Origin of the sequence: Paenibacillus piri (assembly GCF_004354045.1) — a bacterium.
Taxonomy (GTDB): Bacteria; Bacillota; Bacilli; order Paenibacillales; family NBRC-103111; genus Paenibacillus_S; species Paenibacillus_S piri.
On sequence record NZ_SMRT01000005.1, the window covers coordinates 167,501 to 225,171 of the forward strand.

Here is a 57,671-nt window from a genome sequence, read left to right on the forward strand (position 1 = left end):
TTGTCGGCAAGAGGCGCGGGAGAATACGATCCTGAGCAAAAGGTATACCGCTTACAAGCGATTGAAAAGCTGTATGTCGTCGATGGACAGCACCGTCTGGCCGCATTCCGCCGCCTGATGGAAACGCTGCAAAGCAATATGGCGCGGGCGAAAGACCGCAGGGAGTACGATCGCATGGAAGAAATTACGGCGAAGCTGAGCAAGCTGTATTCGTTCCCGATGTCGACCATGATTTATTTGGATATCAATGCCCGTCAAGAGCGCCAGCTGTTCTCGGACATTAACAAGCTTCCGCGTAAAATCGGCGGCAACCTTGCCGTGCTAAGGGAGCAGCGCAGATTTTACCATGTGCTGGCCACCCAAATGGCGGAGCAGGACCCGGCGATGAAACAAATTTCCGTCGATATGTATACGGAGCGCGGAAAAGGGCCCGAGTTTTTATTTTCGTATCATTTGCTGGTTGAAATTTTGGTCGGTCTGTTCGAGGGCCGGTTAAAATCGGCGGCGCGCAACAACGGCTATTATTTTGAGGATAAGGAAGTGGAGGAGCATCAGAAGCTGGCTTCCTTGTACTTCGATACGCTGCTGCGTTATTTGCCGGAGCCTGCGAAGGGCGAGTTGTGCTGGACGGAAAATATCCAAATCGCTTTGGCGATGTTTTTCCACGACGAAGTGTCCAAAACCGGTACGTTTAACCGTTATGCGCTGGAGTACGCGATGAAAATTTTGCCTCATATCGATTGGAACGGCATTTACGTGGGCGATGAGAAGGACCGGCTGCCGAGACGCTCTCGTATCGTCAAAGCTTATCAATATATAAAAGACTTTTATCAGGAGCATCACCTGTTTCTGATCCGTGACAAGGAGGACGCTGGTTAATGGATGGACTTTGCCTGAATATGACGATTCACCCGTTTTGCGAAAAATTCGGGTTGGCTACAGTGGCTGTACAAGTGCAGGATTTGTTGAACTACACTTCCATCGATCCGATGGTACAGCGTAAGTTGAGCGGCGGTCAGCGCCGTAAAATTTCGAATTATTTGCAGGAGCGCGAACTGGACCGCGTCTTTTTCGGACCTGTTACCTTGTCGCTGCGCGAGGTGAGCTCGCTCGCCAAAATGGACAAGGGCCTGTACTTGCGTCCCGGCTCGAAGCTCAGCATTCTGGATGGGCAGCACCGGATTCTCGCACTCGGCTACGTAAACGAGCAAATGCTGAAGGAAGTGCGCAGCCACGAGAAAAAAGTCGCCGCATTGACGATCAAGCAGCGCCGCTCCCCGGAAAACGAGGAGATCAAGCAGGAGCTTGAGCAGATGCAGGGCCTTGTCGAGCAAATTGAGCGCCGCCGCCTTGAGCTGATGGAAAGCGAGCTGGCCGTGCAAATTTATATCGGGCTTAGCGAAGAGGAAGAGAAGCAGCTGTTCGGCGACATTAACTCGAAGGTGCAGCTGGTCAGCAAGGAGCTGGGACATTCGTTCGACAGCATCGATCCGTTGAATTTGGTCATTCAGCAAGTTGTCGATCACAACGTGTTCCTTAAAGGAGCCGGAGTCGAGCGGCGTGCGAATCTGACTTCGTATAACAAAAACTTTACGTCGTTCAGCTGGATGTATTCGACCGCAACGATGCTGTTTACCGGAAAAATGCAGCCTTCCTACGAGCTGGCGCGCAAAATACGCCAAGACCCGTCGATCTATATCGAAATCCTGCATCAGTTTTACAGCACCTTGCTGCCGTTAATGCCGGAACAGCCGGGACTTCCGCAGTTCAACTCGGCCAACAGGGCCATGCAGGAAAGCATCGCTTTATATGCCAACGGACATTTGTACAAGGATGGGAAGTATTCGAAAAATTGGACCTCCTGCCTTAGTATATTCGAGGGCTTCGATTGGTCGCAGGAGAATGAACAACTGGTTGAGCGTTTCGGAACGTTGGACAACGGCAAGTTGAACCTCATTCATGAAAAGTCGCTGCGCAAGCACGGCAAGCTCGTACAGCTGTTTCAAGAGCTGCACGGTGACCCTGTCGGAGACGAAGCGGACGAAGCTTCGACGGCATAAGGTGGAACATTATGGACGGTTATCGTCCATTCAAAATAATTTTCAAGCAACAGGCCATCCCGGCTCTGCTCACATTGGGTGAAGCGGAGCGGGATGGTTTTTTTGCGTGAAAATAGCATTTCCGAGCCCGAATATGTATATGTTTCAAGTGAGACAAGTTCATCGCCGCTCTTGAAACGATGGCAAAGGAGTGAGAGCCATGTTCGATTTCGATCCGCAGTATTATCCATATGCCTCCAGGAGGACGGCCGTTTACGCAGGTAACGGCATGGTCGCCGCATCTCAGCCATTGGCAGCTCAGGCCGGGCTGGACATGCTGAAGCGGGGCGGCAATGCAATCGATGCCGCGATTGCGACGGCGGCGAGCTTGACCGTGCTGGAGCCTACGTCCAACGGGATCGGCGGCGACGCCTTCGCGCTCGTGTGGACAGGCGGCAAGCTGCACGGCTTGAACGCCAGCGGGCCGGCGCCGCAGCGTCTGACGATCGATGCGCTCAGGGAGCGCGGCTTTGCGACGATGCCGCTATACGGCATCGTGCCTTTAACGGTGCCAGGAGCGCCGGCCGCATGGACCGAGCTGTCACGGCGCTTCGGCAAGCTGCCGTTTGCGGAGCTGCTGGAGCCTGCCATCGTGTACGCGGAGCGGGGGTTTCCGGTTTCGGCTACGCTTGGCGCATTGCTCGCTTACGAATTCAATAAATTCGACAAGCTGGATAAAAGCGACGCGTTCGCTGCGCTGTACCGGACGTTCGCTCCCGGCGGCCGCATTCCGCAGCCGGGTGATCGTGTGACGTATCCGCATCATGCGGCCACACTGAGGTCCATCGCCCGGACGGAGGCGGAGTCGTTTTACCGCGGCGAGCTGGCCGAACGAATCGACAGCTGCGTCAAGGAGCATGGCGGATTTTTGAGCAAAGAGGATTTGGCTGCGTATAAACCGCAATGGGTCGAGCCGATCCAAGTGAATTACCGGGGCTATGATATATGGGAAATACCGCCGAACGGGCAAGGCATTGTCGCGTTGATGACGCTGAATATGCTGAAGCGGTTCGATTTCCACCCTGCCGCCCGGGATGGCGTCGATACGTACCATCGGCAGATCGAGGCGCTGAAGCTCGCGTTTGCCGATGGCTTCGAGCATGTGGCGGATGCGTCGGCTATGAAGGCTTCGTTAGCCGGCATGCTGTCCGACGCTTACGGGCGGGAGCGCGCGCAGCTGATCGGCGCTCGGGCGGCGGCGCCGAAGCCGGGCAAGCCGCCCAGGGGAGGCACCGTCTATTTGGCTGCCGCCGACGGCGAAGGGAACATGGTCTCGTTTATCCAGAGCAATTACACCGGCTTCGGCTCAGGCATTGTCGTACCGGAGACCGGCATCGCGCTGCAAAACCGCGGAGCGGATTTCTCGCTCGACCCGGCACAGGCCAATGCGCTGCAACCCGGCAAAAAACCGTTCCATACGATCATCCCCGGATTTATGACGAAAGGGAAAGAGGCGGTCGGCCCGTTCGGCGTAATAGGCGGCTTTATGCAGCCGCAGGGGCATGTGCAGGTCGTGACGAATATGATCGACTTTCATTTGAACCCGCAGGCTGCGCTCGATGCGCCTCGCTGGCAGTGGAAGGAAGGGATGACGGTAGAGCTCGAGCCGGGGTTTCCGGATGCGGCTGCACTAGCGTTGCAGCGCCGTGGACATCACATTGTCCGCAACCCGTCTTCCTTGTCGTTCGGACGCGGACAAATCATATGGAGGGATGCATCGTCCGGAGTATTGATCGGCGGCACGGAGCCGCGAACGGACGGTCATATTGCGGTCTGGTGAGATGAACAGGATAAAGGAGGGAATGGAAATGAACGACATAATGCGGTTCGGCATTATCGGAGGAGGGGTTATCGCGCCCTCGCATGCGAAGGCGATAACCGGAAACACCCAGGCGGAGCTGACAGCCATCGCCGATGTTGCCGTAGAGAAAGCGGACAAATTGGCGGCCGAATACGGCGTCCCGCACGTATATTCGGATTATGAGGAGCTGCTGAAGCGCGATGATATCGACGCCGTTACCGTAGCGGTGCCGAGCGGCTACCACGCGGAGGTCGTCATTGCGGCCGCAGAGGCGGGCAAGCATGTGCTGTGCGAAAAGCCGATCGATATTACATCCGACAGCATGACGCGAATGATCGCGGCCTGCCGCAAAGCGGGCGTAAAGCTCGGCTGCGTCTTTCAGCGCCGGTTGACCGAGGCGTCGATCGTCGCCAAAAAGGCGGTCGACGACGGCAAGCTCGGCCGGCTGGTGCTCGGCGACGCGTACCAGAAAAGCTACCGCAGCCCGCAATATTACCAAAGCGCCGGCTGGCGCGGCACTTGGGCCATTGACGGCGGCGGGGCATTGATGAATCAGGGTGTCCACGGGATCGACCTGATTCAATGGCTGATGGGCGACGTTCACTCGGTCTTCGCCTACTGTTCCGCGCTCGTGCGCGAAATCGAGGTGGAGGATACGGCCGTCGCCGTCGTCAAGTACAAGAACGGCGCTTTCGGCGTCCTGCAAGGGACGACTTCCGTTTATCCGGGGCAGGATACGCGCTTCGAGCTGCACGGGGAAAAAGGAACGATCATTTTTGACGACTCGGGCTTTAAGCAATGGAAGTTTGCCGACAGCGACGAGGAGGCGCCGAAGGTAGCTCCCCGGGTAAGCGCCAAAAACGATCCGCTGCAAATTGCCAATGACGGTCATTACCTGCTGGTCGACGACTTGATCCGGGCGATCCGCGAAAACCGCGACCCGCTCATCTCGGGTGAAGAGGGCAGGAAGTCGGTTGATTTAATTCTCGCCATTTACGAGTCGGCGCGTACCGGAAAAGAAGTTACCGTAGGCAAGTAAATTCCATCAGCATAATTCATCAACGTCACCCGTGAGAATGACTCATCCGTGCTGCCCGTAAGTATACAGCGCCGTCCACCGTTATCATCCGCAGGGTATCGTCTACCGGCACCGCCCGCCAGCGTCATTCGTCATGCATCAGCCACACAGCGAAAGCCCATATTGCCTGACGAGCTGTCCGGCGTATTGGAGCTGCGGGCGGCGACACGGTACCGGTTGCAGTACGATTTATGACATAAATAAGAGCCTCCGCGCATGACGCGGGCTTGTCCCTGTCCGGGACCTTTCGGGTTGAAACGGGGAGCGGTTTGGTGCCAGGTCGGGCTGAACCAGTCGGCGCACCATTCCCACACATTGCCGGACATGTTGTACAAGCCGAAGCCGTTGGGCGGGAACGAATGGACGGGAGCGGTTCCGGCGTAGCCGTCGCTGCTATTGTTTTTTTCGGGAAATTTGCCCTGCCAAATATTGCACAGATGGTCGGTGCCCGGCTTCAGCAGATCTCCCCACGGATACCGCTTCTGCACCAGACCCCCGCGTGCCGCAAATTCCCATTCCGCCTCCGTCGGCAGCCGCTTGCCCGCCCAACGGCAGTAGGCATTAGCGTCGTTCCAGGAAATATGGATGACCGGATGATCAAGCCGTTCCTCAATGGACGAATCCGGCCCTTCCGGATGAGCCCAATCGGCTCCCTCCACATTCCACCACCACGGTGATCCTTGTACGACATGCTTGACACGGGCTGCGGTTTCCGGGGATATGAACAAATGAAAAACGAACGACCAGCCGAACGCCTCCGCCTCGGTTTTATAGCCGGTAGCCATGACGAACTCGCGGAAATCGGCATTGCTGACCGTATAAGGATCGATATAAAAGGGGCTGACGGTCACCGCGCGAACCGGACCCTCGCCATCCTGAGGAAAACCTTCCCGATCGTCGGTTCCCATCAAAAACTCGCCTCCGGCCAAATAAATCATCCGGTCGGCCGCATAAGAAACCGATGGCGGGCTCGCGGGAGCTTCCCGGCGGCCGTCCATATGGGCCGTTTTTTCGTTTTGCGCCGCCGATCTGCTTGTTGAGCCGCAGCAGGACGGTTTTACTTGTTCGTTCATTCGATATTCCCCCTATAATTCGGTAAGTTGATTAATGATCATAATCGCAGCGCCGGCCACCAGCGCTTCCTCTCCCAGATGGCCCTGGCTGAATACGACCTGGTAGTTCGGATAGTGGTACGTATTGCGGATCGCCACTCGTGTCGCGATTTGAAAAAAACTGGGGTGGGTACTGATCAGCGAACCGCCGAGTATGACTTTTTCCGGGTGTAAAATGTTCAGCAGGTTGGACAAGCCTATCCCGAAATAGGTGGCCGCCTGCGAAAAAATTTCAACCGTCAACGGATCGCTCTCCTGAAGCGCTTGCATAAGGTGGGCGAAGTTGATTTCGCCGGGATCGGTCGTCTTGTAGCGCAGCGAGCTTTCCCGTCCTTGCTTCAGCCTGGCCTGGGCCTGCTGCTCCAAAGCGTGAATCGATGCGAATGTTTCCAGACTGCCGTAGTTGCCGTGGTCTCCGAGTCTCGGTCCGTCCGTCTGGATAATCATTTGCCCGATGGAGCCTTCCATATCGACGGCTCCATAAACGACCTTGCCGTTGGACATCATGGCGGAGCGAATGCCTACACCGGCATGAATATAAAGCAGATGGCGGTAGTCGCGATTGCGATCCGACCAGGATTCGCCGATAAGCGCCGTATTGGCCCCGTTGTCTAGCTTGACGGGGATGCCGAGCCGCTCCTCCAAAAAACCGGAAACATGTACGTTCCGCCATCCGGCCGCCGGAAAATAAAGCGGCTCCAGGATCGTGCCGGTAAAGCGATCGAGCGGCCCGACCGCTCCGACTCCCATCCCGAGCACTTGTCCGGCTTCAATATTGCGGGATTGCAACATGGCGATTGCCGAATCGGCAATAACGGGCAGCAGTTTCGCCGGCGTCATGGTGCTGTCCATTTGCCAGCTTTGCGATGCCAGCTTATTCAGATGCAGATCGCATAATATCAGCTTCGTGCTCAGCCGGGAAATTTCGAGACCGAACACATAGCCGGCATCAGGGTTCGTCTGGTACAGAATCGGCCGTCTTCCGCCGGTCGACTCCCCCAATCCGGCTTCGATCAGCCAGCCCTGAGCCGTTAACTCTTCCAGCGTTCGGGTCAGCGTACTGCCGGTCATTTCACTCTGCTCCAACAATTCTATTTTAGATACGGTTCCCTGCCGGCGAATCCGTTCGTAAATATCCTTATGCTTACGGCTGCCGATCCGCTCTTGTATCGATACTACCTGCATGCGATTCCTCCACTAATGCCGTGTTAACGTTACCCGGGTACATGAAGCTTCCCGTGACGCTTGCCCTTTCCGCTTGTTTCTCCGGACTTTTAGGGCTTCCTTTTAATGTACCATTATACACGAGTTGCCAACGCTTAACCATACGGTTCAAGACGTTTCACGATTGCGGTCCCGGCAAGTTTCGCCGCCAATCCATTGTGACTTCCTCATATAATTTGTTAAGATAAGATTGCTGTATGTTGCTAACTTATACGCTGCCGAAATTCACGGTCGGTTTCAAGGCGGCAGTTATTTCGGGAGGAGAAAGATGGGCATGTCGGAATGGTATAAAAAAAGCTTTGGCGATGATTACTTGCTGGTATATAGACACCGGAATATGGAGGGGGCTTACAACGAGGTCAAGAAGATGATCGAATGGCTTCGTCTGCCCGCCGGCGCGGAGGTGCTCGACTTATGCTGCGGGATGGGCAGACATTCGATGGCGCTGACGGATTTCGGGTATAAGGTAACGGGGGTCGACTTGTCGGACGTTTTGCTGCGCGAAGCCAAGCGGCTGGACACCGAGGGCAAGGTGCGCTGGCTGCAGGGGGATATGCGCCAGGTGCCGCTTGATGGTACCTACGATGCGGTCGTCAATTTGTTTACGTCATTCGGTTATTTTGACGAAGATGAAGAGAATGAGCGGGTGCTGCGGGAAGTAAGCCGGCTGCTGACGCCGGAGCAAGGCCAGTTTATTATCGACTTCCTTAATCCCGGGCAGGTTGCGGCCCATCTGGTTCCTTTTTCCAGCCGGGTCGAGGGCGGCTGTACGATCGAGGAATCGCGTAAGATAGAAGACGGCTTTGTGCGCAAAACGATCGTAATCCGCGAAGCGGAGCTGCCGGACCGTACGTACTCGGAGCAGGTGAAGCTGTTCAGCCGGGAAGCCTTTATAAGCATGCTGGACAGGGCGGGGCTCGAAACGCTGCATGTTTACGGCGGGTACGATGCGTCTTCCTACAATCAAGCGGAGTCGAAACGTATGATTTTCGTCGGTCGCCGGAAAGGACTTTAACGCTTTATGAGCAGCAGCTTACATACATTGCATAACGATAATGTCTGTCAAATTAAAGTGCCGCTGCCGTTTCCGCTGCGCTGGGTGAACAGCTACCTGATCCGCGGAGCGTCCGGATTTACGCTGATCGATCCCGGATTGCATACGGAAGCCGCCGAGCAGCATTGGGTGCAGGCTATGGACGAACTCGGCATCGGCTTCCGCGATATCGAACAGATCGTGCTGACTCACCATCATCCGGATCATTACGGATTGGCCGGTTTTTTTCAGGAGCGGTCGGGAGCTCCCGTCCTCATGTCGGAGGCTGGCCATCATCAGGTCCGCCTGCTGTGGGGGGATGGGCAGCCGATGGCGGCTGCGCTGCTGCGCTTGTTCAGCAGCAACGGGATGCCCGAGGAAATGCTGCTGTCGATGGAGGATCATATGGCCGGCTTCGTCCCTCTTGTATCGCCACAGCCGGAAATAACTCCGATTCGTATCGGCGATCCGTTGAGGCTGGGCGATCACGAATATGAAACGGTGCATACGCCGGGTCATGCGTCCGGCCACGTATGCTTTTACCGGGCCGAGACGAAGGTGATGCTGTGCGGCGATCATGTGATTCCGCAAATATCGCCGAACGTCAGTTATTTGCCGGGAGGAATTGACGATAACCCGTTGGGCAGTTTTTTGCGGAGTCTGGAAGCTATCGGCCGGTATGACGTTGCATGGGCTTACCCGGGTCACCGCGAGCCGTTCACGTCATTTGCCCATAGGACGCAGGAGCTGATCGCGCATCATGAGTCCCGGCTGGAGCTGATGCGCGCCATGCTGGTCGAACAGCCGCTTACGGCTTACCACGTATGCAGGAATACATTCGGCCATAAGCTGACGCTTCATCAGCTGCGGTTCGCGCTGTCTGAGACGCTGGCTCATCTCATCTATATGCGGGAGGCAGGAACGATCCGGGAGCGGGAGCAGGATGGGCTGATCGTATACCAAGCGCGCTAATGGCTATGGCTATTTCAAAGGATGGAATCCAATGATTTCGCAGCATCGCTGCCGCCTCTGCTCCGCAGCAGGCGGTTGCTCATAGAACAGCAGAAGCCCCCCGGTGTGCGCGTGCGGAGGGGCTTCTGCTGTTCTATTCTCGGCTCCACTCCGCAGGCTTTGGAGTTCCCGAAGACATCGCGCAGCAGGGCAGGATATACGGATTCGCACGGTTATAACAATATTTAAGCGAGGTTGCGACAACTTTACATTAGTTTGGTGAAAATTGGGAACAATGAGAGCATCTGGTTTTTGACAGGAAAGGGTGCATAATGGATGAGAATGACGATAAGCAGACAGCTGCTGCTTATAATCGCAATGGCTGCAGGTTTGACGGGCTGTTCCAAGGAAAGCCCGTCCCATGAAGCTGCCGTCAGGCCGGAAGCGGCTGCGCACGCTTCCTCGCAGGTCATAGCGCTGGATGTGTCCGAGGAAGGGACCATGAAGCTGACCAGCTTGCCGAACCGCGGAATCACGGCGCTTTCCGATGCCGGAACGCCGCTCGTCGTGCTGCTGGGCAGCGGCTTTGTCCGGCGGCACGGCACGGTTCCGGCTTATGGGCTGCCGCGGCAGCTGCCGCAATCTCCTGCGGGAACGCGGCCTGTCATCGCGATGGTCGACGGACAGGCCGATCTGTTGATGAACCGGGCGCCTGCCGCGGAATGGCTGCCGGAGCTGGAGCGGCTGGCCGAAGAATTGGCAGGCTTCCGGCAGCGGCGTGACGGGATGAAGCGCGACGCCGTCATGCCTTACCTAAGCCGGGCCGGCGGAGCAGCCGGCGTCCAAGTGCAGGCCGCCGTGCTTCGCGGCCGGGAACCGGCGCTCCTGCTGAACGGGCAGGAGCTGGAGCTGTTGGCCTGCCTCGACGGGCAGGCGTTGGAAGGCATGAGCTGCCGGACGGCATGGAGCAGCAACGGGGATTTGCGGGCGCCGGTAATCAACGCGTCGGTTACCGTCACCGCGGGACCCGGCGCTCCGCAGGCGCTGCGTGGGCCTGCCGCCGCCGACAGCATGGCGCAAAGGATGAGCGTCCTCCTGCGCAGCCTGCAGCTGCAAGGAGCGGACCCGCTCGATATCGGCCAAACGGTGCGCTCGTTGTACCGCGGCGCTTGGACCGGCGAGCGGTGGCGCACGGCGTTGACCCGCGCCTCGATCGAGGTGCGGGTGCATATGTCTTCGTGAGCCCGGCGCGGTTAGCCGCTCTTATACTTGAATGTTGAGCTTGAGGACCCCCGCCTTCTTTAAAGCATGAAAGAAGATGACGACAATCGGACCGAGGAACAAGCCGGTGACGCCGATCAGCTTGAACCCGATATACAGGCTCGCCAATACGGACAGCGCCCCGATGCCAACCGCATCGCCGACGATTTTCGGCTCGGCGATGCGGCGGAATACCGTGATGACAAGAAACAGCACGACAAGACCGACGGCCATGAATACGTCCCCCTGGATAAAGCTGTATACCGCCCAAGGGACAAGCACCGACCCGGTGCCGAGAATCGGCAGCAGGTCGACGATAATGACGAGCAGTGCGACGGCCAGCGGGTACTGCGCGCCGATAATAATGAGCCCGACCAGCGTTATGGCGTATGTAAGAAGGCTGAGAATCAACTGAGCTTTCAAAAAACCGATGATCGCCACACGGAGATGATCCAGTACGACATTGATTTTTCCGCGCGATTCCTCGGAAAACAAGGCCAGAAAGCTGTTCTTGATTTGCTCCAGGCCGATGCTGATCAGGTACAGCGCGATGATGAACACAACAATAAGGATGAAGAAGTTCGGCAGCGTTTTGGCGACATTCAGCCCGATTCCGTAAGCGGAGGTGAGTATCCTGTTCAGACCGTCCGTGATCGCATCCATTCCTTGAATGAGGCCGCTCTGAATATATCCGGCCCATTCCTCCGGAAACGAGCGGTACAAAATGCCTTTGCCGGTCAGCGCTTCCCGGACGAAATGATCGGCTTCATTCAATAGAACGGGCAGCTTGCCTATAAACTCGACGAACTCCAAATAAACTTTTCTGCCGAGCAGAAAAAATAAGCCTGCGATGACCGCGATCAGCAGGCTGCAGGCAACCGATGCGCTGATCAGTCGGCTGAACCGCAAATAACGGATCATCCACTTTACAAGCGGCTCCATCAATATTGCCGTAACCAGCGCCAGCAAGAATGGGAAGCCGACCGTAAACAGGCCGTACAGCAGCACAATCGAGACTATAATAAATACAATCGTTTTAGTCGGCATTCGCATGTTCTCCCCGCAAAAGAAAGCCGGAAAATTCCGGCTTCGGATTAAGATGACAAAGGGCTCTTTTCCAATGGGACGGTTGCAGCCAGTTCAGGTGCAAGTTTGCTGATTTCGATTTTGCGGATGCGGTGGCTGTCCTTTTTCAATACCGTAAACGTCAGGCCGTCATACTGCCATTGTTTGCCGGTCGCGATCTCGGGCGCCTTCGTATATACCCAACCGCCTATCGTGTCCACAGCATCGTTTTCCAGACTCGAGCCAAGCAGATCGTTCACCTCGTTCAGCAGTACCTTTCCGTCGAAAATGTAGGTGTTGTCATTGATCTTTTCAATTTCTTTAACCTCGTCCTCATCGAATTCGTCGCGGATTTCGCCAACGATTTCCTCAAGAATATCCTCCATGGTGATGAGTCCGGACGTACCGCCGTATTCATCGACGAGAATCGCAATGTGCACCCGCTCCAGCTGCATCTTTTTCAGCAGGGCGTTGACCGGCATATGCTCGGGAACCGTAAGGACCGAATGTACGAGCTTGCGAAAATCGAAGTCCGGATTGTTGTCGTAATTCAAGAAAAATTGCTTCGTGTTCATAATGCCGATGATATGATCCTTGCTCTCCTTGGCGATCGGGAAGCGAGTGTACTGCTCGCGGCGGATGATCTCCAGATTTTGTTCCATCGTATTGTTCGTATACAAGCATACCATATCGGTCCGCGGCACCATAATTTCTCTGGCCAGCATATCGTCAAAGGCGAAAATCCGGTTCACATAGCCGTACTCGGATTTGTTGATTTTACCGCTTTGGTAGCTTTCCGTGACGATGATCTGGATTTCCTGCTCGGAATGCGCTTCTTCATGCTCTTTGGCCGGCTGTAGCCCGAACAATTTGATGAGCTGGTTGGCCGAGCCGTTTAACACCCAAATAAAGGGGTACATGATTTTATAGAACATCATTATAGGCTTCGCGGTCAACAGGCTGATCTGCTCCGCCTTCTGAATCGCCAATGATTTCGGCGCCAGCTCGCCCAATACGACATGCAGGAACGTAATAACAATGAAGGCGATCAAAAATGACAGCAGACCGCTCAACTCACTACCCATGTTCAATGAATGAAACAGCGGGTGCAGTATTTTTTCCACGGTCGGTTCGCCGAGCCAACCCAAACCTAGCGCAGTGATCGTAATGCCCAGCTGGCAGGCAGACAAATAGCCGTCCAGATTACTGGTTACCTTTTGTACGGCGACTGCGTTTTTGCGGCCTTCCAGAACGAGCTGATCCACCCGGCTGGAGCGTAATCGAATGATGGCAAACTCCGTAGCGACGAAAAATGCGGTAAGTAGGATAAGAACTGCGACGAGAAACAAATTTAAGCCCATTTTTACCTTCCTTAGTGAAGAAAATTTTGTGAAACTTAAGAACCGTTTATTTATAAGTTCTTATGAACCCATTATAAAGTAAGTCATAAGAATATGAAAATGCGATGATGAACCGGGATGTTCAATTTACGATCATTTTTTTGAAGTAACCGGTCGCTTGCTGATGAAATCGGCTATTATCTCCTTTGACAAACGGTTTGGATTCGATTTATGATGAGTTCAAATGAACTCGAAATCTGTTGAGCGGCGCTGACCGTCGAAAGGAGGAGCCCGATTGGAAACTTTCACATTGACCCGTAAAGATATGGCCATCATGCTCCTCTCCATGAAAGGAAGAGCAACGAGAGCACCGTTAACCGTTTTGCAGGAAGCCTGGAAGAAAAACCATTCGGCCGGGATGGAATATGGGACGTCATTGTCCGCATTCCTGTCCACGCATCTGCCCCCCATATTGGAAAAGATGATCAAAAGCAACCATGTTGAAGGTTTTTCATTACAAGATATAGTATCGCTCGGGAATCAAATAGAATATACAAACGTTTCGATCACTTCGATGCAAAATTGGGTGAAAAGGGATTTCAAGGAGTTTTTAGGGGCGCCCAAAATAGGAAAAAAATATTCGGTCGATCAAGCAGCCATGCTGTTCATCATCGACGATTTGAAAAACTGTCTCGATTTCGAGTCGCTGCGCAAGCTGTTCGAAATCGCGTTCCAGCAGCCGGACGACGAATCCGACGATCTGCTCGGACCCGTCGATTTATATGCGGCCTACAGCATGCTTTTTGAGGAAATGGACGCCAATAACGACCAGCTGCTCGACGTGCAGGGGCATGGGGCGGGCAAGCATAACTACGACGCGCTGACCGAGTCCACAATCAGGCAAAAAGCCGATCAATACGTGCATCATTTGAACCATTTGAACCCGCAGCAAAAAAAGGCGGTGCGCAATTTGCTGTTTATCGCCATGGTGTCCGTTCAAACCGCTTACTTCCATTCACTGGCCAGGAGATATATGAATGCCACGCTGTTTCTTCACAGCCTGGATGAAGACCACCGGAACGGCTGAACGGCGAACAACTAGGAACTAACTTGGACAGCGATCGAGAGCCTGCAGAGCAAACAATGAAAAGCCTCCCTTTCACGCGGCGATGCGTAGAGAGGGAGGCTAATTTGGTTGGCTTTTGAAAAGCACGCTATCCTTCCTGTTGCTGTTCTTCTTTCTCGGCCTGCTTGCGGTGGGCAATCCTGCTGCTGGCCGCCGCCGCGATCGCTCCCACGATATCGTCGAGGAACGTATGCTTGTGCTTGCCGTGCTTATCGTTCAGCATTTTCAGGATGCCCGGCTTCAGCTTGTCGATATACCCGAAGTTGGTGAATCCGATGCTCCCGTACACATTGACAATGGAAAGGGCGAGCACCTCGTCGCAGCCGTAAAGGCCTTCGTCGTTTTCGATCATTTCCTGCAGGGGAGAGAGCAGCTTGCCTTCTTCGGCGAGTATGTCCAACTGAATCCCGGTCAATATCGCATTCTGCACCTCGCGCTTTTGCACGACGGACTCGACGCTGATGATTGCGTCCTCCATGGTCAGGCTCGGATAATAATCTTTTTGCAAAAAGAATGTCAGCTCCGCAATATCCTGTATCGTCACACCGCGCTGCTTCAACCAGCTGTCGGCGGCGTCTTTGACTTTTTTCGAGTTCAAGTTATAAGTCATCCTGCACCCTCCTGATTAATGAAACTCCGAATAGTGTTTACCGTGCTTTTTCGACTGATACATCGCTTTGTCCGCCGACTGGATCAACTGTTCCTCGCTGCCGTCCTGCGGATAGAGGGCCGCTCCCATACTGCATGCGACCGTAATGTCGTGGCGTCCGATCACAAACCGTTTATTCAGAGCGCTCATAACGCGCTGCGCCACTTTATGGATATCCTCGGAATGATCGACTTGTTGAAGCAAAATGACGAACTCGTCTCCGCCCAGCCGGCACACCGTATCAGGATCCCGCACGCAATGGAGCAGCCGCGACGCAACCTTTTTCAACAATTCATCGCCTACGGCATGACCGTAACGATCGTTAATTTGCTTAAAATCGTCCAAATCCAAATAAAACAGCGCCAGTCTGCGCTCGTATCTTTTGGCCAGCAAAATCGCCTGCTTATAGCGATCCTGAAACAATCGGCGATTCGGCAGTCCGGTCAAGGCATCGTAATAGGCCATTTGGGTCAAACGCTCTTCCACATTTTTATAGCGGCTTATATCGCGCGAGATGAGCGCTACCTCAGGGACGCTTTCATTATTGAATAAATAGGCGGTCCCTTCGACCCAGAGGGGAACGCCGTCCTTCGTATCATAGCGGTATTCCAGAAAGAATGGCTTGCGCCCCCCGGTAAGCAAGCGGAACTGATGCCGGAAGCGATCCGTATCCTGATCAAAGATCAGATCGAAGCATGGCTTGCCCAGCAATGTCCCCGAGCAATCCCCCATCAGCCGCAGAAAAGCGGGAGAGCAATATGTAATGGCTCCCTCAAGATCGAGACGAAGAATGAAATCACCGCTTCGCTCGATCAATTGGCGAAAAAAACTATCTTGAACGGCGTCGTTCCCCATCGCTTTCCACCTCTTTGATTGGTGTGACAGGATCGTTCCAGGCGCGCGGCGCAGGCATGTCCTTTTTCCCATGATCTTATTATAAAAATAAGCGGAATCCAAAAGCAATCAAATGTGCCGCAATCGTTTGGAATTTCACAAAATGGTTGTCATAAAACTTGTCTCCCCCTCGTATAGTGGGATTAAGAGAAGGACAAACAATCCCTTAAATATCAAGGAGGAATCATCCATGAAACGGTACAGATGGACTCGTTGGGCGGCTGTGACGGGCATTGTGGTGCTGCTGACTTCGGGCTGCTCCGCATTAGGTACGAAGGAAAATTCGCAATCGATCGATCCTCCGCCGACCGGCGCGGATGCCGCTGCCGACAAAGTGAAGGCGGTTAGCGGCACTGTCATTCAAAATCCTTCGCCGGTTACGATTTATGCCAAGGATAACAACGGCTTTGTAGCTCCGGTCGGCATCAATGTCGAGAAAGCGGTCGATAAAGCGAAGAAGGCGCTGGAAGCGATGGTGGATGGCAGCGCGGCGTCGACGCAGCTGCCGGCCGGCTTTACCGCAATGATTCCTAAAGGAACGACGATAAAAGGAATCAACATTACGAAGGATAAGCTTGCGATCGTCGATTTTTCCAAGCAGTTTACGGATTACAACGTACAGGATGAGCGTAAAATTTTGGAAGCAATTACATGGACGATGACAGGCTTCCCGAGCGTGGATAAGGTTCAGCTGCGCGTGGAAGGCAAGGCGATGACCGAAATGCCCCATGGGGCCACTCCGCTGGACGAGCCGCTGACGAGAATGATGGGGATCAATCTGGAAAAGCCGGAAGGCGTGGAGTATGGGCAATCGACGCCGGTTACGCTGTATTTCCTGGGGCAAAATCAGGACAACTACAAATATTACGTGCCTGTTACCCGCATGGTGAAGCGTACGAACGACATCGCTCAAGCTGTCATCGAGCAGCTGATCTCCGGTCCCGATCAGAAGAAAGGGCTGGCTGCGGTCATGACGCCGGGTGCGGAGCTGAAGCAGGTGAAAAAAGCGGACGATCTGATTACAGTCGACTTCTCGGATAAAATGCTGGGTCCCGACAAAAAGGCACCGGCCGAAGCTTTGAACGCTGTGGTGCTGTCGCTCACCGAAAATGCAGGCGCCGCAACGAAGGTACAGATTACCGTAAACGGTGAAGCCAAGGTGACGACAACGGAAAACCAAAGCTACAGCAAGCCGGTTAGCCGGCCTTCCAATATTAACCAGATCAAACTGTAAGCACCGTACATCCGAAACGGGTTTAACCGCGAAATTTATATGAATGACGAAGGGGGAGCCGCGGCTCCCCTTTTATAATGATAGAAAGTATACGTTTTCAGCGGAGCTGAAGCTTTCTATGATTTCAAGAAAACCTACATTTAAATCGCGGTCGCTCATCTTGGTATGGCTTCGATAGAGGTTTTCTTATAATGATAGAAAGTATACGTTTTCAGCGGAGCTGAAGCTTTCTATGATTTCAAGAAAACCTACATTTAAATCGCGGTCGCTCATCTTGGTATGGCTTCGATAGAGGTTTTCTTATAATGATAGAAAGTATAAGTTTTCAGCGGAGCTGAAGCTTTCTATCATTTCAAGCAAACCTACATTTAAATCGCGGTCGCTCATCTTGGTATGGCTTCGATAGAGGTTTTCTTATTGGAACTCATTAGCTCACTTTGGTACAATAGGAAGGCTGAAGGGTACATACGATATCAACCGCTGTTTACGGGCAGCTTATGAAGGAAGTTTTCCTGGGGAAAACTCAGTTCATGCTTACGAAGAAAGTTTTCCTAGGGAAAACTCAGCCTATGCTTACAAAGAAAGTTTTTGCTGAAGCAAAAACAGAGTCCATGCTTACGAAGAAAGTTTTCCTACGGAAAACTCTGAGGAGGAGAATCAAAATGAGAAAAGACGGAAGACAAAGCGATCAGACGCGTCCCGTTTCAATAACGACCCATTATAACAAGCACGCCGAGGGCTCGGTATTGATCGAGGTGGGCGATACGAAAGTGATTTGCACGGCTACCGTTGAAGAGCGGGTGCCACCCTTTATGAAAGGGCAGGGCAAGGGCTGGGTGACAGCCGAATACTCGATGCTGCCGCGGGCGACGCAGGTGCGCAACCAGCGGGAATCGGCCAAAGGCAAGCTGGGCGGACGGACGATGGAAATCCAGCGGCTGATCGGCCGGGCGCTGCGCTCCGTCGTCAACCTGGAAGCATTGGGCGAACGTTCGATTACGCTCGATTGCGACGTCATTCAAGCGGACGGGGGGACGCGAACGACATCCATCACCGGAGCTTTTGTCGCGATGGCGTTCGCCATTGATACGCTGGTTAAGGAAAAAAAGCTGAACAAGTATCCGATTACCGATTTTCTCGGCTCGATCAGCGTCGGCGTCATCAACGAGCAGCCTTGTCTCGATCTGAATTACGAAGAAGATTCCCGGGCCAAGGTCGATATGAACGTTGTGATGACGGGGCAGGGGAAATTCGTCGAGGTGCAGGGAACGGGGGAGGACGCGCCCTTTTCGCGCGCCGAGCTGGACGCGCTGCTGGCACTGGCCGAGACCGGCATACAGGCGATGATACGCGAGCAGGAAGCGGCGCTGGGAGCGGACATTGCCTCCAGGATTAGGGGGACTTCGCATGCTTCGATCCGGGTCTGACATCGTCATCGCTACGCGCAACGCCGGCAAGGTAAAAGAATTCGCGCCATTGTTTATGGAAAAAGGGATGACTGTAAAAAGCTTGCTCGATTTTGGCGATATGCCGGATATCGTGGAGGACGGGCAGACATTCGCCGAAAATGCGCGGATTAAAGCCCGCACCATCGCGCTGCGGCTGGGCATCCCGGTCGTGGCGGACGATTCGGGCCTGTGCGTGGACAAGCTTGACGGCGAGCCCGGCGTCTTCTCCGCCCGCTATGCCGGGGAGCATGCATCTGACGAGCAAAACAACTCCAAGCTGCTGGAGCGGCTCAGCCGGTTGGGGACGCCGCCGCTGGCTTATGGAGATGCCGGCGGGGCAGGCGCCCCGGCGTCGTTGAGCGGCGCGCGTTTTGTTTGCGCGATCTGCTTGGCCGACGGGGAAGGGAGGCCGATCGTTGAAGTCGAGGCCGACTGCCCGGGCGGGATTATAGCCGAGCCGCGCGGGGCGAACGGCTTCGGCTACGACCCGTTGTTCTACTTGCCGGAGTTTGGCCAAACGATGGCAGAGCTTGATATCGAGCAAAAAAACAAGATCAGCCACCGGGGGCAGGCGATCCGGAAGCTGTGGCAGGCGCTGGATGCGTAGCACATAAATAAAGACGGGGTACGCAGCTTAAGCCTGCATCGCCCGTCCCGGTCTACCCTCATTAATCGGGTTAACGGATCGAAACTTTATAGTGTCTCAACCACGTATCCACCTGAGCCAGGTACGCGAACATTTGCGGGCCGGTCATCAGCTGCCCGAACCAGGGCAGATTGAATTGGCTCGCATCGCCCTCCGCCAATTTCCGGATTTTCGCCGTATCGATAAACGGCAGCAGCGGCGAGGATGAGTCGTTCAATATGTCGAGAACCCATGCCCTGACCGCATTTAAATAGCTTGGGTTATGCGTTTTCGGATACGGGCTTTTTTTGCGGGTCAGCACATCCTCCGGAAGGACGCCCCGCAGCGCGCGGCGCAAAATTCCTTTTTCCCGGTCGCCGGCCGTCTTGATTTCCCAGGGGATGTTCCATACATATTCGACAAGCCTGTGATCGCAAAAAGGTACGCGGACCTCAAGCCCGACGGCCATGCTCATTCGGTCCTTACGGTCGAGCAGCGTTGGCATGAAGCGGGTAATATTGAGATAGGACATTTCCCTCATCCGGTTTTGCTGCCGGTTTTCGCCGGCCAGCCGCGGCACCTCGGAAAGCGCTTGGCGGTAACGCTCCTTGACGTACGACTCCGGCTTCACCCATTGGATGAAATCGGGCGCTAACAGATCAACCCGGTCCTTGGTGGCGAGCGACCAGGGGAACGTATCTGCGTTCAGCGCTTCCTCGCGATGAAACCAGGGATAACCGCCGAATATTTCATCGGCCGCTTCTCCGGAAACGGCAACCGTGGCGTCCTTTTTGATTTCCCGGCAAAATAAATAAAGCGAGCCGTCGACATCGGCCATGCCCGGCAAATCGCGGGCGTAAACGGCCGTTTTGAGCGCACTGACCAGCTCGGGTGTGTCGAATTCCAGATAATGATGCTCGCTGCCGAGAAACTCAGTCATCCGTTTGATCCATGGAGCGTCGGAATTAGGCTGAAATGTATTTGCTTTGAAATGCTTGTCATTGTCCACATAATCGATGGAATAAGTATGAATGATACCCATGTCGCTGGAATTGTAATAGTTGGAGGCAAATGTCGTCAGCGCGCTGGAGTCGAGTCCGCCCGACAGCAGCGTGCAGATCGGCACGTCGGACGCCAGCTGGCGGATGACGGTGTCCTGCAATATATCGTGAATTCGCCCGGCCGTCGTATCGATGTCGTCCTCATGCGGCTTGCTCTCCAGCTTCCAGTAAGCCCGGACATGAAGACCGTTGCGGTCCATCGTCATGCAATGTCCCGGCTTTAGCTCGGACATGTTGCGGTAGACGCCGTGCCCCGGTGTCCGTGCAGGGCCGATGGCAAAAATTTCGGCCAGCCCTTCGCCGCTGATTTGGGCGGGGAAATCGGGATGCGCCAATATCGCTTTCGGCTCCGAGCCGAACAGCAGCCGCCCGTTATCGTAGGAATAGAACAGCGGCTTGACGCCGAGCCGGTCACGGACAAGGAACAAGGATTGGTCAAGCGAGTTCCAGACGGCAAAGGCGAAAATGCCGTTCAACCGGTCTACGCAGGAGCGGCCCCATTCGATAAAGGAAACGAGCAGCACTTCGGTGTCGCAAGTCGTCGAGAACGAATGTCCGCGCAGCTCCAATTGTTTTTTTAATTCTGGGGCATTATATAATTCTCCATTGTAAACGATGGTAAACGTATTTTCGCCATATTTCCGGATCATCGGCTGTGCGCCGTTGGCCGGGTCCATAACGCTCAAACGTCTATGTCCAAGCGCGCAATGCGGAGTGATCCAGGTGCCGGAAGCGTCCGGACCGCGATCTGATAACGTAACCGTCATATTTTCCAGAATAGACGGATATTGGGTTAAATCTTTGTGCCAATCGATCCATCCGGTTATGCCGCACATAGTTTTCATCCCTTCCTAGCGTGTCTTGTCGACAAAAGCCAAGCCGTTCGACAAGAAAGCATGATGATAAAGGTTATGCTTTGACGAAACAGAAAATGTCTGTCCGATCAACAGGAAAAGATAGACAAAATGACGTTTAACGTTTACACTATGCGGTAACGGTTCAAGGCCGAGCCATATCCGATGAATAGAACAAGACCGAATATCCCACTCTAACCGTAAGACGTTCGGGAGGGAAGCAACCAAACGGCTCAAGGAATAGAACCCCGGTCATCAAATGTACCGACACGCTGTTCTTCTAGCCGGATCAAGAACCAATCAAGTTGAAGAGGTGGTCATACGTATGAAAAAAACGAAGTTAGTCAAAGAACAGACTGAATACAAAGAGGCCAAAGAGCGCTTCGAAAAAGCGAACGAGGCTTTTCAAAATAAGCTGACGACCGTTAAGCTGCTCGGCGTCGTCACCCAGGAGAAGCTGGAGGAGCTGATCGATCAGACCGGCCTGCACGATGCGCTGAACAAGCTGGGTGCCGCCGAAAAGTCGCTGCTGCAATGGTCGCATGAAGCGATTCAAAGTGAAAAGGACTACCTGCAGAACAAAGAAGCGGTCGACAGAATGTATGCTTTTATCGATCAGGACCCGGAAGTTAAAGCCAAGCTGATTCAAGCGGCAATGAAAATCAATTAAATCGAGCAACGTTTCCGAACAGCGGAGAGGATCGCCTTTTCCGTTGTTTTTTTGTGCCCGCCGGCCGTCGCCTTTTGTGACGGTTTTTCTGGTTTTTCTCTTCCGATTTAGGGCACTCTATTTGGCAGAATGCGTATTCTTTCGCAAAATTTTCGCAAACAGGGTGAACAATGTGACGATTCGGATTAATATATTGCAGGCCTCTATGATTTTGCTCACCTCCGTGGGGCTGATGAACCATGTGATCCTTATCCCGATATTGCTTGATATCGCCGAGCGGGATGCCTGGTTTTCCGCTTTGCTGACCCTGGTTCCGTATTTGCTGTGGACTGGTCTGCTGTACTGGATTGTCAAACGGAGCGGGCAACAGCCGCTGTTCCAATGGGTTGAATCCGTCTCCGGCAAAGCCGTCGCCGCGGTATTGAAGCTTGTGTTCGGCGTCATCGTGCTGCTGGTTGCATTAATCACCTTGAAGGATACGATTACTTGGGCTATTGCCTCCTATTTGCCCGAAACGCCGGCAATCGCATTGGCGCTGCTGCTTGTGAGCATCTGTTATTTTGCGGCGCAGTCAGGCATTCTTTGCATATCGGTAATGAGCGGGATCTTGTTTCCGGTTATTGTCATTTTGGGTTATTTTGTTATGTCGGCAAATATTATCAATAAAGATTACAGCAGATTGCTGCCCGTTATGGAGTACGGCTTAAGTCCTCTGCTTCAAGGCATGTACTACGTCGGCGCAGGTTATGGCGAGCTGATATTGCTGCTGCTTATGCAGGAGCATATCGTTACGCGCATTAAATGGTGGCATCTGGCCTTGCTCGGGATCATTATCGCCGGGTTGACGATTGGACCGATCACAGGCTCGATCGCCGAATTCGGACCGGTGGAATCCGCGAAACACCGCTACCCGGCATTTGAGCAGTGGAAGCTGGTCAAGATTCAACAATCGATTGAGCGCGTCGACTTTTTCTCTATTTATCAATGGTTCGCGGGCGCGTTCGTACGTATCTCCATGTCGATGTATATTTTGTGCGAGCTGAGCCCGTTCAAGGGAAAGAGGAGCAAAACCGTCTCCCTGATCGTATTGGCGCTGCTGATGCCGGTTGTCATATTGCTGCCGGTCAGCGACATTCAATTTTACGACTGGCTTAAATATGTTTATATGCCATCGGCGTTGATCGCTTATGTTGTTCTGACCTTGTGCTTGTGTACGATTGCATTATTTGCCAAAAAAGGAGCGTACTTGCGTGAAAACATGGAATGAAGAACAGCTTCGCATTTTATTCAAACGATGCGCCGATGTGCAATTTCATGAAGTGAAGACAGTCAAGCCTGACGATAAGGAACAGGAGGGAATGCTGCTCGTTTATTGCGAGAATTTATGCGACATGCGCATCATTCAGGAGCTGATTTTGCCCAAACTGCATGAAGGACTCGAAATGGGAACCGTGTCGGTAGAGCCCGGAGCTATGGATTGGGATGCAATGTTTTCTGCATGGTTCCCCGAGGACGCGACGGAGCAGGATGTTATGGACGAGCTGTTCAACGGCAACCTGATCGTCCTCAAGCCCGGCAGCGGCAGGCTCCTGTATATGCAAACGTCGAACCGGCCCGAAAGGCAGCCGGAGGAATCGAGCACCGAAATGACGGTCAACGGTCCGCGTGACGCCTTTATAGAGGATCTGGGAGTCAATATTGCGCTGATCCGCAAAAGGCTTCGCACGAACACCTTGTGCGTGGAAAAATATACGTTGGGCAGACGCAGCAGAACGCGGGTGGCGCTTCTTTATATAAGCGATGCATTGGATAAAACGGTTGCCCGCCATATTAGCGACAAGCTGCAAAGCATCGACATCGATTCCGTACTGAGCCAGGAAGAGCTGAAAATATTGTTGGTCGACGAGAATTTCAGCTTTTTCCCGCATATGAATTTCACGACGCGTCCGGATTATGTGACTAAAAGTCTCGTAAAGGGCCGGTTTGCCATTATGATGGACGGATTGCCGACGGTGATGCTGGCTCCTGTCAATATTTCTTATTTGATTACGGTGGCCGAGGATAACCATACGCCGGTATCGATGCTGTTCATCCAGATTTGGATGCGGAGGGCAGGCTTGTTCATTACCCTTCTGCTCCCGGGCTTCTGGGTGGCCCTTACATCTTATCACCAGGATCAAATCCCTTATCCGCTGCTGGCTACCATTGCCGTAGCGACCTCGGGCACTCCGCTTACGGGGCCGTTGGAAATTTTGCTGATGCTGCTGTTGTTTCAGTTTTTTCTGGAGGCGGGCAGCAGGCTCCCGTCAGCGTTAGGGCCATCGATCTCGGTCGTAGGAGGATTGATTATCGGCGATGCCATCATCAAGGCGGGCTTGACTTCTCCGGCGACGCTCGTCATTGCCGCGGTATCGGTCACTGCGCAGTTTACGCTTGTCGGCGGGCACTTGGGCCTGGGCATCGGCCTGCTTCGGCTGTTTATTTTTGTGCTGGCATCCTTTTTCGGCTTGTTCGGTTTTTTTACCGGCGCTTTCTATGTGCTGCTCTATTTGGCGAATATGAGATCGTTCGGCGTTTCCTTCATGTCTCCGATGTCGCCGATCAATTGGAAAGATCTTTGGTATGTGATGTTCAGATTGCCGAGAGGCCGCAACAAGTCGAATCCGGAGCTGCTGCATAAGCAAGCGGATATGACGGGACGCAGAGGGAGCTCGGAGCAATGACGAAGGTCGCGCGGGCGGTATTGATTTTGGCCTCTGTCACGCTGCTGCTGAGTGGGTGCTGGAACGCTTCGGAAATCGACAATTTGGAGTACGTCAATGCGATCGGCATCGATTACTCGAAGGATAACAAGGAATACACCGTATATTTGCAGCTGCTCAGTATCCAGAAGGTCGCCAAAACGGAGAGCGAAAAGCTGGAAGGGGAAATGCCGGCTTGGATTGGCGTTGGCAAAGGAAAAAGCTATGTGGAGGCTATAGGAAAAATTACGCTGGAGTCGCAAAAACGTTTGTTCTGGGGGCATGTGACGGCGTTGGTGCTGGGAGAGGGGCTGCTGGAAAAAGGTGAGATTACCGATGTGCTGCAGGCATTTTTCCGTTTCCATGAGCTTCGTTATACGATGTGGGTGTTCGGATCGCGCAGCGACTTGAGCCGCGTGTTCGAGGCGACTCCGAATTTTGAACGGTCCCGCTTGAAAATGCTGATCCATTCTCCGCTTGAAAATTACAAGCAGCGTTCTTATATCGCGCCTCTTCACCTTAACGATTTTATGGCCGGATATTACGAGCCTGCCCAAACGTTGATTTTACCTGCCATGACAGTCAGCAACGACGTTTGGCGTAAAAGCAGCGAATCGTTGGACACGCTCAAATACTCGGGCGTTTATCCATTCACCCATCAGCAGAGCAATGGTTTCATATCGATGGATAAAATAGACGGAATCCGCTGGGTCCAAAATTCAACGACGCGGGCCTCGGTATCTATTATGGATGGTACGAAGGCGTTGGCCTCGCTGCGGCTGAGAAAGCCTCGGCATTCGATCAAGTTCAAGGAGGTTGACGGCAAGCTGGTATTCGATCTGAAGGTTAAAGTGAACGCCGTCATTTCAGAAATGAACGAGCAGGTGTCCGAGCAGGAGCTCGAGAAACAGGTTCAGAAAGTGATCGAGAAGGAGCTGCGCGAAACGTTCGAAGCCGGACTGAAAAAGAAGGTCGACCTGCTCGGTCTGCAAAACCGCTTGTATAGCCGGCATGTGAAAAAGTTTCGTCAGTACGACAAGGATCAGGATCAATTTATTTTGCAGCGGGATTCCTTGGGCAAGGTGGATGTGAAGGTCAACCTTACTTCGGCCGGCAAATATACGTATCGCATGTACAAGGACAATGAACACAAGGGCAATGAACACAATGGCAAAGAACAAAAAGGCAATGAGCAAAAGGGCGATGGGCAAAAGGAATCATGACCGAAGCCTTTGCTTTCCGGCTCCGAATCGGGTACACTGCATTAAAATAGCCGACGCGTCCGGAAGGCAAGCTTTTCCATTTGCGCGGGCCAAATCGAATGCTTAAGAAGTTATGTTTTACTGGCAGTAAATCTATGCACACGCTTACGAAGTCAGTTTTGCTAAAGCAAAACAAAGCACAGGCTTACGAAGTCAGTTTTGCTAAAGCAAAACAAAGCACACGCTTACGAAGTCAGTTTTGCTAAAGCAAAACTTGGAGGAGGTGATACCCATGACCGGAAGGCCGAGCGACAACGTCATCCTTTTTCCCAAGACCGTCGAATACTACCAGTTCGAGCTGACCCGGATGCTGGAGACCGAACGGTACGGCGAAGCCATCCGGCTGCTGCAGCATTTGCTTTCGTTTCAACATCAGGACGAGCGGGTCCGCGAGGAATGGCTCGCGCTGCTCGACTGGCTGAAGACGATGTTTCCGGAGGAGCTGTTATCCCAGGCGGAACACGAGGAGGAAGAGCTGACGGAAGCCGAGCTGCTCAGGAACCATCTATCGGCCAAGGAGCGCGATGACGAAGGCTATGCCTTGAAGCTGCTGGATATGCTGGACCAGCCGCAATCGGTAGAAAATATGATGCTGGCGCTTGACCAGCTGGCTTTTTTGGAGCATGCCGCCATCAACGGCAGACTCGGCAAATGGATAACCGCCCGTGAGCAGCACCCGTCCATTCAATTCAAAGTGCTGCAAACGCTCAAAAACCGCGGCGTAACGGGACCGCTGCAAATGACGAAGCACGGTGAAACGTTTGTCGTCGATGTGGAGGACACGCCGGTTTCTTTTGCCGACTTTCCCGCGCCTGTCACAGAAATTATCGATCGGGTTCAGGATATAAGCGAATTGACCCAACCGGCGCTCGCTTATTTTGCGCAGGAAACATGGAACGAATTTTTGGCGTTTATTTACGGAACCGCGCTCTACCGGCAAATATTGCGCCAGGATCAGGCATGCGCCGACGTTTGGGCGGCTGCATTCCATTTGGTCCTTTTGGAGAATATATTTCAAAACGGGGACAAGGAAGAAATCCTCGACCTCTACGGCATAACAAGCGATCTGATGTTCCAATGGGAGCAGGCCTATCGGATGATTCAGCTGTTTGCCGATTTGACGTTTTCGCGCAGCCGCGGCGGCTGATGATTAATCGACGAACGTTACTTGAAAACGGAAAAGGTTATGTTATAATAGAATGGTTATATTGGCGGCTTGGGACAATCTATGCCTCCCAATACGTCAGGACGTGAAAAAGTGATGGATAATTTTTGGAGGGGAAAGCATAAAATGAAAGCAAGCTGGGAAAAAATAGAGAAGAACGTTGGCGTTCTTGACATCGAGGTTGAAGCGGAGCAGGTTGCCGCCGCTTTGGACAAAGCATTTAAAAAAGTCGTGCAAAAAGTTAACGTTCCAGGATTCCGTAAAGGAAAGGTGCCCCGTTCCATATTCGAATCCAAATTTGGCGTGGAAAGCTTATATCAAGAAGCTCTTGATATCGTTGTTCCGGAAGCTTACGTCGAAGCTGTCGGCGAAACCGGCATTCAACCGGTAGACCGTCCCGAGGTGGACGTAGAGCAATTCGGCAAAGGTCAAGTATTGAAATTCAAAGCGAAAGTTATCGTAAAGCCTGAAGTTGAGCTGGGCGAGTACAAGGGCATCGTTCTTGAAGCGAAAGAATCTGCTGTAACCGAAGAAGAAATCAGCCAGGAGCTGGAAAGATTGCAAGGCCGTCACGCTGAGCTGGTACCGGTTGAAGACGGCGCCGTTGAAAACGGAGATACCGTATCGATCGACTTTGAAGGGTTTGTCGACGGGGTTGCATTTGAAGGCGGCCAAGCCGAAAAATACTCCCTCGAAATCGGATCCGGCAGCTTTATCCCCGGATTCGAAGAGCAGCTGGTCGGACTGAATAAAGGCGAAGACAAGGACATTACCGTCAACTTCCCTGAAAATTACCATTCCGAAGAGCTGAAAGGCAAAGAAGCGGTTTTCAAAGTCCATCTGCATGATATCAAGCGCAAAAACCTTCCGGCACTTGACGACGAGTTCGCCAAAGACGTCAGCGAATTCGAAACGCTGGAAGAGTTCAAAAGCGACTTGAGCCAAAAATTGCAGGAGCGCAAAGATTCCGAGGTTCAACGCAACAAAGAAACCGAAGTGGTGGAAAAAGCTTCCGAGGCTGCGCAAATCGATATCCCTCCGGTCATGGTCGAAAATGAATCGGCGCAAATGGTTCGCGAATTCGAAAACCGGCTGCGTTCGCAAGGCATGAACCTGGAAATGTATTTCCAATTCACAGGCCAATCCGAAGATGCTTTGAAAGAGCAAATGCGCGGCGATGCCGAGAAGCGCGTACGCAACAACCTGGTGCTTGAAGCGATCGCGAAAGCCGAAGGCATTGAAGCGTCCGAGGAAGATATTAACGCCGAGCTGGAAAACATGTCCAAAATGTACCAACGTCCGGCCGACGAGCTTCGTACGATCTTGAGCGCTAACGGCAACTTGGGCGACTTGACGCATGATCTTGTTGCGAAGAAAACAGTTGACTTCCTGCTTGCTAACAGCAAGTAATAATGAAAGGGCACGTGATTCTACGTGCCCTTCTCTGTAGCTACAGGATGTATCCATCCATATGGAATTTGACCCTTGGACAAAGAAAAATACATAATCGGCAAGATTCGCTTTTGGGCGCAGGTATCCGTTTTTGATGACGCGACTTCCCGAAGATGGGAACCAACAGTGTCAGACGCACGTTACGGTTTCAATAGAATGGAAATCGTAATAAGTGCTGCGGCCCCGATCATTACATAGTATCGTCGAAGTACATAAGCACGGGATTGGACCCGTATATAAACATAATGCACGTCATGGCCGCGGCTGCAAGTAGGGCATGACGGGCGGGATTCTCGGCACATAAGGTTCATTACGGATAGCGGGTTTAAGGGGCACAGCCTCCTGATTCCCCTTTGGAGAAGGGGTACAAGGGGGATGATCCGCCTATTCGCGAAAACAACTGAAAAGTGATACAATATGAGTTGAAGTACATTTTGGAGCAAAGGGGTTGGAACAATGGGTCTGATACCTATGGTAGTTGAGCAGGAAGGACGCGGGGAGCGTTCGTACGATATTTATTCCCGCCTCTTGAAGGACAGAATAATATTTATCGGTTCGGGCATTGACGATGATGTTGCCAACCTCGTTATAGCGCAGCTGCTCTTTTTATCTGCGCAGGACGCAGAGAAGGATATACATCTGTACATCAATTCTCCGGGCGGTTCCGTAACGGCCGGAATGGGAATATACGATACAATGCAGTTCATCAAACCGGACGTTTCGACGATCTGCGTCGGAATGGCTGCAAGCATGGGCTCCCTGCTTCTGACTGCCGGGGCCAAGGGCAAGCGGTTCGCCCTGCCGAACAGCGAAGTGATGATTCATCAACCGTTGGGCGGCGTCAGAGGCCAGGCATCAGATATTAAAATTCATGCCGACTGGATTTTGAAAACAAAGCAAAAACTAAATCAGATTTACGTGGAGCGTACCGGTCAGCCGCTTGAGAAAATTGAGCGCGACACGGACCGCGACAACTTTATGAGCGCAGATGAAGCCAAACAATATGGGCTTATTGATGCAGTTATCACTCGTAATGAACTGAATGTATAAGGAGTGATCCCATGTTTAAATTTAACGATGAAAAAGGTCAGCTCAAATGCTCCTTTTGCGGAAAATCGCAGGAACAAGTCCGCAAGCTGGTTGCCGGACCGGGTGTTTATATTTGCGATGAATGCATAGAGCTATGTACGGAAATCGTCGAGGAAGAGTTGGGTCACGAGGAAGAACTCGATCTCAAGGACGTTCCGAAGCCGAAAGAAATCCGCAATATTTTGGATCAGTACGTCATTGGTCAGGATCAAGCGAAAAAATCGCTATCCGTAGCGGTTTATAATCACTATAAACGGATTAACTCCCAGCAAGCCAAGATGGAGGACGTTGAGCTTCAAAAGAGCAACATCGTGCTCCTGGGCCCTACGGGCAGCGGTAAAACGCTGCTGGCTCAAACGTTGGCCAAAATTTTGAACGTTCCGTTCGCGATTGCAGACGCCACTTCATTGACCGAAGCAGGCTACGTAGGCGAAGATGTGGAAAACATTTTGCTGAAGCTGATCCAGGCCGCCGATTATGATGTGGAAAAAGCGGAGCGCGGAATTATTTATATCGACGAAATCGATAAGGTAGCCCGCAAATCCGAAAACCCGTCCATTACGCGCGACGTTTCCGGCGAAGGCGTGCAGCAGGCGCTGCTGAAAATTTTGGAAGGAACGGTTGCATCCGTGCCGCCGCAAGGCGGGCGCAAGCATCCGCATCAGGAATTCATCCAAATCGATACGACTAATATCTTGTTCATTTGCGGCGGCGCCTTTGACGGCCTGGAGCAAATCATCAAGCGCAGAATCGGCAAAAAAGTGATCGGCTTCGGCACGGACGGCTTGAAGGCCGATCTGAAGCCGGGCGAATACTTGACCATGGTGCTTCCCGAAGATTTGCTTAAATTCGGCTTAATTCCGGAGTTCGTCGGACGTCTTCCGGTCATTTCCACCCTCGAGCCATTGGACGAAGCAGCTTTGGTACGCATCTTGACGGAGCCTAAAAACGCTCTTGTAAAGCAGTACCAGAAAATGCTTGAAATGGATAACGTTACGCTTGAATTCAACCAGGAAGCACTGGATGAAATTGCCCGCGAGGCGATCAAGCGCAATACCGGCGCCCGCGGCTTGCGCGCGATCATTGAAAGCATTATGCTCGAAGTGATGTACGAAGCGCCGTCCCGGACCGAAGTGTCCACCTGCGTCGTAACCAAGGAGGCGGTTCAAGCCAAGATCGCTCCCGAAATTACGGCGAAAGACGAAAAAGCGGTGAAGAAAAAAGAAGAGAGCGCCTAAGCTCCAGCATTCATTAAACCAGAGCAGCCTCCAATCCGATGTAAAGTCCATGCGGCTTTATATCGGAGCGGAGGATGTTTGGTATCATGGGAGAGATTGAACCTATGTTTCACAGAACGGAAACTATTCCCGTGAAAGTCGGGAATTTGACGATCGGCGGCAGCAACGAGGTCATCATGCAGAGCATGTGCACAACGAAAACGGCCGATGTAAAAGCGACCGTTGCGGAAATACGCCGTTTGGAGGAAGCGGGCTGTCAAATCGTCCGTGTGACCGTCAATAACAAGGAAGCGGCCGAAGCGATTAAAGAGATCAAGAAGCAGATTAACATCCCGCTTGTCGCGGACATTCATTTCGATTACAGATTGGCGCTGCTGGCGATTGAGAACGGCATCGACAAGGTGCGGATTAATCCGGGCAATATCGGACGCCGCGAAAAAGTCGAGGCCGTCGTTAAGGCGTGCAAAGAGCGCGGCATCCCGATCCGCATCGGAGTGAACGCGGGCTCGCTGGAAAATCATTTGTTGGAAAAATACGGTTATCCAACTCCGGACGCGATGGTCGAAAGCGCCCTGTACCATATCGGGATATTGGAGGAGCTCGATTTCCGTGATATTATCGTCTCTCTCAAAGCATCCGATGTTCCTATGGCCATCGCCGCTTATACGAAGGCCGCGCAGTCGTTCCGTTACCCGCTCCATTTGGGCATAACCGAGGCCGGCACGCTGTTCTCGGGCTCGGTGAAAAGCTCGGCCGGCATCGGCGCTCTGCTCAGCATGGGACTGGGTTCAACGGTTCGCATCTCGTTAAGCGCAGACCCGGTCGAGGAGATCAAGGTCGCACGCGAGCTGTTAAAAACGTTCGGCCTTATTACGAACGCCGCCACATTGGTGTCCTGCCCGACATGCGGACGTCTGGATATCGACTTGTTTTCGATCGCCAACGAGGTGGAGGCGTACATCTCCAAAATCAAGGTGCCGATTAAAGTTTCCGTTCTGGGATGTGCCGTGAACGGGCCGGGTGAAGCGAGGGAAGCCGATATCGGGATTGCCGGCGCGCGCGGCGAAGGCATGCTGTTCCGGTACGGAGAAATGATCCGCAAAGTGCCGGAGGCCGAATTGTTGGCCGAGCTGAAAAAAGAAATTGACGTGATCGTGGAGCATTATGCCCGCACCGGGGAAATACCCGGCCGCAAGCAGCATGCGCCGCAGGCTTAAAGCTGTAAATCAATAAGCAGGGGCTATCCCAAAAGGAATATGCAAGCCGCCTCCAAAACCACTATAGAAGTGGGGATGGAAGCGGCTTTTTACATGCAATCGAAGACCGGCTGATAAAAAGAGAGGTAGCAGAAGACACAAAAGTAGAACAGTAAGAGGGCATGGATGTGGGGTGGAAAGTTTATGGGCCGTCTTTGAAGTCGTGTTCCCCCTGCCTAGTCTATTTATATGTTTTCAGCGGAGCTGAAAAATTCTGATATTGCAAGAAAAGCTACATCAAAAACACGAATGTATCTTCATCGAAAGGGCTTCGGTCAGAAGCTTTTCTTATTGCCAGGAAATGATTCACAGCCAATTTCTGCGAAATCAGGGATGGTTCATGCATAGCTTTTCCATGACTGGAGACTAATAACAAAGATACCCGCTTTGCTCAATGCACCGCTAGAAGCTTATTTAACAAATTTCTCAAAGTCGGGTGAACTGCAAGCGGCGAAGGCGGAACCGTTCCGCCGAGCTTCTCATTGAAAACAATCAGGAGGCTACAACATGAAACGTTATGCAAAAAGATGGGCATTGGTAATGATGTCCATGAGCTTGATCGCCGCAGCCTGCTGGACGGCATGGGCGGAGGAGGGTGCACAACTGCCCGCCAAAAAACTCGCGATCGTTATTGACGATTTCGGCAACGACATGCTCGGCACGAAAGATATGCTGGAGCTGCCTGTCCCGATTACAGTCGCCGTCATGCCTTTTTTGCCGACGACGCGGCGTGATGCCGAATGGGCCCATAAAATGGGGCATGACGTTATCGTTCATATGCCGATGGAGCCGGTGCACGGCAAGAAAAGCTGGCTTGGCCCGGGCGCCCTCACCACCGATTTGTCCGATGATGAAATTCGGAAACGGGTGTTGGCCGCGATCGACGAGGTGCCATATGCAATCGGCATGAATAACCATATGGGCTCCAAAGTAACGGCGGATAAACGGGCGATGCGGATCGTGCTCCAGGTATGCAAGGAGAAAAACCTGATCTATCTAGACAGCAAGACGACGCACAAAAGCGTGGTCAAGCCGCTGGCGAAGGAGATGGGCGTCAAATTGGTGGAAAACGACATTTTCATGGACGATGTTTATACCCGCGGACATATTGCCAAGCAGGCGGCCAGAGTGCAGAAGCATGTAAAAGAAAACGACGCGACTGTTGTCATCGGCCACGTCGGTCCTCCGGGCAAGCATACGTCAGCCGTGCTGAAGGAATCGATTCCGGCGTTAAAACAGCTTGCGCAATTTGTTAAAGTATCTGAAATAGCTCCCTGAGCTTTCCTTTTTTTTCATGGAGCCGGTGCTTTCCAGATAGGCGGATACCCCTTTTACAATCGCCTCGGCCAATTGCTTTTGTTTTTCCGGCTGCATCATTTGATCCCGGTCGGCCTGATTGGAAATGAAACCCATCTCCACAATGACGGCCGGAACTTTGACATGTTTAAGCAAGTAATAAGGCTTGCCGTACACCGCCTCGGTCGACGTGCCGTACAGTTCGTTTAACGAACGTTGGATGTGCTCGGCAAGCTGCTTGCTGGAGTCCGTATTTTGAAACAGCACGAGCGGACCGCGCTTTGAGCTTTTGCCGGACCAGTTGACGTGCAGGCTGATCATCGCCTTTGGGCGAATCTCGTTGGCGAGATGGCTCCGCTGGGCCAAGTCTTTAAGATGGCGCGAGCGGATTCGAAGCCATCGGTTTTCCTCGCTGAGCGCGTAATCATCCAATCGGTTGACCATCGCCGTCAAACCTTTTTCCTTCAACAGCTTATAAGTTATCTGAGCCATTTTCAGATTGATATCCTTTTCCAGAATATTGCCGTGCAATGTGCCGCTGTCAACGCCGCCGTGGCCGACATCGATAAGGACGTCGATATCGGATACGATAGGATTTTTGATAAACGGATAAGATGCGTCCGTCTTTTTGGCGGTTGCCGTATGAGGAACGGGATAAAAGAGCAACGAACCGATCAATACGATCGACAGCATGAACTTCGTCATTCGGCGCATGAGCATATTCCTCCGATCAAAATGGTTTACTGTAATATCGTTCTCCCTTGCCTTGATCTCATTCATGCTTGAAAACTTTCTCATCAGGGGATTAATCCAGCCATAAGAGGGGAATACTACCAAGAGGCGACTATTTGGAATTGTCGGCCATGGTTTGTTCTACATTGCTTCAATTCCAGCTTGGGAAAATCGTTTTCTTGCAAAAATGTTTAGGAGGTCCCCTTATGAATATCAGTGTGATTCTGATGATTATCCAGTTGTTTTTCGCCATTGTAATCGGGTTGTATTTTTGGAATTTACTGCGCAATCAGCAGTCCAATCGAACGGCCGTTGATAAAGAATCGAAAAAGGAGCTGGAAAAGCTTAGAAAGCTTCGCTCCATTTCTTTAAATAAGCCATTGGCTGAAAAGACGAGACCTACCGCGATGACCGATATCGTCGGGCAAAAGGAAGGGCTGCGCGCCCTTAAAGCTTCGCTTTGCGGCTCGAACCCGCAGCATGTCATCATTTACGGCCCTCCCGGCGTCGGGAAGACGGCCGCAGCCCGTGTCGTGCTGGAGGAGGCCAAGAAAAATACGGACTCGCCGTTCAGACAGGACGCCAAATTTACCGAGGTGGATGCGACGACGGCACGCTTTGACGAACGCGGGATTGCCGATCCGCTGATCGGCTCGGTGCACGATCCTATTTACCAAGGCGCGGGAGCTATGGGCGTCGCCGGCATTCCGCAGCCGAAAGCCGGAGCCGTGACGAAAGCGCACGGTGGGATTTTATTTATCGACGAAATCGGTGAATTGCATCCGCATCAAATGAATAAATTATTAAAGGTGTTGGAGGATCGCAAAGTGTACCTGGAAAGCGCCTATTACAACTCGGAGGATACGAACATTCCGGGGTACATTCATGATATATTCCAAAACGGACTGCCCGCTGATTTCCGGCTGGTCGGCGCCACGACGCGCAATCCGAGCGAGCTGCCGCCGGCGATCCGCTCCCGCTGCATGGAAATTTTTTTCCGCCCGCTGCTGCCTGAAGAAATCGGTAAAATCGCGTTGAATGCATTGAAAAAAATTGGACTGCCCGACAATCCGGCAGCCGTCGAGGTCGTCAAACGGCATGCCACCAACGGCCGCGAAGCCGTCAATATTATTCAATTGGCCGCGGGAATGGCTTTGACGGACGGACGTCATGAAATATTGGCCGCCGATGTCGAGTGGGTAGTCAACAGCTCGCAAATTCCGCCGCGGCCCGACCGCAAGATCGGCTCGAAGCCGGAGGTCGGATTTGTCAACGGGTTAGCCGTTTACGGACCGAATCTGGGAACGATGCTGGAAATCGAAGTAACGGCGATCCCTGCCGTACAAGCCGGAGCGGGCAAATTTACGATTACCGGTGTGGTTGACGAGGAAGAGATGGGCGGGGGCTCCCGAACGATCCGCAGAAAAAGCATGGCCAGAGGCTCTGTGGAAAATGTGCTGACCGTACTGCGGCGGCTGGGCATTAATCCGTATAACTATGACCTGCACATCAATTTTCCTGGCGGAACGCCGATTGACGGACCGTCGGCCGGCGTGTCGATGGCAACGGCGATCGCCTCGGCGATCCAGCAAATTCCGGTCGACAATCACATTGCAATGACCGGCGAAGTGGGCATCCACGGTAAAGTGAAGCCGGTCGGCGGCGTTGTCGCCAAGGTGGAGGCGGCTTTTCAGGCCGGGGCGACAAAGGTCATTATCCCGAAGGAAAACTGGCAGGAAATATTCAACGGCTTGAACGGTCTCGAGGTCATTCCGGTCGAATCCGTGGAAGAAGTGCTGTTTCATGCGCTGGGTATCGAATTTACGGTTTCCGAAACGCCGGCGGTGCAGCCTGAGATGATGCAGCCGGCTTCAATTACCGTCCTGCACGCCGACGGGCTGGAGTAATCGGCCCGGCGGCGCTCCTTTGATCAAAGCCTCCCAAAAGAGCCGAAGTACGCCATCGCGGTTTGCTTCCCTTTTGGGGGGGCTTTGTCGGTTAAGGACGCGGAGGCCGGTTCGGGCGGTTGTACCGATTGGTGTTTTGAAATCAATTTTGATAAAATGTAAATGATCAACGATTGGGATTGTTTTCCGCGATGCCGCGCCACAGCGCGTCGAGTCGCTGTTTTTCAGGCAGCGCTCAGCGCAGCGGAAGCTTGAACAATGACTTTGCGTCAAGCCAAAGTTAAGCCGATCGCTTACGAAGAAAACTTTGCTTCAGGCAAAGTTCTTAGGGGGTGCTCCAGGATGGGACCGAACAAGACAAAGGTACGGCGATTGCCCTTACTTCCATTGCGCGGGCTGCTCGTTTACCCGAGCATGGTGCTGCATCTGGATGTGGGCAGGGAGAAGTCGGTAAAAGCACTGGAGAAGTCCATGGTGGACGACAGCATGATCCTGCTATGCTCACAGTCGGAAGTGAATATTGAAGAGCCTACAACAGAGGACATATACCGGATTGGCACGATCGCCAAAGTAAGGCAAATGCTGAAGCTGCCTAACGGTACGATTCGCGTGCTGGTCGAAGGGGTCGTCCGTGCCGAAATCAGCGAGTTTTTAACGAATGACGAATATTACGAGGTACAGGTCAAGGAGCTGCCGGAGCAGGAAACGACGGATCCGGAGATCGATGCGCTGATGCGGACCGTACTGAACCAGTTTGAGCACTACATCAATTTATCCAAAAAGGTAACGCCCGAAACGCTTGCAGCCGTTTCCGACATCGATGAGCCGGGCCGGCTTGCCGACGTCATTTGCAGTCATTTGTCGTTGAAAATTAAAGATAAGCAGGAAATATTGGAAACCGTCGATGTAAAGGAGCGGCTCGAAAAGCTGCTGGGCATTTTAAATAACGAGCGCGAAGTGCTGGAGCTGGAACGGAAGATCAGCCAGCGCGTGAAGAAGCAGATGGAGAAGACCCAGAAGGAGTATTACCTTCGCGAGCAAATGAAGGCGATACAGAAGGAGCTGGGCGACAAGGAAGGCCGTGCCGGGGAAGTCGAGGAGCTGCGCGCGCAGCTTGCGGAAACGGACGTGCCGGAAAAGGTCAAGGAAAAGATCGAGAAGGAGATCGACCGGCTCGAAAAAATGCCGGCTACCTCGGCCGAGGGCGGCGTCATCCGCAATTATATCGATTGGCTGTTGGGCATTCCATGGAACAAATTTACCGAGGACGATCTGGACATTGCCAGAGCCGAAGAAATTTTGAACGAGGATCATTACGGACTGGAAAAGCCGAAGGAGCGCGTGCTCGAATATTTGGCCGTCCAGCAGCTCGTGAAAAAGCTCAAGGGTCCGATACTTTGCCTTGTCGGCCCTCCGGGCGTCGGTAAAACGTCGATCGCCCGTTCCATCGCCCGATCGCTCGGCCGCCAGTTTATTCGAATCTCGCTGGGCGGCGTTCGGGACGAGGCGGAAATACGCGGCCACCGCCGCACGTATGTGGGGGCAATGCCGGGCCGGATCATCCAGGGGATGAAAACGGCCGGAACGACGAACCCGGTCTTCCTGCTCGATGAGATCGACAAGATGGCGATGGATTTCCGCGGAGATCCGGCCGCCGCGCTGCTTGAGGTGCTTGATCCGGAGCAGAACAACACGTTTAGCGACCATTATATCGAGGTGCCGTTCGACCTGTCGAATGTGATGTTCGTCACGACAGCCAACGCGGTGCATAATATTCCGCGTCCGCTGCTCGACCGGATGGAGGTGTTGTACATCCCCGGATACACCGAGATCGAGAAGCTCAATATCGGCCGCAACTACTTGCTGCCAAAGCAGCAAAAAGATCATGGGCTGCACAACGAGCAGCTTATTGTAGAAGAGCCGGCGCTGATGAAAATCGTCAGGGAATATACGCGGGAATCCGGCGTGCGCAATCTGGAGCAGCAAATTTCGGCCGTATGCCGCAAGGCGGCGAAGCTGCTCGTTTCCGGTCAAGTGGATTCGGTAACGGTACGTCCGGACAATGTGAAAGATTTTCTCGGACCGCCTAAATTTCGCTACGGCATGGCGGAGGAATACGATCAGATCGGGGCTGTTACCGGCCTGGCCTGGACGGAGGTCGGCGGCGATACGCTGGTCATCGAGGTGACGGTAATGCCGGGCAACGGCAAGCTGACGCTGACAGGCAAGCTAGGGGATGTCATGAAGGAGTCGGCGCAGGCCGCTTTCAGTTATACCCGGTCGCGGGTCGATCAGCTTCGCATTCCTCCGGACTTCCACGAGAAGGTGGATATTCACATTCATATTCCGGAGGGCGCCATTCCTAAGGACGGCCCGTCGGCGGGAATTACGATGGGAACCGCGCTGATCTCGGCGCTGACGAATATTCCGGTATCCCGCGAGGTTGCGATGACCGGCGAGATCACGCTGCGCGGCCGCGTGCTGCCGATCGGCGGCTTGAAGGAGAAAAGCTTGGCCGCTCACCGCGCAGGCATCCGCAAAGTGATTATTCCTAACGACAATGTGAAGGATATCGAAGAAATTCCGGAAAGCGTCCGTCGCGAACTGACCTTTATTCCGGTGATGCATATGGATGAGGTGCTGGAGCACGCGCTGGTCAAGCCGGTCCAAGTCTAACTACCCAAAGAAATGAGTGAAGCACGATGAAGGTCAATCAAGCTGAATTTATAATCAGCGCGGTTGGTCCGAGTCAATACCCTCCCGACGCCTTGCCGGAAATTGCTCTGGCAGGGCGTTCGAATGTCGGGAAGTCGTCATTGATCAATCGGATGATCCAGCGCAAAAATCTGGCCAGAACGAGCTCCAAGCCCGGGAAGACCCAGCAGCTCAATTATTATAAAATCAATTCGGACTTATTTTTCGTCGATCTGCCGGGTTACGGGTATGCGCAGGTGTCCAAATCAAAGCGGGAAATTTGGGGCAAATTTATCGAAGAATATTTATTGCACCGTGAATATTTGCAGCTTGTGCTGCTTATAATCGATTTGAGGCATCCTCCTTCGAAGGACGATCAGGCCATGTACGATTGGCTCAAGCATAACGGCGTGCCGATGTGCGTCGTGACGACGAAAGCGGATAAGATTACAAAGGGCCAATGGCAGAAGCATGTCAAAATCGTCAGGGAAACGCTTGGAATGGGGAAGGAAGAACCATTGGTGCTTTTTTCATCCGAGCTGGGAGTCGGCAAAGATGAGCTGTGGCAAACGATCGAGCGCGCGATTGGCCGGGAGGCCGGGCAGGAAAACGTTCAGCCGGGCTGAAGCGTCCTTCGACAAGCCGCATATACCGCGGCCGGGCGTTCGTTCATTCATGATTCAGCATAAAGATACACCACCCGTATCCGGAATAAAATCATATGCGGCGACCGCCGAATCGAAGGGGTGCGATCTTTTGCCTCTGGCAGGGATTTGCAGAACTTGGCGCGTGAAACAGAGGGATTTAAATGATATATTGAAATCTTCCAACGAAAAAGCGGTTTTTTCTAAAATACAACGAAATTCAATGAATTGCCGGCAGGAATATTAAATATTTATGTAGTATAATGTATATAGCGAAAGATTGTAACAGCAAGTCTTCAAGGTTCGAAATTAAAGAATCGAGGGATTTTTATGGCAATAAGGTTAGCGACCGAATACGTCAAAACCTGCCTGCAACTGACGGAAGCCGAAATGGCCATGTTTATTCAAATGTTTGTCAACCATCAGGCGTCTCTTCAGGTAAGAGTGCTTGAGAACGGGAATCAGGAAGTCGTACTGCCGGACGATGCGGGGCAAGAAATAGTCCTTTCGTTCGAACGAAAGCTTGGCTTCTATATATGCCAAGGTTCCTGCCGGATTACGAATCGAAAATTGGTTGATTTGATGCGAAAAGCGGTTTCCTCCTTCAAAGGGAGCGCCGTCGTGCACCGTATTTATGCAGCTTACACCATGATATATGAATACGAGCGCGGAACGGTAGTCAAAATTATGGAAAGCAAGAACGGCAACGAAAAAGTCATTTATGAATATAAAGATACCGTCGGCCAATTGGAGCAGCTATTCCAGAACGATGCGGTCGAACGGGAAATTTCACGAATCAAGCTGACGATTAATCAGCTGCTTGATTTAAGGAACGACCTCCAGGATGAAGCCGTTCGCGAACATATTGACGACCGTTTGCAGAAGCTGACACACGAGCTGTTCGTACTTGAAGCTTAAGGCAAGGGGCCACTTCTATAAGAAAAGCTTCTGACCGAAGCCCTTTCGACGAAGATACATTCGTGCTTTAGCGGTTGCTTTTCTTGCAATATCAGAATTGTTCAGCTCCGCTGAAAACATGTAAATTCTGATATTATAAGAAAAGCTTCTGACCGAAGCCCTTTCGATGAAGATACATTCGTGTTTTAGATGTAGCTTTTCTTGCAATATCAGAATTGTTCAGCACCGCTGAAAACATGTAAATTCTGATATTATAAGAAAAGCTTCTGACCGAAGCCCTTTCGATGAAGATACATTCGTGTTTTAGATGTAGCTTTTCTTGCAATATCAGAATTGTTCAGCTCCGCTGAAAACATGTAAATTCTGATATTATAAAAAAGCCTATATAACTCTTCCGGATCGCCTAGCGATATCGGGGGAGTTTTTCTTGTTACAGCCGAAAAAAAGCGGCCGCAACCATTCGCGCAATTATTTGAATATTGTTCGGATTTTCCTTGAAAAGCGTGCACCAGACCTAGTTTTTTGACATATGTTAGACAGTAATTGTTTGCTGCCCAACTAGTAAAATGACAATTGGTAAAAAAAAGTGTTGCATTTCTGTTCAATAGATGTTATTTTTATTTTCGTTGAAAACAAAATAGGAACCAGGATTCACTCAGGACATTGAATGTTGCGAGAGATTATTCCCTCGGGAAGTGAATGACGTAGGTCCTAGCGGATGAAATTTTTTCAAACATTTTATTCCTAGGAAGGGGGAACCGAAGGATGGAATATTCAACTTTCGGAAGACACGTTGCTGTTGATACTTGGGGAGTCGATTTTGATCTTCTCAACAATGCAGAATGGTTACAAGCACAAATGGTAGAGGCTGCCGAGGCATGCGGAGCGACGGTCATGTCGGTTCAATCCAAGCAGTTTGAGCCGCAAGGTGCAACAGTGCTAGTTTTATTGTCGGAAAGTCATCTCTCCATTCATACGTATCCTGAGAAAGGTTTCGCCGCTCTCGATTGTTACACATGCGGTGAAACGGTTGATCCTCAGTTGGCAATCGACTATATGGTTTCCGTGCTGAAGCCTGAGACGGTACATGCGAAAAAGCTGGTTCGCGGTATGGGCGAGCTTGTTGTGGAAACGCCGGTTATTAAACAGGCGCAGTTAATTAAATAAAATAATCGCCCGTATAAGGGAACAATAGCCATGGATCGATTCGGGTCCGTGGTTATTTTTATTTGAACGACCCTTATGAATTTCCATACCCCCCCTCCCATACAATATTAAGAAAAGCTTCTGACCGAAGCCCTTTCGACGAAGATACATTCGTGTTTTTGATGTAGCTTTTCTTGCAATAACAGAATTGTTCAGCTCCGCTGAAAATTTGTAAATATCTTATCGTTCAAATGGGACAAAATGCAAGCTGGGGAGGGGACTCCGGTGAAACGGAAAAAAAAGCTGTATATTTATGTGCTGCTGCTGTTTTTGGTGGTTTGGCCGGTTTATCAAATTGTCGGGATGTTAGGCGGCCATGCGGAGAAGCAAAACGCCGGGAAGCTGCTGTACCAGGTTTCCATGTTTCAGATGGAGCTGCTCGGCAGCTTTCTGAACGATGTGAATCAAATGCAGGGGACCGGCGGACTGGACCTGCTGCGTCAGGCCGTGTACACGGCGAATTTCACGCATGAGCATCTCGTGCTGGCATTCGGCGAGGATCGGCTGACGCCGCTGAACGGCCTTACTCAGCTGATGCAGTATGTCGTGAGGCTCCAGATCGGCGGGCAGCGGCCGCTGAAGGCGGACGAAGCGCAGACGCTCGAGCAGATCCGCAAGCAGTATGCCGACATGTTCGACGCTTACGGGAAGCTTATGTCGCCGAGCTATTCGATCGTATCCGCGCAAAACGATAAATTGATGAAAGCGGATAAGGCGATGACGGAGCTGCTGCGAAAAAAGCTGCTGCAATAGCCGGCGCGGCCGAAACGAATCCAGTTCCGGTATAAAGCGGACAAATTAGGCTGAAAATATATAAGTGATAAGCGCCGCTTTCACATATTATACAAAAAATTTGTCGGAGCAGCCCGGCTATATATGCTATAATGTTTTCAGAAAACAAAGGGGGAGGCAGGTGACGACTGTGCATATCGTTGTAGCGGGCTTAAATTACCGGACGGCGCCGGTGGCGATCCGCGAAAAATTTACATTTTCCGAGGTAGAGCTGACCCGGGCGCTGAAGGAGCTCAAGCAAACGAAGAGCGTCATGGAATGTGTCATTGTCGGCACCTGCAACCGGACGGAATTATACGTGGTTGTCGAGCGGGAGCACTTGTGCGGACATTATTTGCGCGGCTTTATCGAAAAATGGTTCGGCGTTCCCCGCGAACAGTTCAATAAGCATTTATATATTTATGAGAGTGATAAAGCGATCGACCACCTGTTCCACGTAGCCAGCGGCCTTGATTCGATGGTAATCGGGGAAACGCAAATATTGGGTCAGGTGAAGGATGCGCTTCAGCTGGCTCAGCAGGAAAAAACGACAGGCGTGATGCTGAACACGCTGTTCAAGCAAGCGGTCACGATGGCGAAGCGCGCGCATACCGAAACCGGGATCGGCGAAAACCCGGTATCCGTCAGCTATGCGGCTGTCGAGCTCGGCAAACGGATTTTCGGCAGCTACGATCATAAGAAGGTGATGATCGTAGGCGCAGGCAAAATGAGCGAGCTGACGGTGAAGCATCTATATGCCAACGGGGCGGACAAGGTGATTGTCGTCAACCGTACCTTGAGCCGGGCGCAAGAGCTTGCGGACAAGTTTCAAGGCGTCGCCTGTTCGATGGACCGTTTGCTTCAATATTTGGAGGAAGTCGATATCGTCATCAGCTCGACCGGCGCAGCGGATTTGGTGCTCACGCGGGAGCAGGTTGCCGCAGTTTTGCAAAAACGCCGCTCCAGACCGCTGTTCATGATCGATATCGCGGTTCCGCGCGATTTGGACCCGGCCATCGGAGAGCTGCCGAACGTGTTCTTGTACGACATCGACAATTTGCAGACGATTGTCAACAATCATTTGCAGGAGCGCCATAAGGCGGCTGTTGTGATCGAGGAGATGATAGTCGGAGAAATGCGGGCATTCGAGCAATGGACCAAGACATTGGGGGTAAGCCCCGTTATTCAGGCTCTGCAGACGAAGGCGGGCATGATCCATGAGGAAACGATGGACAGCCTGATGAAGAAGCTGCCCGATTTGGACGAACGGGAGCTTAAAGTCATTCGCAAGCTGACGAAAAGCATCGTCAATCAAATGCTGCGTGACCCTGTCAACCGCATCAAGGAAATGGCGGCCGAACGACACGGTGATGAGGCGCTGGACTATTTTACGAAAATATTCGCGCTCGAGGAGCAGATGGCACAACTGGAGCAGGAGGAGGAGGCCGCACGGAAGTCGGCCGCGGAAGGTGCCCATGACCGTTGGAAGGAAGAGCAAGTCACTGCGGTTCCAATGACGCCCGCCGATGCCTTGGCTAAATCGTAATCGGGAGAGGTGCCTTGGTCAATGGTTACGAAAAGCTGGTTATATGATGCGATCATCTATATATATGCCCTGAGCCTGCTGTTTTACTTCTCGGACTTCGTCGGTTCGAATCGAAGTGCGAAACGGATGGGTGCAGGGTTGCTTTCTTTTGTATGGGTTTTGCAAACGGTCTATCTGGTATTCAGTTTGATCGAGCATAACCGGGCGGCTGCCTACTCGATGTTTGAAGCGCTGTTTATGCTGTCCTGGCTGCTCGTTGCGGTATCGCTGATCATAAGCCGCTTTTTTCGAATCGAGCTATTCGTATTTTCGGTTAATGTGATCGGGTTCGCCGTGTTGGCTTTGAATTTTTTCAGCAATCCGAAAGTATCGCCGACGCTGGCCTCATGGAAAATAAGCGATGAGCTGCTTTTTATACATATCAGCCTGTCGATCGGCAGCTACGGAGCTTTCGCGATAGCGGGCGTTTTTTCGGGGATGTACTGGTTTTTGCACCGGCAATTGAAGGAGAAAAAATGGTCGAAGCTGATGCAGCGGCTGCCAAGCCTGGATAAAACCGATCATTATGCATATGTGTCCGTTATTATCGGCGCTCCACTGCTATTGCTCGGTCTTTCGCTCGGCGTGGTATGGATTGTGCTTGAAGGAGATATCAGGCTGCTCTTTGATCCGAAGGTGATTAATTCCTGGTTTGTGATGCTGGCCTATACGTTTTATTTATTTCAGCGTATTGTGATGAAAATACCCGGGGACAGACTGGCGCTTTGGAATTTGGCCGCTTTTTGCATTATGGCGCTGAATGTGGTGTTTGCCAACTTTTATTCGGCCTTCCATCAATGGTCATAACCGAAAGACGGGTGGATGCGGTGAAACAACCGGAGGGTAAAAGGTATTACCCATTAATGCTCGACATGAAGGGGAAAAACTGCGTCATTGTCGGAGGCGGAACGGTAGCGCAGCGCAAGGCTGAGGCGCTGCTCGAAGCGGGTGCGGAGGTTACGCTGATCAGTCCGTCTTTTACGGCACAGCTGGAGCAGCGGGCCCTGTCGGGCGAAATGCCGCCAAGGCTGATCCGCGAACGATACCGTCCGGGCATGCCGGAGCTGGGCGAAGCGTTTCTTGTTTTTGCGGCGACGGATGTAACGGAGATCAATTCGGCGGTGCGTTTGGAAGCGGAATCGTTGGGCAAGCTGGTTACTGTAGCCAATGACGCGGCAGGCAGCGGTTTTATCGTTCCGGCGGTCGTGCGGCGGGGCAAGCTGGTCATCGCGGTTTCGACCGAAGGCGCAAGTCCCGGCACGGCCAGAAAGGTTAAACGGGAACTGGAGCAAATGTTCGGCGACGAGTACGAGACGTACCTGGAGCTGCTGCAGCAGCTGCGCGTGCTGGTTCAGTCGATCGTCGGCGATACGGCGGAAAGGCAGGCGATATTCCGGGCGATATTGGACTTGGAGCTGCTTGCGTGGATTCGCTCCGGACGCTTTGACGAGCAGGCCGGGAGGGAGCTGGCATTACGGATCGCCGCTGATCCGACGGAAGCCGGAATCCGGCAGCTGGACGAATGGATTCGCCGGCTCGATTAAAAAAATATCGGGGGCTCACCCAAAAAGTTATCGGAGTTAGCTTCGGAGCATTACGTCATTATTGGGGGACTCAGAAGCAGAGGAGATGAGAGTATGCGCAAAATTATCGTCGGTACGAGGCAGAGCGCGCTGGCTCTGACGCAGACCGGGCAGGTGGTGAAGCATCTGCGGGCGCTGTGCCGGGAGCATGGCATCGAATGCGAATTTGAAGTGAAAAAAATCGTCACCAAGGGCGACCGGATTTTGGACGTAACGTTATCCAAAGTTGGCGGAAAAGGGCTGTTCGTCAAAGAAATCGAGCAGGCGCTGATGGACGGCGAGATCGATATGGCAGTGCACAGTATGAAGGACATGCCCTGGGAGCTTCCCGAAGGGCTTGTCGTCGGCGCCGTACCGCTGCGCGAAGACCCGCGCGACTGCCTGATCACGCGCGGAGCCGCCGGCCTCGACGAGCTGCCACAGGGAGCGAAGGTCGGCACGAGCAGCCTGCGCCGTGCGTGCCAGCTGCAGCATTACCGCCCGGATCTGCGGATCGAGTCGATCCGGGGCAACATCGATTCGAGGCTGAAGAAGCTCGAATCGGAAGGCTTCGATGGGATACTGCTGGCGGCCGCCGGCTTGCGGCGGATCGGCTGGGAGGATCGCATCAGCGCTTATTTGCCGCCCGAGGTATGCATCCCTGCCGTAGGCCAGGGAGCGCTCTGCATCGAATGCAGGGGCGGCGACGGATTCGTGCTTGACCTGCTCAAGCACTATAATGATGCGCCGACCGCCCTTGCGGTGGCGGCGGAACGGAGCTTTCTCGGCAAGCTGAACGGCGGCTGCCAGGTGCCGATCGGCGCATATGCGACAATCGCCGCCGACGGCGGCATCGCGATGACCGGGATGGTAGGCTCGCCGGATGGGGACAGCATGCTTAAAGAGACCATGACCGGAACCGATCCGGACAAGCTGGGGCATGAGTTGGCGGATGCTTTGATTGCCAGGGGTGCCGCTGAATTATTGGCGATGGTGAGGAGCTGAGACGGGTGAGTAAGGGAGTCGTATATCTCGTTGGAGCAGGGCCGGGCGATCCGAAGCTGATAACGGTTCGGGGACTGGAGGCCATACAGCGCGCCGATGTCGTTGTATACGACCGCTTGGCAAGTCCAAGGCTGCTCAGGCATATGAAGCCAGGCGCGGAAAAAATATTTGTCGGCAAGCTGCCGGACAAGCATATGATGAAGCAGAGCGAAATTAATCGGCTGCTGGTCGATTTGGCGCTCCAAGGCAAAATCGTTACCCGGCTGAAGGGCGGCGATCCGAGCGTGTTCGGCCGGGTCGGCGAGGAAGCGGAGCTGTTGGCCGACCATGGAATCCGGTTCGAAATCGTGCCGGGCATCACATCGGCGATCGCGGTTCCCGCTTATGCCGGCATTCCGGTCACACATCGTGATTTTACGTCCTCATTTTCGATCGTAACCGGACATGAGTATCCGAACAAGACATACAGCAGCGTGAATTGGGGAAATTTGGCCCAGGCTTCGGGCACGCTCATTTTTTTGATGGGCGTGGCGAACCTGGAATTTATATGCAGTCAATTGATCGAAGGCGGTAAATCGGCCGCCACGCCGGTCGCGCTGATCCGCTGGGGAACCTGGATGGAGCAGGCGACGCTCACAGGCACGCTCACCGATATTTTCGACAAGGTGAAGGCGGCGAATTTTCAATCGCCCGCTGTTATTATCGTCGGCGAGGTCGTCAAGCTGCGCGACAAGCTCGCTTGGTTTGAGAAAAAGCCGCTGTTCGGCCGCCGCATTCTCGTCACGCGCGCCCGCAGTCAAGCAAGCGATCTGGTGAGTCAGATCGAGGAGCTGGGCGGCGAGGCGGTCGAGTTTCCGGTGATCCGCATACAGCCTCCGACGAAGGCCGCCGCACAGCAGGCGTTAGGCTTGGCCCTGCAGCGGCTGCCGGATTTCGACTGGGTTTTGTTTACGAGCGTGAACGGGGTAGAACGCTTTTTCGAGGAGCTTCGGGACAGGCGTATCGATGTGCGCGGCATGAGCAAGGCGCGAATCGCCGCCGTCGGCCCGAAAACGGCCGATGCGCTGTTGAATCGCGGCCTGCTGGCGGACATGCTGCCCCCCAAGTTTCAAGGCGACGAGCTGCTGGCCAGCCTGGAAGCCGAGCTGAAGCCGGGGCAGCAGGTGCTGCTGCCGACGGCCGATATTGCCAAGGCTTACATTCCGGCAAAGCTTCGCGAACTGGGACTTCAAGTGACCGAGGTGGATGTATATGAGACCGTATTGGAGACGAGCGGCGGTGCGGAACTGATCGAGCTGCTGCGGCAGCAGGCCATTCATATTATTACTTTTACAAGCTCGTCCACCGTTACGAATTTGCTGCGTGCTCTGCAGGAGCTTGGGGTTTCCGATCCGTTGGAGCTGCTGGCCCCTTGCCGGATAGCCTGTATCGGACCGATGACGGCGCAAACCGCAGAAGAAGCCGGGCTCGGCGTCGATTATTTGGCGGAGGAAGCGACCGTCGAATCGCTTGTGGCCGGGCTATATCAACCGTAGCGCTTGCCTTGCAAACGTTAGAAGTCGGGCGAATATGAGGCGGATAAAGCGGTATCGTTCTGTAATAAGCTTTTAACATATAAGCAGAGACTGTCGATGAATATGGAAAAGGCATTGAGAATTGCTATAGGGCCGCACTTAATCGACAGTCTCAATTAACATGTAATCTCAGGAGGGGAAAAGCAATGGGATTTCCAATCGTTCGCAACCGGAGACTGCGCAGCTCGAGCGCGATTCGCAGTTTGGTCAGAGAGAACGCGGTTTCGGTGAATGATCTGATTTATCCGATTTTTGTAACGCATGGCACGCAAATCAAGGATGAAATTTCGTCGATGCCGGGCGTATATCATTTTTCGCTGGACCGTCTCGAAGAGGAGATTCAGGAGGTCGTTTCGCTAGGCATTAAAATGATCATGCTGTTCGGCGTTCCCGAGCATAAGGATGCCGAGGGCAGCTCGGCATTCGACCATAACGGCATTGTGCAGCAGGCAACCCGCCGTATCAAAAAGCAGCACCCGGAATTGCTCATCGCAGCGGATACCTGCTTGTGCCAGTTCACCGATCATGGCCATTGCGGCTACGTGCATGTCGATGAGAAGACGCAGCTCGCCGAAGTGCATAATGACCGTTCGCTGGAGCTGCTCGTGAAAACCGCCGTTGCCCAAGCCGAAGCGGGCGCCGACATCATCGCCCCGTCGAATATGATGGACGGCTTCGTCTATGCGATTCGTCAAGGACTGGACGAAGCGGGCTACGATCATATTCCGATCATGTCTTACGCGGTAAAATACGCGTCTTCCTATTACGGGCCTTTCCGCGAGGCGGCGCATTCCGCTCCCCAATTCGGCGACCGGAAGACGTATCAGATGGATCCGGCCAATGCCCGCGAAGCGCTGCGCGAGGCTGAGTCGGATGTCGTCGAGGGTGCGGACTTTTTGATGGTCAAGCCTGCAATGGCTTATATGGACATTATACGGACGCTGCGCGACCAATTCGACCTGCCGCTTGTATGCTACAATGTGAGCGGTGAATATTCAATGATTAAAGCGGCCTCGCTGCAGGGCTGGGTCGACGAGCGTGCGATCGTGATGGAAACGATGACCGGCTTCAAGCGGGCGGGTGCGGATCTGATTATTACCTACTTCGCTAAAGATGTGGCCCGCTGGGTACGCGAATCCATATAACCGAATTATGAATTTTATAGCTTTTCCCATGCGGCTCGCATTTTGCGGCTGTGCGGGAGAAGCTTTTTCACATTCATAGGACGTTGAGTTTGAGATCCGGCGAAACGGCTGTCCGGGCGCGGTTCTTGTCATACTTTTGTCGGAATCTCGGGACCCATTCTGTTGTTACAGGCTGCCAAATAGGGCATAATAATGATTAGAACAAATTATGCTTGCGAAGCGGATTTTGCTTGGGGAATGTGCTTTGGGGGTATACGGAAACGAGGTAGAGCGATGAGTTATAACGATACGTTGATCAGAGCCTGTAAAAAGCAGACGGTGGATACGCTTCCGGTGTGGTATATGCGGCAGGCGGGACGCTATGACCCGGAATACCGCAAAGTGAAGGAAAAGTACAGCCTGCTCGAAATTTGCAGGCAGCCGGAGCTGGCCGCAGAAGTGACGATGATGCCGGTGCGCAAGCTGGGCGTGGATGCGGCGATTTTATATTCGGATATTATGAATCCGGTTGCCTCCATCGGCATCGACTTCGACATTGTCAAAGACGTCGGTCCGGTCATTCATAACCCGATCCGTTCCACGGCCGATGTGGAGAGGCTTCGTCCGATTCAGGTGGAAAAGGACTTATCTCATATTATGAAAACCATTGAAATTTTGGCGGCGGAGCTCCAGGTACCGCTCATTACGTTTGCGGGCGCTCCGTTTACGATTGCAAGCTACCTGATTGAAGGCAGACCGACCAAGAGCTATATCCGGACCAAGCAGCTCATGTACAGCGAGCCGGCTGTCTGGTTTCAGCTGATGGATAAGCTGGGCGATATGGTTATTACCTATTTGAAAGCGCAAATCGCTGCCGGAGCGAAGGCGGTACAGCTGTTCGACAGCTGGGTGGGCGCACTTTCGCCGAATGATTTCAAACAATACGTACTGCCCACCATTACAAGAATATTCGCGGAGCTTCGCCATTTGGAGCAGCCGAAAATTTATTTCCCCGGCGTGAGCTCCGGCGAGCTGCTGCCGCTTCTGGGACAGATTGAGGCCGATGTCATTGGGCTTGATTGGCGCGTTTCGATCGCAGAAGGCCGCAGGCGGGTCGGATCGCGGTACGCCGTACAAGGCAACCTCGACCCCTATGTGCTGACGGCTCCGATGCCGGTCATTCAAGAGCAGGCAAAAGCGATCATCGATCAGGGTGTTGAGCGGCCGGGGTTTATTTTTAATTTGGGTCACGGCCTGTTTCCGGAAGCTTCGCTCGACAAGCTGCGCGAGCTGACCGAATTCATACATGCTTACTCGAAGGAAGCTCTGGCCAAATCGAAACAAGGAAGCGGTGTGTAAATGTCTAAACAGCGAATCGGCGTTTTGGTTATGTCATACGGTACTCCGGAGAGCCTGGACCAGGTGGAAGCCTATTACACGCATATACGTCGCGGGCACCCGCCTACGCCCGAGCAGCTCAAAGACTTGACGGATCGATACGAGGCGATTGTCGGCGGGTTTTTCCCGCTGCGCGAAAATACGAACAAGCAGGTGCAGGCTTTGGAGGACCGGTTGAATGCCGATCATCCGGAACTGTCGTTTACGTGCTACCAGGGATTGAAGCATGCGGCGCCGTACATTGAGGACGGTGTGGAGCGGATGGTCAAGGACGGGATCCGGCAGGCGGTCGGCGTCGTGCTGGCGCCGCATTATTCGGTGATGAGCGTCGGAGGGTACATCAAGCGGGCGCAGGACAAAGCGGCCGAGCAAGGGCTGGATATCCGGTTTGTCAAAAGCTATCATCTGCACCCGCAGCTGATCGAAGCTTTGTCGAGTCGCGTGACGGATACGCTCTTGCGGTTCGGCGATGTGCCGAAAGATGAAATCAGAGTTGTGTTTACGGCACACAGCCTGCCTGAGAAAATATTGGAAATGAAAGACCCGTACCCGGAGCAGCTGCTGGAAACCTCAAGGGCGATTGCCGCCCGGACCGGCGTTTCCAACTGGCAATTCGGCTGGCAGAGCGCCGGGCAGACCGGAACCCCATGGCTCGGGCCGGATATACTGGATGTGCTGCATACCGTCAGCGCCAAGGAAAGGATACGGCATGTGCTGGTTTGTCCGATCGGCTTCGTATCCGATCATCTGGAGGTTTTGTACGACCTCGATATTGAAGCGCAGCAGACGGCAAGCGAGCTGGGCGTTCATCTGGAGCGTACTCCTTCTCTCAATACGGATCCGTTGTATATGGGTACGTTAAGCGATGTCGTTTATGCGCTATGCGAGAGGAATTGATGCGGGATGGGGAATGAACCGAAGCATGTGGCCATTATCGGCGGCGGCCTTACCGGCTTAAGCGCAGCCTATTATTTGAAAAAGGCGATGGCGGAGCGGGGCGCGGCTGTCCGGATAACCTTGATCGAAAAAGGCAGTTCGTTCGGGGGCCGTATTCATACCTTAAGAAAAGAAGGCTTCGTTATTGAAAAAGGGCCGGATTCTTTTTTGGCGCGCAAGCCGGCAATGATCGAATTGACCAGAGAGCTTGGGCTGGAGGATCAGCTGACGGGCACGAATCCGAACGCTAAAAAAACGTACATCATTCATAAAAACCGGTTTCACCGTATGCCGCCCGGACTTGTTTTGGGGATCCCGACGGAGCTCGGACCGTTTATGAAAACGGGGCTGCTGTCGATCGCAGGCAAGGCGCGCGCCGCCCTGGATTTGCTGTTGCCCAAGCGGAGCAGTGAGGACGACGAGTCGCTCGGGGCATTTTTGGAGCGGAGACTCGGAAAGGAAGTATTGTCGCAGATTGCCGAGCCGCTGCTGGCCGGCATTTATGCGGGGAATACGTATGCGCTGAGCGTCAAAGCGACGTTCCCGCAGTTTCATTCGCTGGAGCAAAAGCACCGCAGTTTAATCATCGGGATGACCCGCAACCGCAAACAGGGCGGCGAGGAAAGCAGAACAATGCCCGAGGTGGCGAAAAATACCGTATTTTTGACGTTCAAGCAGGGCTTGCAAACAATTGTGGAGGGCTTGACCGAAGCGTTGGTTCGCGACGGCGTCCGCTTCATCAAGGAAGCGGAGGTTCGTTCCATTCGGAAGGCTGATGGAGCGGGGGAGGGGCGGCCCTACGAACTGACCTATGGCAGCGGTCAAACGGAAAGCATCGACGGCGCCGTCATCGCGCTGCCCGCCTACGCCATCGCGCCGCTGCTGCAGGAGGTGCCGGCTGCGCATGAATTGATGGACATCGATTATGCTTCGGTGGCGAACGTCATTCTCGCTTTTCGCGAACAGGATATGGTACGCGAGCTGGATGGCAGCGGATTGCTCGTTCCGCGCAGCGAGGGCAGATTCATTACCGCCTGTACCTGGACGTCCTCGAAATGGCTTCATACCGCGCCTGAAGGAAAGGTGCTGCTGCGCTGCTATGTCGGCCGTTCCGGCGATGAGCGCTGGATGGGGATGTCCGAGCCGGAAATCGTTCGGGCGGTTCGGCATGATTTGCAGGAGTTGATGGGTATTACGGCCGAGCCGATGTTTACGGAAATTACGAAAATGCCGCGTTCCATGCCGCAGTATCCGGTCGGCCATCTGCAGCTGGTCCAGCGTGTGCGCAGCGGCTTGGCGAAGCAAATGCCGGGCGTACACGTAACCGGCGCCGCTTTCCACGGCGTAGGGCTTCCCGACTGCGTCCGTCAGGGGAAGGAAACGGCATTGGCGCTCGCAGCGCAGCTGACGGCTGCCGGTTCAAGCCAATAAGCCCGATTAAGCGTCGGGCTTGTCCTAGTTGAACAGAACCAATAGAGACTCATACTTCGCCTCATACAACATTGACAAATGCGATCGTCCATGTGACGGCGAAGCCGGTTGCCCTTACGCATGAGGATTGCGGAGAAGGGAGCTTCCGGCCTTAGCCGCGCAGCTTGGCAAGGTCGAGCTTTAATTCCGGGCCATCGAATCGGATGATTTCCTTTTCCTGGAAATCCCTGATAACCTGCATCAGGATCGGCTTCTGAACGCCGGCCATCTGGGACACCTCGTCGTAGTTCAGCATCATCTTTATCGTGATGACATTGCCGCTGCGGACGCCGTTTTTATTGGCAAGCTTGATCAAGCTTTTGATGACGCGGGTTCTCGCATCAAGGAAGGTTAAATCGTACACATGCTGGTTCGTATCCCGCAATCGATTGCACAGCTCGCGCATAATGCACAGCGATATATCGAAATTTTGTTGAAGCAGCCCCAGAAAGTTATGGGCATCCAGCGAAATCAGCATGCTGTCTTCCAGCGTTTGCGCGGAGGCGGAACGGGGCTTGCCGTCGATTAATGACAGCTCGCCGAAGCTGTCGCCCTTTTTGAACAGTGAAAGAATTTTTTCTTCACCGGTAACCGCCGTGTTGTATATTTTGACTGAGCCGCTGAACACAATGTAGAAGACGGAGCCGGGTTCTTTTTCTTGAAACAGGACGGTTCCGGATCGAAACGCTTTTTTCGTACAAATGTTTGAAATCGATGTCAATTGATTATCGTTTAAATTGGAAAATAAAGGAACATTTCTTAGGAAATCGATCATCGCTTCTCCCCGTTTCAATGGATGTGGTTCCATAGTCCGAATAATTATATATCGGTTTAGTAGGCTTTTCAAGTAAATTTATGGCAAAAGCGGGACTTAAGGCCGGGAGTACATAACGAAGTCAGCTTTGCTTTAGCAAAGCTTAGCATATGCTTAGGAAGTTAGCTTTGCTGCAAGCAAGGCTCTTAGGAGGGGTAAAAATGACAAACGGAAACAAAAGAAAAGATTCGCGGTCGACGAAAGCTTTTGAAGAGGCGAAGCAGATTATTCCCGGCGGCGTGAACAGCCCGGTGCGCGCGTTCAAATCGGTCGGTTTGACGCCGCTGTTCATGGAGCGGGGATTAGGCTCCCGTGTGTATGATATTGACGGCAACGAGTTCATCGATTATATCGGCTCCTGGGGACCGCTCATTGTCGGCCATTCCCACCCTGAGGTGGTGGAGGCGATCAAGAAAACGGCCGAATTGGGGACGAGCTTCGGGGCGCCGACCGAGCTGGAAACGGCTATGGCCCGGCTCGTTATTGACAGAGTACCTTCGATGGAGCAGGTCCGAATGGTCAACTCCGGTACGGAAGCGACGATGAGTGCGCTGCGCTTGGCGCGCGGCTATACGAAGCGGTCCAAAATCGTGAAGTTTGAAGGATGCTATCACGGACATGCCGATTCCCTGCTCATTAAAGCAGGCTCGGGCGTAGCGACGCTTGGACTGCCGGACAGCCCTGGGGTTCCGGAGAATGTGGCTGTCAATACAATCACGGTTCCGTATAACGATATCGATTCGATCCGCACAGCTTTTGAACGGTTCGGCGAAGAGATCGCGGCGGTCATCGTGGAGCCGATTGCCGGCAATATGGGCGTCGTCCCGCCGCAGGCCGGCTTCTTGCAGGAACTGCGCAGCTTAACCTCGCAATACGGCAGCCTGCTTATTTTCGACGAGGTCATGACAGGCTTCCGCGTTGGTTTGAACTGCGCCCAAGGCTTATACGGCATTACGCCGGATCTTACCTGTCTCGGCAAAGTGATCGGCGGCGGTCTGCCTGTCGGCGCTTATGGCGGCAAACGCGAAATTATGGAACAGATGGCGCCCAGCGGGCCGATCTATCAAGCGGGCACGCTTTCCGGCAATCCGCTAGCAATGGCAGCCGGATATACGACGCTGAAGCTGCTCGGCGAGCCGGGCGTATATGAGGAGCTGGAGCGGAAATCCGCCCGACTGGAGGCCGGTTTCCTGGCGAATGCCCGCGAGCTCGGCATACCCAGCACGATCAATCGCGTAGGCTCGATGATTTGCCCGTTTTTCACCGACCGTCAGGTTACGGATTATGAAACGGCCAAAACGTCCGATTTGCAAAAATTCAACCGCTATTTCGCTGCGCTGCTCGATTACGGCATCAGTATCGCGCCTTCGCAATACGAAGGGATGTTTGTATCGACCGCGCATACCGATGAGGATATCGAAGCGACGATTCAAGCGCATTATCATGCATTAAAAGCATAATCGAGTGAACCTCCGACCGCTTAAAATGCGCGGCGGAGGTTTTTTGTGCGCATATCCGGAGCTGACATACGAAGGGCGAATGACGCGTGTATCGAAGTGAAGGGCATAATGCGATAACAGGGAAAAAAAACAGGAAGTACGAAAAGGCGTTCTTCCTGCTTTGCTGTCATTGTACTAGTTGGTTTTGTTTGCCGTTGGTACCGTTGGCGCGGCCGGCGTTTCCTGCGTGGAAGGTACCGGCTGCGATGTCGTCGGACTGCCGCCGGCTTGGTTGCTATTCGCCGGAGTGGATGAGCCCGTATGAGCCGGATCCGCCGATTTCGGAACGGACTCCTTGGCCGGCGGTACGCCGGTTCCCGGAGTCGGTGACGTCGTCGCCGGAGCTGTTGTCCCCGGTGTCTGTGCAGCGCCGCCCGGGGCGGTGCCTCCCGGAGCAGACGACTTGCCGCCATTGGTTTCGTTAGGCGGCAGTGCGCCTGAGCCCGAGCCCGCCGGGACATCGCCTTGCTGCGCTGCGCCGTTCCCATGCTGTGTCGTATCGGCCGGGCGGTTCGGCGCGGTACTGCCGCTTGCCCCGCCGCTGCCGCTTGCCGGCGGCGTGCCGGTACCGTTGTTATGCGGCTGCGCAGCGCCTCCGTTTTGTTGCTGCGTGGTACTGCCCGGAGCCGTCTTGCCTGTGGTCGGCTCCTTATCTTTGCTGCCGGTACCCGCCCCGGTACCCGCTGCCGGCGTTTGCGTTTTCGCGCCGTCGGTTTCTTTGGTATCGGTTGGCGTTTTTTTGGTATCGGCCGGTTTCGTCGTGCTTGAACCGGTATCTGAAGCTTTTGTTGGCTCCGTTTTTTCAGGCTCGGTTTTGGACGCCGGCGGCGGAGCCGGATTATTTTTTTGCTTCGCCTTAAGTTCGGCCTGCTCCTTTAAAAAGTCCGGATGATCGTAAGAACCGCCCGGATCGATCTTGTCGATGCCGTCCCAAACCCGATTGGCAACGACATCCTCCGGATGGTCGTACACCAGAAAGGCCGAAGGCAGACGACGCTCGCCATAACGGCTGGAAGGCTTCGTAATCAGCTCCCCGTCGACTACCATCTCCGACGATGCGCCTCCGTCCAGGAAGCCCGCATTGACGACGCCGTCCTCGAGGAAAATATCCTGGATTTCCTTCAAGGTAGCGCCTACGCTGTGCGCCTGTCGGCCGTCGACTACGATAAAGATGACGGTTCCGTCCTCTTTTTGCCCGACCGCCGTCCTCGGTGCGCGGCTGCCATCGCTGATCGGAAGCGGCTTGCCGTTGGCGATAACGCGCGGATAAAACGAAGCCGCTTCCGAAATGCCCATATCTCTAAGCTCAAACATATTATATTTGCCTATGACCAAAGTCCCGTCTTTTGTAAATCCGACGATATGCTGCGGAATCGATCCGTCCTGGTCGGTAAAAACGATATCGCCGCCGGAAATGATCGCGCCCAGTGCGGCAAAGCCGTTGCCGAGACCTTCCGGATCATCGAAACCTCCTCCGTTTACGCCGGCCACCGCGCCGGTCCGTTTGACCATGGAGGTGATTCTTTCGCCTTCGCCGGATTTTACGGGCGTCATCACCCGGATCGACTTCGGATCGAAAACGTACATTTTCTTGCCTTTCCACAAGCGTCCGGAAATATCCTCAACCTTGATCAATTCGTCGATCGTCCGGTTCTTTTTATACGTTTTGTGCTGAATAAGGCCCATATTCTGCTTTTCCTCAGCATTTTTCTCGATGAATTGATGCATTTTGCGGACCATTTCGTCGCGCTGCTCCGCACCGACGAAGATCCAGGCCCACTCGCGATGCTGCGTAATAATGACAGTCTCGGCCATCCAAATGCGCAAACTCGTGCCGGGGCCGGTCAAAAACAAAAAGCTTGAGGCTAGAAATGCGAGCACGGCGATAATCAGAAGCATTCGCTTGAGCCAGCTCCAGTCGCGCAGCTGCTTTCTTGTCGATTTCAAAAGTTGTATGGCGGTACTCAAATTAAGTTCACTCCTGTTTTCGATTAGGAAAAAAGTTGAAGCGCCCTGCCAATTCTAGTAAAAAACATGCATATCTCGCTTATTTTATCATATTTTCGACCGGTTTGATAGACAGCCGATTTCGAAGCCGTCGGAATGTGCCGGTTTTTGAGTAGATTAGGATTGATTATATGCTTCGCTTCGCACACCTTGACAAATGCGCTCGTTCTCGAAAGACGGTGTAACCGTTTATCCTTGGGCGGGCGGCGCATTAATGCTATAATTTATGGCATCCCTAACGAATTGGAGCGGACGGCATGCACAAATACAGCTTTTATGGAATTACGCTTGAAATGATCATGGTAATGTTTGGCTTTTTTGTCCTTTTTGCGGGAATCGTGGCTTACGGCTTATTTTATCGAAATAAATCATGACCAAACTTAGTTAGATTTTATGGAAAAAGGAGCGGGTGTATATGGTGCCGTGGCAAAAAAAAGGGGAGTGGCTGGAGCTGCTGCTGCCGCAGCCGCTTGCAGATCCTTATGAAATTGCGAACTACATCCAGGCCTCGGATGCGTTTATCAGGAAGCTGCTGAACAGAGGGGAGCTTTCGGTCAAGGGCGGACGTGTTCGAATTCGGATATTTCCGAATGAATCCATAAATTATATGCCTGAATGGATGCCGATAGACGTGTTGTATGAGGATGATTTTTGCCTGGTTGTCAACAAGCCGGCAGGCCTCAAGGTGCACGGCGACGGCTCGACGCAAGGAAGCGGCCGGACGACGCTTGCGGATGCGGTTGCTTTTCATTATGAATCTACCGGCCAGAGATGCAAAGTGCGGCATATTCATAGACTCGAT

At 53.2% G+C, this 57,671-nt stretch carries 48 protein-coding genes (2 of these 48 running past the window's edge); 38 read left to right on the forward strand and 10 right to left on the reverse strand.

The genetic code is table 11. From position 1 onward, the window contains the following. The 4 genes from E1757_RS13325 to E1757_RS13340 form a co-directional block, all read left to right on the forward strand. Nucleotides 1-879, forward strand: the 3' portion of a protein-coding gene (locus E1757_RS13325; protein WP_133228787.1) for a DGQHR domain-containing protein. Its footprint begins 258 nt before the window's first position; 879 of the gene's 1,137 nt are visible here — the last part of the coding sequence; its start codon lies off the left edge, out of view; it ends in the stop codon at nucleotides 877-879. Then, a complete protein-coding gene (locus E1757_RS13330; protein ID WP_133228789.1) occupies nucleotides 879-2,060 on the forward strand; it encodes a DNA sulfur modification protein DndB in 1,182 nt (393 codons plus the stop codon). The genes E1757_RS13325 and E1757_RS13330 overlap by 1 nt, the downstream gene beginning before the upstream one ends. A 199-nt stretch (nucleotides 2,061-2,259) precedes the next feature. Then, a complete protein-coding gene (locus E1757_RS13335) occupies nucleotides 2,260-3,879 on the forward strand; it encodes a gamma-glutamyltransferase family protein (RefSeq protein ID WP_133228791.1) in 1,620 nt (539 codons plus the stop codon). Between the two features lie 28 nt (nucleotides 3,880-3,907). Continuing rightward, nucleotides 3,908-4,939, forward strand: a complete 1,032-nt coding sequence (locus E1757_RS13340; protein ID WP_165972103.1) for a Gfo/Idh/MocA family protein — start codon at nucleotides 3,908-3,910, stop codon at nucleotides 4,937-4,939. A gap of 131 nt (nucleotides 4,940-5,070) precedes the next feature. Here the strand turns inward: E1757_RS13340 and E1757_RS13345 are convergent, their stop codons facing one another. Both E1757_RS13345 and E1757_RS13350 read right to left on the reverse strand, forming a co-directional pair. Further along, complete coding sequence (locus tag E1757_RS13345; RefSeq protein WP_133228795.1) at nucleotides 5,071-6,051, reverse strand: formylglycine-generating enzyme family protein; 981 nt, start codon at nucleotides 6,049-6,051, stop codon at nucleotides 5,071-5,073. A 12-nt stretch (nucleotides 6,052-6,063) separates the two neighbouring features. Continuing rightward, nucleotides 6,064-7,275 carry an ROK family protein gene (locus E1757_RS13350; protein ID WP_133228797.1) on the reverse strand — a complete coding sequence of 404 codons (1,212 nt, stop codon included), beginning with the start codon at nucleotides 7,273-7,275 and terminating at the stop codon, nucleotides 6,064-6,066. A gap of 313 nt (nucleotides 7,276-7,588) precedes the next feature. On the opposite strand from E1757_RS13350, the gene E1757_RS13355 reads away from it, so the two are divergent. From E1757_RS13355 to E1757_RS13365, 3 genes are all read left to right on the forward strand, one after another. After that, nucleotides 7,589-8,329 (forward strand): class I SAM-dependent methyltransferase, encoded by a 741-nt coding sequence (locus E1757_RS13355; protein ID WP_133228799.1) that lies wholly within the window; start codon nucleotides 7,589-7,591, stop codon nucleotides 8,327-8,329. 6 nt (nucleotides 8,330-8,335) lie between these two features. Beyond that, on the forward strand, nucleotides 8,336-9,319 hold the full coding sequence (locus tag E1757_RS13360; RefSeq protein ID WP_133228801.1) for an MBL fold metallo-hydrolase: 984 nt from the start codon (nucleotides 8,336-8,338) through the stop codon (nucleotides 9,317-9,319). Nucleotides 9,320-9,634: 315 nt separating this feature from the next. Further along, entirely contained in the window at nucleotides 9,635-10,540 is a 906-nt protein-coding gene (locus tag E1757_RS13365) for a Ger(x)C family spore germination protein (RefSeq protein ID WP_133228803.1), read from the forward strand. 21 nt (nucleotides 10,541-10,561) lie between these two features. Here the strand turns inward: E1757_RS13365 and ytvI are convergent, their stop codons facing one another. Together ytvI and E1757_RS13375 are read right to left on the reverse strand one after the other, a co-directional pair. Next, nucleotides 10,562-11,605, reverse strand: coding sequence for a sporulation integral membrane protein YtvI (gene ytvI / locus E1757_RS13370; RefSeq protein WP_133228805.1), 1,044 nt, complete (start codon nucleotides 11,603-11,605; stop codon nucleotides 10,562-10,564). A 47-nt stretch (nucleotides 11,606-11,652) separates the two neighbouring features. After that, nucleotides 11,653-12,984 (reverse strand): hemolysin family protein, encoded by a 1,332-nt coding sequence (locus E1757_RS13375; protein ID WP_133228807.1) that lies wholly within the window; start codon nucleotides 12,982-12,984, stop codon nucleotides 11,653-11,655. A 274-nt stretch (nucleotides 12,985-13,258) separates the two neighbouring features. Between E1757_RS13375 and E1757_RS13380 the strand changes: the two genes are divergently transcribed. Continuing rightward, nucleotides 13,259-14,050: a DUF1836 domain-containing protein gene (locus tag E1757_RS13380; protein WP_133228809.1), complete on the forward strand. Its 792-nt coding sequence runs from the start codon at nucleotides 13,259-13,261 to the stop codon at nucleotides 14,048-14,050. A gap of 127 nt (nucleotides 14,051-14,177) precedes the next feature. Here E1757_RS13380 and E1757_RS13385 read toward each other — a convergent pair whose 3' ends face one another. Both E1757_RS13385 and E1757_RS13390 read right to left on the reverse strand, forming a co-directional pair. Continuing rightward, a complete protein-coding gene (locus E1757_RS13385; RefSeq protein WP_133228811.1) occupies nucleotides 14,178-14,699 on the reverse strand; it encodes a phosphatidylglycerophosphatase A family protein in 522 nt (173 codons plus the stop codon). A 15-nt stretch (nucleotides 14,700-14,714) separates the two neighbouring features. Beyond that, nucleotides 14,715-15,593: a sensor domain-containing diguanylate cyclase gene (locus tag E1757_RS13390; protein ID WP_165972104.1), complete on the reverse strand. Its 879-nt coding sequence runs from the start codon at nucleotides 15,591-15,593 to the stop codon at nucleotides 14,715-14,717. Between the two features lie 229 nt (nucleotides 15,594-15,822). On the opposite strand from E1757_RS13390, the gene E1757_RS13395 reads away from it, so the two are divergent. The 3 genes from E1757_RS13395 to E1757_RS13405 all read left to right on the forward strand — a co-directional run bounded on the left by E1757_RS13395 (nucleotide 15,823) and on the right by E1757_RS13405 (nucleotide 18,921). Next, on the forward strand, nucleotides 15,823-16,866 hold the full coding sequence (locus E1757_RS13395) for a GerMN domain-containing protein (protein WP_133228815.1): 1,044 nt from the start codon (nucleotides 15,823-15,825) through the stop codon (nucleotides 16,864-16,866). 662 nt (nucleotides 16,867-17,528) lie between these two features. Further along, on the forward strand, nucleotides 17,529-18,293 hold the full coding sequence (gene rph, locus E1757_RS13400) for a ribonuclease PH (RefSeq protein WP_133228817.1): 765 nt from the start codon (nucleotides 17,529-17,531) through the stop codon (nucleotides 18,291-18,293). After that, nucleotides 18,274-18,921, forward strand: a complete 648-nt coding sequence (locus E1757_RS13405) for a non-canonical purine NTP pyrophosphatase (protein WP_133228819.1) — start codon at nucleotides 18,274-18,276, stop codon at nucleotides 18,919-18,921. Before rph ends, E1757_RS13405 begins: the two co-directional genes overlap by 20 nt. Before the next feature lie 70 nt (nucleotides 18,922-18,991). On the opposite strand, the gene asnB is transcribed toward E1757_RS13405, so the two are convergent. Next, nucleotides 18,992-20,836, reverse strand: coding sequence for an asparagine synthase (glutamine-hydrolyzing) (asnB, locus tag E1757_RS13410; RefSeq protein WP_133228821.1), 1,845 nt, complete (start codon nucleotides 20,834-20,836; stop codon nucleotides 18,992-18,994). 343 nt (nucleotides 20,837-21,179) lie between these two features. Between asnB and E1757_RS13415 the strand changes: the two genes are divergently transcribed. The 10 genes from E1757_RS13415 (at nucleotide 21,180) to E1757_RS13460 (ending at nucleotide 33,005) form a co-directional block, all read left to right on the forward strand. Continuing rightward, a complete protein-coding gene (locus E1757_RS13415) occupies nucleotides 21,180-21,524 on the forward strand; it encodes a hypothetical protein (RefSeq protein ID WP_133228823.1) in 345 nt (114 codons plus the stop codon). 172 nt (nucleotides 21,525-21,696) lie between these two features. Then, entirely contained in the window at nucleotides 21,697-22,791 is a 1,095-nt protein-coding gene (locus E1757_RS13420; RefSeq protein ID WP_133228825.1) for a GerAB/ArcD/ProY family transporter, read from the forward strand. Then, nucleotides 22,775-24,247, forward strand: coding sequence for a spore germination protein (locus E1757_RS13425; RefSeq protein ID WP_165972105.1), 1,473 nt, complete (start codon nucleotides 22,775-22,777; stop codon nucleotides 24,245-24,247). The genes E1757_RS13420 and E1757_RS13425 overlap by 17 nt, the downstream gene beginning before the upstream one ends. Then, a complete protein-coding gene (locus tag E1757_RS13430; protein ID WP_133228829.1) occupies nucleotides 24,244-25,488 on the forward strand; it encodes a Ger(x)C family spore germination protein in 1,245 nt (414 codons plus the stop codon). The genes E1757_RS13425 and E1757_RS13430 overlap by 4 nt, the downstream gene beginning before the upstream one ends. Before the next feature lie 271 nt (nucleotides 25,489-25,759). Beyond that, the gene (locus E1757_RS13435; protein ID WP_133228831.1) at nucleotides 25,760-26,674 is read left to right on the forward strand and encodes a hypothetical protein; all 915 of its coding nucleotides are present in this window, start codon (nucleotides 25,760-25,762) and stop codon (nucleotides 26,672-26,674) included. Between the two features lie 144 nt (nucleotides 26,675-26,818). Further along, nucleotides 26,819-28,102, forward strand: a complete 1,284-nt coding sequence (gene tig / locus E1757_RS13440; protein ID WP_133228833.1) for a trigger factor — start codon at nucleotides 26,819-26,821, stop codon at nucleotides 28,100-28,102. A 498-nt stretch (nucleotides 28,103-28,600) separates the two neighbouring features. Beyond that, nucleotides 28,601-29,194 (forward strand): ATP-dependent Clp endopeptidase proteolytic subunit ClpP, encoded by a 594-nt coding sequence (gene clpP, locus E1757_RS13445; RefSeq protein ID WP_133228835.1) that lies wholly within the window; start codon nucleotides 28,601-28,603, stop codon nucleotides 29,192-29,194. Between the two features lie 11 nt (nucleotides 29,195-29,205). Then, nucleotides 29,206-30,471: an ATP-dependent protease ATP-binding subunit ClpX gene (gene clpX, locus E1757_RS13450; protein ID WP_133228837.1), complete on the forward strand. Its 1,266-nt coding sequence runs from the start codon at nucleotides 29,206-29,208 to the stop codon at nucleotides 30,469-30,471. 104 nt (nucleotides 30,472-30,575) lie between these two features. Continuing rightward, entirely contained in the window at nucleotides 30,576-31,688 is a 1,113-nt protein-coding gene (gene ispG / locus E1757_RS13455; RefSeq protein ID WP_133228839.1) for a flavodoxin-dependent (E)-4-hydroxy-3-methylbut-2-enyl-diphosphate synthase, read from the forward strand. A gap of 546 nt (nucleotides 31,689-32,234) precedes the next feature. Then, the gene (locus tag E1757_RS13460) at nucleotides 32,235-33,005 is read left to right on the forward strand and encodes a divergent polysaccharide deacetylase family protein (protein WP_133228841.1); all 771 of its coding nucleotides are present in this window, start codon (nucleotides 32,235-32,237) and stop codon (nucleotides 33,003-33,005) included. Here the strand turns inward: E1757_RS13460 and E1757_RS13465 are convergent. Then, nucleotides 32,958-33,737 (reverse strand): N-acetylmuramoyl-L-alanine amidase family protein, encoded by a 780-nt coding sequence (locus E1757_RS13465; protein WP_246079184.1) that lies wholly within the window; start codon nucleotides 33,735-33,737, stop codon nucleotides 32,958-32,960. The genes E1757_RS13460 and E1757_RS13465 overlap by 48 nt on opposite strands. A gap of 224 nt (nucleotides 33,738-33,961) precedes the next feature. Between E1757_RS13465 and lonB the strand changes: the two genes are divergently transcribed. From lonB to hemG, 15 genes are all read left to right on the forward strand, one after another. Further along, nucleotides 33,962-35,662 (forward strand): ATP-dependent protease LonB, encoded by a 1,701-nt coding sequence (gene lonB, locus E1757_RS13470; protein ID WP_133228843.1) that lies wholly within the window; start codon nucleotides 33,962-33,964, stop codon nucleotides 35,660-35,662. A gap of 342 nt (nucleotides 35,663-36,004) precedes the next feature. Beyond that, nucleotides 36,005-38,338: an endopeptidase La gene (gene lon / locus E1757_RS13475; RefSeq protein ID WP_133228845.1), complete on the forward strand. Its 2,334-nt coding sequence runs from the start codon at nucleotides 36,005-36,007 to the stop codon at nucleotides 38,336-38,338. 26 nt (nucleotides 38,339-38,364) lie between these two features. Then, nucleotides 38,365-38,982: a ribosome biogenesis GTP-binding protein YihA/YsxC gene (yihA, locus tag E1757_RS13480; protein ID WP_133228847.1), complete on the forward strand. Its 618-nt coding sequence runs from the start codon at nucleotides 38,365-38,367 to the stop codon at nucleotides 38,980-38,982. Nucleotides 38,983-39,330: 348 nt separating this feature from the next. Next, nucleotides 39,331-39,918, forward strand: a complete 588-nt coding sequence (locus E1757_RS13485; protein ID WP_165972106.1) for a non-ribosomal peptide synthetase module — start codon at nucleotides 39,331-39,333, stop codon at nucleotides 39,916-39,918. A 765-nt stretch (nucleotides 39,919-40,683) separates the two neighbouring features. Continuing rightward, nucleotides 40,684-41,085, forward strand: a complete 402-nt coding sequence (gene speD, locus E1757_RS13490; protein ID WP_133228849.1) for an adenosylmethionine decarboxylase — start codon at nucleotides 40,684-40,686, stop codon at nucleotides 41,083-41,085. 264 nt (nucleotides 41,086-41,349) lie between these two features. Further along, nucleotides 41,350-41,877 (forward strand): S-adenosylmethionine decarboxylase, encoded by a 528-nt coding sequence (locus E1757_RS13495; protein ID WP_133228851.1) that lies wholly within the window; start codon nucleotides 41,350-41,352, stop codon nucleotides 41,875-41,877. 169 nt (nucleotides 41,878-42,046) lie between these two features. Further along, nucleotides 42,047-43,441, forward strand: coding sequence for a glutamyl-tRNA reductase (hemA, locus tag E1757_RS13500; RefSeq protein ID WP_133229114.1), 1,395 nt, complete (start codon nucleotides 42,047-42,049; stop codon nucleotides 43,439-43,441). Nucleotides 43,442-43,462: 21 nt separating this feature from the next. Continuing rightward, nucleotides 43,463-44,287, forward strand: coding sequence for a cytochrome C assembly family protein (locus tag E1757_RS13505; RefSeq protein ID WP_133228853.1), 825 nt, complete (start codon nucleotides 43,463-43,465; stop codon nucleotides 44,285-44,287). A gap of 20 nt (nucleotides 44,288-44,307) precedes the next feature. After that, nucleotides 44,308-45,024: a precorrin-2 dehydrogenase/sirohydrochlorin ferrochelatase family protein gene (locus tag E1757_RS13510; RefSeq protein WP_165972107.1), complete on the forward strand. Its 717-nt coding sequence runs from the start codon at nucleotides 44,308-44,310 to the stop codon at nucleotides 45,022-45,024. Nucleotides 45,025-45,117: 93 nt separating this feature from the next. Continuing rightward, nucleotides 45,118-46,047, forward strand: a complete 930-nt coding sequence (hemC, locus tag E1757_RS13515) for a hydroxymethylbilane synthase (RefSeq protein WP_133228857.1) — start codon at nucleotides 45,118-45,120, stop codon at nucleotides 46,045-46,047. Between the two features lie 5 nt (nucleotides 46,048-46,052). Continuing rightward, a complete protein-coding gene (cobA, locus tag E1757_RS13520; protein WP_133228859.1) occupies nucleotides 46,053-47,582 on the forward strand; it encodes a uroporphyrinogen-III C-methyltransferase in 1,530 nt (509 codons plus the stop codon). 185 nt (nucleotides 47,583-47,767) lie between these two features. After that, complete coding sequence (hemB, locus tag E1757_RS13525; RefSeq protein ID WP_133228861.1) at nucleotides 47,768-48,766, forward strand: porphobilinogen synthase; 999 nt, start codon at nucleotides 47,768-47,770, stop codon at nucleotides 48,764-48,766. Nucleotides 48,767-49,039: 273 nt separating this feature from the next. Then, nucleotides 49,040-50,104, forward strand: a complete 1,065-nt coding sequence (gene hemE, locus E1757_RS13530; RefSeq protein WP_133228863.1) for a uroporphyrinogen decarboxylase — start codon at nucleotides 49,040-49,042, stop codon at nucleotides 50,102-50,104. Next, on the forward strand, nucleotides 50,105-51,040 hold the full coding sequence (gene hemH, locus E1757_RS13535) for a ferrochelatase (protein WP_133228865.1): 936 nt from the start codon (nucleotides 50,105-50,107) through the stop codon (nucleotides 51,038-51,040). A 6-nt stretch (nucleotides 51,041-51,046) separates the two neighbouring features. After that, complete coding sequence (gene hemG / locus E1757_RS13540) at nucleotides 51,047-52,510, forward strand: protoporphyrinogen oxidase (protein ID WP_133228867.1); 1,464 nt, start codon at nucleotides 51,047-51,049, stop codon at nucleotides 52,508-52,510. Nucleotides 52,511-52,661: 151 nt separating this feature from the next. Here the strand turns inward: hemG and E1757_RS13545 are convergent, their stop codons facing one another. Then, nucleotides 52,662-53,324, reverse strand: a complete 663-nt coding sequence (locus E1757_RS13545; protein ID WP_165972108.1) for a Crp/Fnr family transcriptional regulator — start codon at nucleotides 53,322-53,324, stop codon at nucleotides 52,662-52,664. A gap of 200 nt (nucleotides 53,325-53,524) precedes the next feature. Here E1757_RS13545 and hemL point away from each other — a divergent pair, with 200 nt between their 5' ends. Continuing rightward, nucleotides 53,525-54,823 carry a glutamate-1-semialdehyde 2,1-aminomutase gene (hemL, locus tag E1757_RS13550; protein WP_133228871.1) on the forward strand — a complete coding sequence of 433 codons (1,299 nt, stop codon included), beginning with the start codon at nucleotides 53,525-53,527 and terminating at the stop codon, nucleotides 54,821-54,823. Nucleotides 54,824-54,997: 174 nt separating this feature from the next. On the opposite strand, the gene E1757_RS13555 is transcribed toward hemL, so the two are convergent. Beyond that, on the reverse strand, nucleotides 54,998-56,830 hold the full coding sequence (locus tag E1757_RS13555; protein ID WP_246079185.1) for a phosphodiester glycosidase family protein: 1,833 nt from the start codon (nucleotides 56,828-56,830) through the stop codon (nucleotides 54,998-55,000). Nucleotides 56,831-57,284: 454 nt separating this feature from the next. Here E1757_RS13555 and E1757_RS13560 point away from each other — a divergent pair, with 454 nt between their 5' ends. After that, nucleotides 57,285-57,671: the start of an RluA family pseudouridine synthase gene (locus E1757_RS13560; RefSeq protein ID WP_133228873.1), read on the forward strand. The gene runs 492 nt beyond the window's last position; only the first 387 of its 879 coding nucleotides appear in the window; the start codon lies at nucleotides 57,285-57,287; the stop codon falls past the right edge of the window.

Excerpts from the sequence above, each read along its gene's own strand:
- E1757_RS13330 (WP_133228789.1), top strand. The coding sequence starts at position 879 with ATGGATGGACTTTGCCTGAATATGACGATTCACCCGTTTTGCGAAAAA.
- E1757_RS13335 (WP_133228791.1), top strand. The coding sequence starts at position 2,260 with ATGTTCGATTTCGATCCGCAGTATTATCCATATGCCTCCAGGAGGACG.
- E1757_RS13340 (WP_165972103.1), top strand. The coding sequence starts at position 3,908 with ATGAACGACATAATGCGGTTCGGCATTATCGGAGGAGGGGTTATCGCG.
- E1757_RS13345 (WP_133228795.1), bottom strand. The coding sequence starts at position 6,051 with ATGAACGAACAAGTAAAACCGTCCTGCTGCGGCTCAACAAGCAGATCG.
- E1757_RS13350 (WP_133228797.1), bottom strand. The coding sequence starts at position 7,275 with ATGCAGGTAGTATCGATACAAGAGCGGATCGGCAGCCGTAAGCATAAG.
- E1757_RS13355 (WP_133228799.1), top strand. The coding sequence starts at position 7,589 with ATGTCGGAATGGTATAAAAAAAGCTTTGGCGATGATTACTTGCTGGTA.
- E1757_RS13360 (WP_133228801.1), top strand. The coding sequence starts at position 8,336 with ATGAGCAGCAGCTTACATACATTGCATAACGATAATGTCTGTCAAATT.
- E1757_RS13365 (WP_133228803.1), top strand. The coding sequence starts at position 9,635 with ATGAGAATGACGATAAGCAGACAGCTGCTGCTTATAATCGCAATGGCT.
- ytvI (WP_133228805.1), bottom strand. The coding sequence starts at position 11,605 with ATGCCGACTAAAACGATTGTATTTATTATAGTCTCGATTGTGCTGCTG.
- E1757_RS13375 (WP_133228807.1), bottom strand. The coding sequence starts at position 12,984 with ATGGGCTTAAATTTGTTTCTCGTCGCAGTTCTTATCCTACTTACCGCA.
- E1757_RS13385 (WP_133228811.1), bottom strand. The coding sequence starts at position 14,699 with ATGACTTATAACTTGAACTCGAAAAAAGTCAAAGACGCCGCCGACAGC.
- E1757_RS13390 (WP_165972104.1), bottom strand. The coding sequence starts at position 15,593 with ATGGGGAACGACGCCGTTCAAGATAGTTTTTTTCGCCAATTGATCGAG.
- E1757_RS13395 (WP_133228815.1), top strand. The coding sequence starts at position 15,823 with ATGAAACGGTACAGATGGACTCGTTGGGCGGCTGTGACGGGCATTGTG.
- rph (WP_133228817.1), top strand. The coding sequence starts at position 17,529 with ATGAGAAAAGACGGAAGACAAAGCGATCAGACGCGTCCCGTTTCAATA.
- E1757_RS13405 (WP_133228819.1), top strand. The coding sequence starts at position 18,274 with ATGCTTCGATCCGGGTCTGACATCGTCATCGCTACGCGCAACGCCGGC.
- asnB (WP_133228821.1), bottom strand. The coding sequence starts at position 20,836 with ATGTGCGGCATAACCGGATGGATCGATTGGCACAAAGATTTAACCCAA.
- E1757_RS13415 (WP_133228823.1), top strand. The coding sequence starts at position 21,180 with ATGAAAAAAACGAAGTTAGTCAAAGAACAGACTGAATACAAAGAGGCC.
- E1757_RS13430 (WP_133228829.1), top strand. The coding sequence starts at position 24,244 with ATGACGAAGGTCGCGCGGGCGGTATTGATTTTGGCCTCTGTCACGCTG.
- E1757_RS13435 (WP_133228831.1), top strand. The coding sequence starts at position 25,760 with ATGACCGGAAGGCCGAGCGACAACGTCATCCTTTTTCCCAAGACCGTC.
- tig (WP_133228833.1), top strand. The coding sequence starts at position 26,819 with ATGAAAGCAAGCTGGGAAAAAATAGAGAAGAACGTTGGCGTTCTTGAC.
- clpP (WP_133228835.1), top strand. The coding sequence starts at position 28,601 with ATGGGTCTGATACCTATGGTAGTTGAGCAGGAAGGACGCGGGGAGCGT.
- clpX (WP_133228837.1), top strand. The coding sequence starts at position 29,206 with ATGTTTAAATTTAACGATGAAAAAGGTCAGCTCAAATGCTCCTTTTGC.
- ispG (WP_133228839.1), top strand. The coding sequence starts at position 30,576 with ATGTTTCACAGAACGGAAACTATTCCCGTGAAAGTCGGGAATTTGACG.
- E1757_RS13460 (WP_133228841.1), top strand. The coding sequence starts at position 32,235 with ATGAAACGTTATGCAAAAAGATGGGCATTGGTAATGATGTCCATGAGC.
- E1757_RS13465 (WP_246079184.1), bottom strand. The coding sequence starts at position 33,737 with ATGCGCCGAATGACGAAGTTCATGCTGTCGATCGTATTGATCGGTTCG.
- lonB (WP_133228843.1), top strand. The coding sequence starts at position 33,962 with ATGAATATCAGTGTGATTCTGATGATTATCCAGTTGTTTTTCGCCATT.
- lon (WP_133228845.1), top strand. The coding sequence starts at position 36,005 with ATGGGACCGAACAAGACAAAGGTACGGCGATTGCCCTTACTTCCATTG.
- yihA (WP_133228847.1), top strand. The coding sequence starts at position 38,365 with ATGAAGGTCAATCAAGCTGAATTTATAATCAGCGCGGTTGGTCCGAGT.
- E1757_RS13485 (WP_165972106.1), top strand. The coding sequence starts at position 39,331 with ATGGCAATAAGGTTAGCGACCGAATACGTCAAAACCTGCCTGCAACTG.
- speD (WP_133228849.1), top strand. The coding sequence starts at position 40,684 with ATGGAATATTCAACTTTCGGAAGACACGTTGCTGTTGATACTTGGGGA.
- E1757_RS13505 (WP_133228853.1), top strand. The coding sequence starts at position 43,463 with ATGGTTACGAAAAGCTGGTTATATGATGCGATCATCTATATATATGCC.
- hemC (WP_133228857.1), top strand. The coding sequence starts at position 45,118 with ATGCGCAAAATTATCGTCGGTACGAGGCAGAGCGCGCTGGCTCTGACG.
- hemB (WP_133228861.1), top strand. The coding sequence starts at position 47,768 with ATGGGATTTCCAATCGTTCGCAACCGGAGACTGCGCAGCTCGAGCGCG.
- hemE (WP_133228863.1), top strand. The coding sequence starts at position 49,040 with ATGAGTTATAACGATACGTTGATCAGAGCCTGTAAAAAGCAGACGGTG.
- hemH (WP_133228865.1), top strand. The coding sequence starts at position 50,105 with ATGTCTAAACAGCGAATCGGCGTTTTGGTTATGTCATACGGTACTCCG.
- hemG (WP_133228867.1), top strand. The coding sequence starts at position 51,047 with ATGGGGAATGAACCGAAGCATGTGGCCATTATCGGCGGCGGCCTTACC.
- E1757_RS13545 (WP_165972108.1), bottom strand. The coding sequence starts at position 53,324 with ATGATCGATTTCCTAAGAAATGTTCCTTTATTTTCCAATTTAAACGAT.
- hemL (WP_133228871.1), top strand. The coding sequence starts at position 53,525 with ATGACAAACGGAAACAAAAGAAAAGATTCGCGGTCGACGAAAGCTTTT.